Source organism: Roseomonas sp. SRI_022, assembly GCF_057586215.1.
On record NZ_JBYCZL010000003.1, the window covers coordinates 163,158 to 217,615 of the forward strand.

Consider the following 54,458-nt stretch of genomic DNA (forward strand, 5'->3'; position numbering starts at 1 on the left):
GACATCCGGGAGGCCGCGGCCAAGGGTGTCTCGGCCGCCTTCGGGGACCGCGTGCGGCTGTTCACGCTGATCACCAATACCCTCGCGAAGGACAAGGAGATCGAGGACAAGTGGCGCCACTATCCGCGCCCTGGATCCTACCGCAACCGGTCGAACATGGTGGAGGACGAGGTGGTGGACGCGCTCGTTTCCGCCGTCCGTGCCGCCTATCCCCGGCTGTCGCATCGCTACTACGCGATGAAGGCGAAGTGGCTGGGCCTGGAGAAGATGCAGCACTGGGACCGCAACGCCCCGCTGCCGGATGAGGACGACCGCAAGATCCCCTGGCCCGAGGCCGTGGAGCGCGTGCTGAAATCCTATGCCGCCTTCAGCCCGGAACTGTCGCAGATCGGCCGGCGCTTCTTCGACAAGCCCTGGATCGATGCGGCCCTGCGGCCGGGCAAGGCCTCCGGCGCCTTCGCGCATCCGACGGTGCCCTCGGCGCATCCCTATCTGCTGCTGAACTACCACGGCAAGTCGCGCGACGTGATGACGCTGGCGCATGAACTCGGCCATGGCGTGCACCAGATCCTGGCCGGCGCGCAGGGCTACCTGCAGTCCTCGACGCCGCTGACCTTGGCCGAGACGGCGAGCGTGTTCGGCGAGATGCTGACCTTCCGCGCCGTGCTGGATGGCGAGACCGACCCGAAGCGCCGCCGCGCGATGCTGGCCGGCAAGGTCGAGGACATGCTGAACACGGTGGTCCGCCAGATCGCCTTCTACCGCTTCGAGACGCTGCTGCACGACGAGCGCCGCAAGGGGGAGATCTCCTCCGATCGCATCGCCGAGCTGTGGATGCAGGTGCAGGTGGAAAGCCTGGGGCCGGTCTTCGACTTCACTCCGGATTACGGGGTCTATTGGGCCTATATCCCGCACTTCATCCACTCGCCCTTCTATGTCTATGCCTATGCCTTCGGGGATTGCCTGGTGAATGCGCTCTACGGCGTGTATCGCGACGGCGGCGTGAAGGATTTCGAGGGCAAGTACCTCGACATGCTGCGCGCCGGCGGGACCAAGCGGCACAAGGAACTGCTCGCTCCCTTCGGGCTGAACGCCGCCGATCCGGCCTTCTGGACCAAGGGACTGGACGTCATCTCCGGCTTCATCGACGAACTTGAGAAGACGGATGCCTGACCGCGAGGGCAGCACGCTGTTCGGGGAGGCGCGGCGCATGCTGCGCACCTCCGGCGCGGTGACGGGGATCGCCGCGCGCTATGCCGGGCAGCGTTTCCTCGGCATGAAGGGCGACAAGGCTGCCCATGCCGAGGACCTCAAGGCCATCCTCGGCGGGCTCAAGGGCCCGATGATGAAGGTGGCGCAGTTCCTGTCCACGGTGCCGGACGCGCTGCCGCCGGAATATGCGAAAGAACTCGCCACACTTCAGGCCAATGCGCCGCCGATGGGCTGGCCCTTCGTGCGCCGGCGCATGGCGAGCGAACTTGGCCCGGCCTGGGAAACGAAGTTCGCATCCTTCGAGCGCGAGGCCGCGGCCGCCGCATCGCTGGGCCAAGTGCATCGCGCCACGTTGCACGATGGCACGCGGGTCGCCTGCAAGTTGCAGTATCCGGACATGGCGAGCGTGGTGGAGGCCGACCTCCGCCAGTTGAAGATCGCCATGGCGCTATACCGGCGCATGGACCCGACGCTGGAGAACGAGGACGCCTACGCCGAGCTCGCCGAACGCCTGCGCGAGGAGCTGGATTACTTGCGGGAGGCCGCGCAGCAGCGCCTGTATGGGCTGATGCTGAAGGGCGTGCCCGGCGTGCGCGTGCCGACCCCGATCGAGGGCCATTGCACCCGCCGGCTGCTGACCATGACCTGGCTCGATGGCCGCGCCATCCAGGCCCGCATCGACGAGAAGCCGCCGGAGGAGGAGCGCAACGCCTATGCCCGCGCGCTGTTCCACGCCTGGTACGTGCCGCTCTACGGCTATGGCGTGATCCATGGCGACCCGCATCTGGGCAACTATCAGGTGCGGCCAGATGCGGCGGAGAATGGCGGCTTCGGGATCAACCTGCTCGATTTCGGGGTGGTGCGGGTCTTCCCGCCATCCTTCATCGGCGGTGTGATCATGCTCTACGAGGCAATCCGCGACGAGGATTTCGACAAGGCGGCTGAGGCCTACCGCATCTGGGGGTTCAAGAACCTCAGCCGCGAGACGATGGAAGTGCTCAACATGTGGGCGCGCTTCCTCTACGAGCCGCTGCTCGATGACCGGGTGCGGCCGATTCAGCCGAATGACGACCCGATGTTCGGCCGCAAGGTCGCCGAGCAGGTGCATGCGGGGCTGAAGCGGACGGGCGGCGTGCGGGTGCCGCGCGAATTCCCGCTGATGGACCGTGCGGCGATCGGGTTGGGGTCGGTCTTCGTGCGGCTCGGTGCGAAGCAGAACTGGCACGACCTGTTCCACGCATTGATCGAAGGCTTCGACGAGGCGAAGCTCGCCGAACGGCAAGCCGCCGCATTGGCGGAAGCCCGCGTTCCCACTGCCTCCAGCGTGGCCACGGCCACCGGCGGCTGAACGCTTCCTGTGCATCCGGCATCCTGCCGGTGCAACGATAATGCGTTCGGCGCTGGACACCCTGCGGCAGCACGGGTAGTGGCGCCGCAACAATGTGGCGCGAGGGGGTATCCCGCATGCGTGTGGCGGTCCTGACGGAACGGCGGAACGGGGAAACCCGCGTCGCGGCAACGCCCGAGACGGTGAAGAAATACACCGGCATGGGCCTGGAGGTCGCGGTGGAGACCGGGGCGGGACTCGCTTCGGGCCTGACCGACGCGGCCTATGCCGAGGCGGGAGCGACGATCGCACCGGATGCCGCCGCGGCGCTGGCGGGTGCGAACATCGTGCTCAAGGTCCGCGCACCGCTCGCGGCGGGGGAGGGTTCGGTCGACGAGCTCGCCCTGATCCCGCGCGGCGCGCTGCTGATCGGCACGCTCGGCGCCGATGCGGCCGGGGCGGGCGCCTATGCCGCCGCGGGGATCGATGCCTGCGCGATGGAACTCGCCCCGCGCATCACCCGCGCGCAGTCGATGGACGTGCTGTCCTCCCAGGCCAATCTCGCGGGCTACCGCGCGGTGATCGAGGGGGCGACGGCCTATGACAAGGGCTTCCCGATGATGATTACGGCGGCCGGCACGGTGCCCGCCGCCAATGCCTTCATCATGGGCGCGGGCGTCGCCGGGCTGCAGGCGATCGCGACCGCGCGGCGCCTCGGCGGGCGCGTTTCCGCCACCGACGTGCGGCCCGCGGCGAAGGAGGAGATCAAGTCCCTCGGCGCGTCCTTCGTCGGCTATGAGGATGAGGAGAGCAAGGCGGCGCAGACCGCGGGCGGCTACGCCAAGCAGCTTTCCGCCGAATTCTACGCCAAGCAGGCGGAAGTGGTCGCGGCGCACATCGCCAAGCAGGATGTCGTCGTCTGCACCGCGCTGGTGCAGGGCCGCAAGGCGCCGATCCTCGTCACCGCCGCGATGGTCGCTTCGATGAAGCCGGGCAGCGTGATCGTGGACATCGCCTCCGACGCCGGGGGCAATTGCGCGCTGACCAGGCCGGGCGAATTGTTCGTCACCGACAACGGCGTGAAGATCCTCGGCTACACCAACTGGGCCGGGCGGCTGCCGGCGGCGGCATCGGCGCTGTACGCGCGCAACCTGCTGACCTTCCTGTCCACCTTCTGGGACAAGGACGCCAAGGTGCCGAAGCTGCCGGAGGAGGACGACATCGTGAAGGGCGTCACACTCACGCGGGCGGGTGCCGTGGTGCATCCGTCGATGAAGCCGGCGGCATAAGGGGGCAGGGACCATGAACGCGACGGAACTCGCCAACCAGGCCCAGGCGACGGCGCAGCGTGCGCTGGAACTGGCCGCACAGGCCCGCGCCGCGGCTGAAGCCGTGGCCCCGGTCGCCGCGGCGGCCGAGCCCTTCCTCTATCTGCTGACGATCTTCCTGCTGGCCTGCTTCGTCGGCTACCACGTGGTCTGGAACGTCACCCCGGCGCTGCATTCGCCGCTGATGGGCGTGACCAACGCGATCTCCTCGGTGATCGTGGTGGGTGCCATCCTCGCCGCCGGCACGGCGGATACGACCATTGCGCGGATTTTCGGCTTCCTGGCCGTCACGCTGGCGGCGGTGAACATCTTCGGCGGCTTCATGGTCACCCGGCGGATGCTCGCCATGTTCAAGAAGAAGGGGAGCTGAGGTGATGGGAACCACGCTCTCCACGCTGGCCTATCTGGTTTCGTCCGTCCTGTTCATCCTTGCGCTGCGCGGGCTGAGCCATCCAGAGACGAGCCGCCAGGGCAATCTGTTCGGCATGATCGGGATGGGCATCGCCATCCTGGCGACGCTGTTCAGCAAGGGAATGGGCTTCGGCGGCGTAGCACTTGTGATCGCGGGGCTTGCGATCGGCGGGACCATCGGCACCATCGTCGCGCAGCGCATCCAGATGACCGCGCTGCCGCAGCTGGTCGCGGCCTTCCACTCGCTGGTCGGCATGGCGGCGGTGTTCGTGGCGGCTGGCGCCTTCTATGCGCCCGCGAGCTTCGGCATCGGCACGCACGGGCATATCCACACCCAGTCGCTGGTCGAGATGTCGCTCGGCATCGCCATCGGCGCGATCACCTTCTCCGGTTCGGTCATCGCCTTCGCGAAACTCGCGGGGAAGATGTCCGGCGCGCCGATCACCTTCGCGGGGCAGCATTGGCTGAACCTCGCCCTCGGCATCCTGCTGGTGATCCTGATCATCGTCTTCGTGGCGACCGGGTCGGGCGTGCTGTTCTGGCTGATCGCGCTGCTGTCCTTCGCGCTCGGCTTCCTGCTGATCATCCCGATCGGCGGAGCGGACATGCCGGTCGTGGTGTCCATGCTGAACAGCTACTCGGGCTGGGCGGCGGCGGGCATCGGCTTCACCATTGGCAACCTGCTGCTGATCATCACCGGCGCGCTGGTCGGCGCGTCGGGTGCGATCCTGTCCTACATCATGTGCAAGGGCATGAACCGCAGCATCATCAACGTGCTGCTGGGCGGTTTCGGGTCGGAATCCGGCTCGGCCGCCGCTGGTGGCGGCGATACCGACCGGCCGCCGGTCAAGGCCGGGTCGCCGGAGGACGCGGCCTATATGATGAAGAACGCGCAGAAGATCATCGTCGTGCCGGGCTATGGCATGGCGGTGGCCCAGGCGCAGCAGGTGTTGCGCGAGATGGCGGACCTGCTGAAGAAGGAAGGCGTGGAGATCAAATACGCCATCCATCCCGTCGCGGGCCGCATGCCCGGCCATATGAACGTGCTGCTGGCCGAGGCCAACGTGCCCTATGACGAGGTCTTCGAACTCGAGGAGATCAACCCCGAATTCGCCGATGCCGACGTCGCCTTCGTGATCGGGGCGAACGACGTGACCAACCCGGCGGCGAAGACGGACAAGTCCTCGGCGATCTACGGCATGCCGATCCTGGATGTGGAGCGCGCCAAGACGGTGTTCTTCATCAAGCGCGGCATGGCGAGCGGCTACGCCGGTGTCGAGAACGAGCTGTTCTTCCGCCCGAACACGATGATGCTGTTCGGCGATGCGAAGAAGGTAACGCAGGAGATCGTGCAGTCGCTGCAGCGGTAGCGACACGCGCGCGCGGATCGCCGAAGGGCCGGGGAGGGTCGCTTCCCCGGCCCTTCGCATGTCCGCGCCCTGTCAGGATGCTTGAACCGGCCCGGCCGCTGGCGATACTGGATGGCCGGGACGAAGCGTCGCCATGGCCGCGGCGAAGCCTCCGTGGGCCATCGCTGCTGCGGAGGTGCCCCTGGCTGAGGACATTCTCGTCTATGCCGTCGTCGGCTTCCTCGCCCAGTTCGTGGATGGGGCGATCGGCATGGCCTATGGGCTGACGGCGACCTCGGTGATGCTGGCCCAGGGCGTGCCGCCGGCCATGGCCTCGGCCGGCGTCCATGCGGCGGAGGTCGTGACCACCGGCCTGTCGGGTGCGGCGCATTGGCGGCTTGGCCATGTGATCCCGAGGCTGACGCGGCGGCTTGCCGTGGCGGGGATCGTGGGCGGCGTCGCCGGCGCGCTGGTTGCCAGCGAAGTGCCGATGCGCCTTCTGAAGCCGGCGGTCAGCGGCTACCTGGTGATCATGGGGCTGGTCGTGCTGCGCCGTGCCGTGGTGGGCCGGCCGCCGGACCCGGAACTGGCCAACCGCGACGCTGCGCCGATCGGCTTCGGTGGAGGCTTTCTCGATGCCGTGGGCGGTGGCGGCTGGGGGCCGCTCGTCACAACGACGCTGATCGGGCGGGGACTTGATCCGAAGATGGCGATCGGGTCGTCCAACGCTGCGGAGTTCTTCGTGACCGCCGCGGTCACCGCAACCTTCATGACCAGCATCGGCATCGACGTGTGGCCGATCGTGCTGGGTCTTGTGGTGGGCGGCGCGGTCGCCGCCCCCTTTGCCGCCCTGGCAACGCGCCACATGCCGACGCGCCCCCTAATGGCGGTGGTCGGCGTTGTGATCATCGCCCTCGCCGGCACCAGCCTCGCCCGCAGCCTCGGCATTTTGGCCTGATGGGCCGGCCCGCCGCGCAGTCCCACCCTGCTGACAGACAAAAGAAGGGTGGGGGTCCGGGGGAGGTTCTCCTCCCCCGCCCTTACTGTGCCTGCCGCGCCGCCATCGCCCGCGTGCTCTCATCCATCCGCGCCTCGTAGTTCAGCCCACGCCGCGTCGCCCAGGTGTTGATCAGGTGGAACAGCGGGATCACCGCCTCGTCCTCCATCGCCATCTTGATGACGTCGTGCAGCACGCGTTCGCGCTGTTCGTCGTCGAGGATGGTGGTGGCGCGGTCCACCAGCGCGTCCATCGCCGGGTTGGAATAGCGCCCGCCATTGGATGCACCGCGCCGCTGCTCACGGTTGTAGGTGCCGATGATGTTGATGGCGGCGTAGGAGGCTTCCCCGGTCGAGGACCCCCATCCGGCCAGCCGCATGGCGAATTCCTGGCGTGACGCGCGGGCGGAGAAGGAGGACCAGGGCAGGGCCTGGACCTCGGTGCGGATGCCGATGCGCGTCCACATCTGGGCCACCGCCTGCGCGGTGCGGGCATCGTTCGGGTAGCGGTCGTTCGGCGTCGTCAGCGTGACGCGGAAGCCCTGCGGGTAGCCGGCCTCGGCGAGCAGGCGGCGGGCGCCTTCGGGGTCGAAGGCCGGCGGCGGCACCGCCGGGTTGTAGGAATAGACCCCCGGTGGCAGCCATTGGCCGGAGGGTGCGGCGGTGCCTTCCATCACGCGTTCGGTCAGCCCCTGCCGGTTGATCGCGACCGACAGGGCGCGGCGGACGCGCACGTCGCGGAACGGGTTGGTGGCGATCGGCTGGCCGTTGTTGTCGGCCACGCCGGGCAGGGCGCCATCGCGCGAGAAATCCGCCTGCAGGTAGATCATGCGCAGGCCCTGGATCTGATGCATGGCGACGCGGGACTCCCGCCGCAGCCTTTCGAGGTCCGAGGACGGCACCTGGTCGATCAGGTCCACGTCACCGGCCAGCAGCGCGGCGGTGCGCCCGGAATCGTTGGCGATGACGCGCCAGACGGCGCGCGTCCACGGCTCGCGCGGGCCGTAATAGGTGTCGTTGCGCTCGAACTCGACACGCTCACCCGGCGTGTGGGCGCGCAGGCGATAGGGCCCGGTGCCGACCGCTGCGCGGCCGCTGTTGTAGTCCTCGGTGCTCGCGCCCTGGCCGACGTGGCGGGAGATGATGAAGATGTAGGACAGGTCCACCGGCAGCAGCGGGTGCGGTGCCTTGGTGTGGATGCGCAGCGTCAGCGGGTCCACCACCTCTACCCGCTCGACCATGCGCAGGAAGCCGCCGAAGCCACCGGGGCTGTTCGGCACATTCGGCGCGCGTTCGAAGGTGAAGACCACGTCGTCGGCGGTGAAGTCCCGCCCGTCATGCCACTTCACGCCGGGGCGCAGCTTGAATTCCCAGACGGTGTCGGAGATCGCGCGCCAGGATTCCGCGAGACCCGGCTGCGGGCGCACCTGCGCGTCGCGCTCCACCAGGCGGGAGAAGATATGCGCCGCGACCGAACTGTTGGGCGCCGCGTTGAAGAAATGCGGATCGAGTGAGGTGGAGGGCGCGCCCGCTCCCATGGTGAGGGTCTGCGCCCCCGCCGGCAGGGCCGTGACGGCGGCGAGAAACAGGGCGAGTCTGGTGCGGCGCATGGGCGCTCTCCTCTCCGGCTTCCGGGCAGCATGGCATGGTGGTCCTCCGCGACAAGCCTCCGGGGTGGGACCGTTGAATTCCGCGCTGGCTGCATCATCATCGGACCGTGCGCCCAGCCGGCGCGACCGGGAGACGCCAGCCATGATGACCCGCACTTTTCGCGCCCTGCTGCTGGCCCTTGCCGCATGCACGGCCATGCCTGCCCTGGGGCAGCCGGTGTCGCCGGAACGCACCCTGCGCATGGTGCCGAATGCGGATTTGCAGACGCTGGACCCGATCAACACGACGGCGGGCGTGGTCTCCAGCCACGCGCACATGATCTACGACCAGTTGTTCGGGCGCGACGCGAACCAGCGCCCGCAGCCGCAGATGGTCAGCACCTGGTCGGTGTCGGAGGATGCACTGACCTGGCGCTTCACGCTGCGCGACGGGTTGGCCTTCCATGACGGCGCGCCGGTGACGGCGGAGGATGTCGTGGCATCCTTGCGCCGCTGGGGCGCGCGCGATCCGCATGGCCGCCAGATCATGGCGATCACCGAGGCGCTGACGGCCGAGCCGGACGGCAAGTCCGTCACCTGGCGGCTGCGCCGGCCCTACGGGCTGATGCTGGATGCGCTGTCGAAGCCGGCGGGCAACATGCCGGCGATCATGCCCGCGCGCATCGCCGCGACCGACCCCTTCACGGCGATCACCGAGACGATCGGCTCCGGCCCCTTCATCTTCGTGCGGGATGAATGGGTGCCCGGCAGCCGCGTCGTCTATCGTCGCAACCCCGCCTACGTGCCGCGCAGCGAGCCGGCATCGGGGACGGCCGGCGGCAAGGTCGCGCATGTCGATCGCGTCGAATGGCTGAACATTGCCAATGCGCAGACCGCGGTGCTGGCGCTGATCCAGGGCGAGCTGGACTACATCGAAAGCCCCGGCGTGGACTTCCTGCCCATGCTGCAGCGGCGCGGCATGCGGATCGTGCGGACCAACACGCTCGGCGCGCCGGGCATGATCCGCATGAACCACATCCATCCGCCCTTCAACGATGCGCGGGCGCGGCAGGCGCTGATGCTCCTGGTGAACCAGGAGGAGATCCTGCAGGCGATGTTCCCCGACCCCGCGCTGTACCAAGTCTGCCATGCTTTCTTCGTTTGCGGTTCCCCGCAGGAGACGAATGCGGGCGTGCCGGCGGGCCTTGGGTCACCCGCCGCGCAGGAGCGGGCGCGGGTGCTGCTGCGCGAGAGCGGCTATGACGGCGCGCCCATCGTCATCATGGACCCGACCGACAATCCCTTCGTCCATGCGGCGACGCTGGTGCTGGCGCAGCAGATGCAGCAGGTCGGCTTCCGCACGGATGTGCAGGCGACGGACTTCGCCTCCATGGCGCAGCGGCGCAACAACCGCCGCCCGCCCGCCGAGGGTGGCTGGCATATCGGCCTGACCTTCTGGAACGGCCTTGGCGCCTCCGACCCGGTCGGCAACGTGCCGATGCAGGCGTCCTGCGAGCGCGCCTGGCCGGGTTGGCCCTGCGATGCCGACCACCAGGCGCTGATCGACGCCTTCCCCTATGCGGCCAACGATGCCGAGCGGCGGCGCCTGCTCGATGCGTTGCAGGAAAGCGCCTACCGCCTCGTGCCCTATGTGCCGCATGGGCAGTGGTATCTGCCCTCGGCGGTCAGCCCGCGCGTGTCGGATGTGCTGGCGATGCCCGGCATCATCATCGCCTGGAACATCCGCAAGGCGGCGCGGTAGCGGGGGTCAGACGGGCAGGAAGGACAGCGCCAGCCCCGCCGCCGCGCTGACCGCGAGCGTTCGCGGCAGGCCGAGCTTCAGGCCGAACAGCAGCACCGCGGCCAGCACGGCCAGCAGCAACGCAGTCGGCTGCACCGTGGCCAGCACCGGGATGTCGATCGTCGCGGGACCGATCGCCACGTCCCGCACCTGTGCGAAAATCACCCGCAGGCCGAACCACAAGGCGAGGTTCGCGATGACGCCGACCACCGCCGCCGTCACGCCGGCCAGCGCGCCCTTCAGCCGCGGCTGCTCGTGCATCCGTTCCACGAAGGGTGCGCCGAGGAAGATGAAGGCGAAGCAGGGCGCGAAGGTGACCCACAGCGTGAGCACACTGCCGCCGATCCCGCCAAGGATGCCGCTGTCGCGATACCCCGCGAGGAAGCCGACGAATTGCAGCACCAGGATCAGCGGACCGGGCGTCGTCTCCGCGAGGCCGAGCCCGGCCAGCATCTCCGGCGCGGTGAGCCAGCGGTAGTGCTCGACCGCTTCCTGCGCGACATAGGCCAGCACCGCATAGGCGCCGCCGAAGGTGACGACCGCCATCTTCGAGAAGAACCAGGCGATGTCACCCCAGACCGGCGTGCCGAACAACAGCGCGACCGGCCAAACCCACAGCGCGACGGTCAGCAGCCCGGCCCGTCTCGCCGCCGGCGCCATGCGGCCGATGCGGTCGGGATCGGCGGCGAGCGCCGCATCCAGCAGCGCCGGCGGACCGTCCTTTGCCTTGCCGTGGCCGGCAGCGGCGAAGGCGGATGGCGCGACGTAACCGATCGCCAGCGCGGCCAACACGACAATGGGGAAGGGGACCGCGAAGGCGGCCAGCGCCACGAAGGCCGCCCCCGCCAGCGCCCAGGCCGGCGCGCCATGCAGTGCGCGCTTCGCGACGCGCAGCAAGGCCTCGACCACCAGCACCAGCACGGCGCATTTCAGGCCGAAGAAGAGCGCGGCGACGAGCGGCACCTCGCCCAGCGTCGCGTAGATCATCGACAGCGCGAGCATCACCGCGGCGCCCGGCAGGACGAACAGCACGCCCGCCGCGATGCCGCCCTTCACCCCGTGCATCAGCCAGCCGAGATAGGTGGCGAGCTGCGTCGCCTCCGGCCCCGGCAGCAGCATGCAGAAGTTCAGCGCATGCAGGAACCGCACGTCGGAGACCCAGTGGCGGTCGTCCACCACCTCCCGGTGCATGACGGCGATCTGCGCGGCCGGCCCGCCGAAGGACAGCAGGCCGACGCGCAGCCAGACGCGCAGCGCCTCGGCGAAGGTCGGGAAATGCGGCTGCGGTTTCATGCAGGCTTCCCCGGGGTCGGCCAGTTGTGGGTTTCGTCGGCCGCGTCGCGCGCCCAACGGTAGAAGGCATCATACAACGCCATGCCCGCCTCGAGCTGCGCGAGGTCGTCGCGATGCATGCGCGACAGGCCGAGCGAGGCAGCGAGCAGCCCCGCCGCCTCGGGCACGAGGTCCGGGCGAGCCGTGTCGGCGCCGCGCACGATCAGGGCGAGCCGGTCGAGTGCCGGCGTATGCAGGGCGAATTCATCGAGCATCACGTCGAAGGTGCAGTGGTCGCCGCGATGGGACCAGAAGACGCCCTCGATATCGAAGGGCGTCGTGCCGAAGCGGTCGGCGACGGCCGCGACCTCGGCGGGTGCCACGAACAGGAAGACGGCGGCCGGATCGACGAAGCGGCGGATCAGCCAGGGGCAGGCGATGCGGTCCACCTTCGGCCGCGCCCGCGTGACCCAGAGCGTGCGGCCCTTGGCGTCGCGCGGCGGCACCTGGGTGGGCGAGACCAGCGGCAGGCCGGCATCGCGCCAGGCCTCGAAGCCGCCTTCGAGGGATTCGGCATTGGCGCCCACATGGCGCAGCCAGGCGGCCGCACCCTGGCTGAGCTTGAGGCCCCTTTGGCAGATCACGGCAACGTCGCGCCCGGCGAAGCCCTCGGCCCAGGCGGCGACGTCCGTGTGGCTGCGGAAGATGGTGCCGGGGATGAAGCGCGGGTCGGCGGCGGCGTCTGCCTCGACGCGCACATCAACGATCAGCGGTGCATCGGGCAGGCCGATGCGCCGGGCAAGCTGCTGGACGGTGACGATGGTCGGAGCCGGCATGGGGGCGTCCTCTCCAAGCGGGAGTTTGGGACGCGATGCTTCGGCCGGAGCCTCACGGGGTGATCGCGGACATCCCCTTGGCGCACAGGATGGGAAGCCGCCCGCGCCAAGTCAAGGTGAAGGGCGTGGTCATTCGGCGGCGAGCAGGCTCTGTCCGGGCCGCAGGCGCGTGAAGGCGACGGGCTGCCAGTCGAGCGCGATGCGCGCCCCATCCAGCGTGACGCGCGTCGCGGCGAGGCCCTCGGCATCGGGCGCGGTATGGGGGAAGTCCTCCCGCCAATGCGCGCCACGGGATTCCTCGCGCGCCTGCGCGGCGGCGACGATGGCGCGGCTGACGAGGAACTGCGACCTGAGATTCAGCCAATCATGCCAGGTCAGGTTGAAGGCGCGGTCGCGCCCATCCACCCCGGCGGCATCGGTGTCGGCTTCCAGCGCGTCGAGGCCGGCGGCCGCTTCCGCGAGGCCCGCCGCGTCGCGCAGGATGCCGGCCTTGTCCCACATCAGGTCGAGCAGCGCGTCGCGGATCGGCGAGAGGTTGCGCGCCGGCTTCGCGAAGGGCGCCTGGACGAAGGAGGCCGCTTCATCGAGGGCGGCCGGGTCGGGGTCGGCGAATTCGCCGTGGCGAGGCACCCAGGCGCCCATGCTGTCGCCGGCGATGCCGCCAAAGACCGTGGAATTCGCAACGCCATTGCCGCCGAGGCGGTTCGCGCCATGGACGCCACCGGTGTCCTCGCCCGCCGCGAACAGGCCCGGCAACTCGGTCGAACCGTCGGCGCGGAACACCAGCCCGCCCATCATGTAATGCGCGGTGGGCACCACCGGCACGCGCCCGCCGGCAAGGTCGAAGCCGTTGTCGGCACAGCGTTCGACCATGCCCTTGAACTCGCGAGCGACGCGCTCGGGGCCGAGATGCGCCATCTCGATCCACAGCCCGCCTTCGGCGTTCACGTTGCCGGCGAGGATCTCCCGCTGCATCGACCGGCTGACGATGTCGCGCGTCGCTCGCTCGTTGCGCGGGTCGTATTTGTGCATGAAGCGCTGCCCGTCGCCGCCGAGCAGATAGCCGCCCGCACCGCGCAGGCCTTCCTCGATGATCGTGCCGGTCATGCGCGTGCCCGGGCCGGCGAGGACGCCGGTCGGGTGGAACTGCACCATCTCCATGTCGCGCAACGGCAGCCCTGCGCGCAGCGCCATCGCCATGCCGTCGCAGGCCTTGTCGCCGGACGGCGTGTGGTACTTGTACATGGTCGGCCCGCCGCCAGTCCCCAGCAGCACCGCCTTCGCCTGCACGAAGACCAGCGCGCCGCTGCGCATGTCGATCAGCAGCACGCCCGCGATCCGCGTTCCGTCGCGGCTCCGGATCAGCGCGACGGCGCGGTGTTCCTCCATCCGGTTGATGCCGCGCGCCCAGACCTGTTCGGCCAGGCGGTTGACGATCTCGATGCCCGTCAGGTCGCCTTTGTGCACGGTGCGGTCGAAGGTCTGCCCGGCGAAGGCCTTCTGGTGGATGGTGCCGTCCGGGTTGCGGTCGAAGAAGCAGCCCCAGCGGTTCTCCAATTCGCGGATGCGCCGCTGCGCACCGACCACCAGCGTCCAGGCGAGGTCCTGGTCGTTCAGCCATTTCCCGCCATCGAGCGTGTCCATGAAGTGGCGCTCGGCGGAATCCCCTTCCGCGATGGCGACGTTGTAGCCACCCTGGACCATGCGGGTGCAGCCGCACTTCCCCAGCAGCCCCTTCACAGCGATCGTCACATCGAGGTCCGGCGCGGTATCCTTCGCATGCAGCGCGGCGAGCAACCCGGCGCCACCCGCGCCAAGGATCAGCACATCCGTGCGGCGATGCTCGATCACCGTGGCCCCCGTGGGCTGGCCGGCACGCCGCAAGCGCAATCCGTCGGCGCCGCATAGGCGATGCCGCCCACCGCGGTGCCGAGCACCAACGTGGACACCACCTGCCCGAGCGGCGGCGGCAGCACCTGGATCATCAAATAGAGCGGCAGCAGCACCATCATGCCGCTCCCAATTTCTCAAGTACGGCCTGGCGGCGCTTCGCGGCCTCGGCATTCACCGTGGCGTAGAGGCTGCCGCCATGCGCATCCATCGCCACGAGCAGCGGCCCGAAGCCCTTGATGCGGAACTTGTAGAGGGATTCTGGATTGAGGTCGTCGAGATCGACATCCTCCACCGCCTCGATCCAGGTCGTCTCCAGCGCGGCCGCGCCGCCGACCACCGCGAGGTAGACGCCACCAAGGTCGCGGAACGCTTCCAGCGACCCATCCCGCAGCCCGCCCTTGCCGATGATGATGCGCACGCCCTCGCGTTCCATCAGCGGGCGGGTGAAGCGTTCCATGCGGTCGGAGGTGGTGGTGCCGACGCACACCGCCTCATAGCCCGAATGGTTGGTGCCGGACCGGTCCACCTTGCGCAAATTCGGCGCGGTGTGGATCACCGCATGGCCGCGCAGGTCGAACTTTGTCCGGCGGCCATGGTCGAACATGTGGATCTGTGTCGCATCGCGGATGCCGTAGAGGGTTTCCTCGAGCGTCACCGTGTCGCCGGCGCGGAGTTCGCGGACCTGCGCCTCGGTGATGGGCATGTGCAGGGTGTGGTGGGCCATGGCGTCAGAACCCGATCGCAATGCCGGCGGGGGTGAATGTCGCACTCGCGCGTCGCGCGGAATGGCACTGGATGTTCACCGCGACGGGATTCATCGTGATGTGCGTCGCCGCCGTCTCCACATGCACGGCGAAGGCGGTGGAATCCCCGCCCAGGCCCTGCGGGCCGATGCCGAGCGTGTTCACGGCTTCCGACAACGCGGCCTCCAGCGCAGCACCTTCGGGATCGGCGCAGCGCGATCCCAGCGGGCGCGTCGCCGCCACTTTCGCCAGGTGCATGCACAGGTCCGAGGTGCCGCCGACGCCCACGCCGACGATGGTCGGCGGGCAGACCTTCCCGCCGGCCTGGATCACCCGGTCCACCACGAAGCGCTTCACCGCCGCGACGCCATCGGCCGGGATCAGCATCTGCAGAAACGATCCGTTCTCGGACCCGGAACCCTTCGGGATCATCTCGATGCGCAATTCGCGCTCCACATCGGTGAAGTCGATGTTGATGACAGGGACGCGCTCGCCGCAGGAGGTGTGCTCGTTCTTCCGGGTGATGGGATGCACGACGGACGACCGCAGCGGATGGTCGCGCGTGGCGCGCGCGGTGCCGGCGGCGATCGCCTGCTTCAGCGCCCAGCCATCGACCTGCACGTTGCGCCCGACCAGCACGTTGAAGATGGGGATGCCGGTATCCTGGCACAGCAGGTTGTCCATCCGCTCCGCCACGCCGATGTTCTCGATCATGGTCGCCAGGATGGTCTTCGCCGTCGCATCGGTCTCGGACCCATCCAGCCGCGCGAAGCCCGCCTTGATGTCGTCGGGCAGGATCTTGCAGGCGCGAATGTAGAGAAGCTTCGCGGCTTCCTCGATCGCCTCCGGCTCCACGCGAAGCGGTTCGACTCCCGCCTTCGTCATCAGCGTCATTGCGCCTTCCTTCCCTAAACGAGCAGCGAAACCCCCGAGACCAGCAGCAGCACCAGCAGGATAATCCGGAAACCCTGCGCCGGCAGCCTCACATAGGCGCGCAGGCCGATCATCGTGCCGATCACCAGCGCCGGAACGGCGGCGGCGGTCAGCACCAGGGCCTCGGTGGTGAAGAAGCCGGCGAAGGCCAGGCCCACCGCGGTGATCGCCTGCATGAAGACGATGAAGGGCTGCATGAAGGCCCGCGCGCGGTCCTTCGGCCAGCCCTGGATGTCCGCCCACATCGCCGGCAGCGCGCCGACGAAGCCGCCGATGCCGCCGAGGATGCCGCTCGCGAAGCCCACCGCGGCATCCGCCGCGCGGCCGCCGGCCACCTCGGGCGGGGCCATGCGCAGCGCGATGCGCGCCAGCATGTAGCCGGAATAGACCACCAGCAGCAGCCCGACGCCCGCGACGATGGCCGGTGCCGGGCCCTTTGCCAGCACCAGCAAGCCGACCGGCAGGCCAAGCAGCGCCACGCCGAGGAAGGCACGCAGCCGCGGCCATTCGATGTGCTTCCACAGCGGCGGCAGCGCCATGGATTGCGCCATCAGGCTGCCGAGGACCAGCACCGGCGCGGTGACGGAAGGGGGCACGACATGCAGCAGGATGCCGGCGGCCACCAGCACGAAGGCGAAGCCCGCCATGCCCGCGCAGAAGGCGGCGACAAAACATGCGCCGGCCACGACACTCGCTTCAAACCACATTGAGCAGGAACACCAACCCGAACAGCAATGCGATGCCGGCGGATGCCGCCACCATGTCCTTCTGCCGCGACCGCCAGCCAAGGAACTCCAGCGCCAGCACCCGCAAGCCCCCGGCGAGATGCGCGGCCAGCAGCACGACCAGCAGCGTCTCGGCTGCCTTGGCGAGCGGATTCTCGGTCCAACGCAGCAACCCGTCGAGCCGTGCCTCCCCGGAAATTGCCGTGCCGAGCGCCCAGAAATGCAGCGGCAGGAACAGTGCAAGCAGCAGCCCCGAGAGGCGATGCACCACGAAGGCGAGGTACGTCGGGTGGGATCGCGGGCGCAGATCCATCACGCATAGAGCCCGATCGCCGCGCGGATGCCGAAGCCCGCCGTCACCAGCCCCGCTGCCACCCAGGCGAGATCCGCCCCGCGCCCGCGCAGGCCGATCGTCTCGGCAGCGATGTTGCGCAGCCCGATCGCGCCATGCAGACCGGCGGCGAGCGCGAAGACGACGTAGAAGATCAGCCAGGCCTCGTTGCCGCGGGTGCGCGACAGGATCTCGGCGGCCGACAGCCCGCCACGCACGGCGGTGACAATCATCACCAGATGCACCAGCACGGCGATGGCGAGCAGCATCGCGGTCAGGCGCTGCACTATCCACAGATGCGTCTCGCTGCGCGCGCTCATCGCCGCCCCAGCAGCGTGTCCCAGAACAGCGTCCGCTTCAGCCCCGCGATGGCGGCGGACGGATCGAGGTTCTTCGGGCAGCGTTCCGTGCAGGATTGCGTCGAATGGCAGGAATGGCAGCCGGCATCGCCCGCCACGGCATCCAACCGTTCGGCGCGCCCGCCATCGCGCACGTCATTCACCAGCGTCCAGGCGCGGTTCAGCGCGGCGGGGCCGAGGTAGTCGTCGTTCCACGCCACCACGTCGCAACTCGCGTAGCAGACGGCGCAGCCGATGCATTCGATGCCCGCATCGGCTTCTCGCCGCTGCTTCGACGCCGGCGGCACGACCGCGAAATCCTCCGGCACCGCACCGTCGGGCGCGTCCTTCGGCTGAAAGGTGCCGCGCGCGCGGGCCCATTTGTCGAAGAAGGGCGAGAGATCGGCGGCGAGGTCGCGGATCACCGGCAGGTTGGCGAGCGGGCGCAATTCCAGCGCGCCATCGGCATCGACCACCTTGCGCACATGCGTCCGGCAGGTCCACCGCGCGCGGCCATTCACCGTCATCGCGCAGGACCCGCACATGCCCACGCGGCAGGCGAAGCGATAGGCGAGCGACGGATCGAGTTCCCGCTGGATGTAGGTGACGACGTCGAGCACCGTCTGGTTCGCGCGCGCCGGCACCTCGAAGCGGGCGAATTCGCCCTGTTCGCCGCCGCGCCACACGCTGACCTTCAGGCTGGCCGCTTCGGCCATGCGCGTTCCCCACTCATTGCCGCGAGACTACCGGCGCTGGACAGGCTGTCCAGCCCGTGGCGTGCTGCCGGCCAGAACTCCGGAGGACGAGCATGACCGATACGATCCGCGGCGCGGAGCTGCTGGTGCGGGCACTGAAGCAGGCGGGCGTCAGCCGCATCTTCAGCCTGTCCGGCAACCACATCATGCCGGTCTATGACGCGCTGTTCGGATCCGGCATCGAGATCATCCACACGCGGCACGAAGCCGCCGCCGTCCACATGGCCGATGCCTGGGCCAGGCTGACCGGCGAATGCGGCGTCGCGCTGGTGACGGGCGGGCAGGGGCACACCAACGCCGTCGCCGGACTGCCGACCGCGCAGGCCGGCGAGGTACCGGTGCTGCTGCTGTCGGGCCATGCGCCGCTCGCCGAACTCGGCCTTGGTGCCTTCCAGGAACTCGAACAGGCGCGGATGGCCGAACCGCTCTGCAAGGCGGCCTTCACGGCGCAGACGGCCGCGGGTCTCGCGGCTGACGTCGCACGGGCGATGCGCATCGCGCGATCGGGCCGACCAGGGCCGGTGCATCTGTCGCTGCCGACGGATGTGCTGGATGCGCGGGTCGATCCGCCCGCCTTGCCCGAGGCTGCGGAATTCGCACCGATGCCGATGCCGGTGGCGCCCGGGGCTGCGCGTGACATCGTCGCAGCCATCGCTGCCGCGGAACGGCCCGTGCTGGTGGTGCCGCCCGCGCTGTGCACGCCGGCCGGGCGGGTCGCCGTCGCGGCACTCGCCGCGCGCATCGGCCTGCCGGTGGTGCCAATGGAAAGCCCGCGCGGGCTCGGCGATCCCTCGCTCGGCGCCTTCGCCCAGGCGCTGGCCGAGGCGGATCTGGTCGTGCTGCTGGGCAAGGCGCTCGATTTCACGCTGCGCTTCGGTCGTGCGCCGGGCATCGCCGCAGGCGCGCGCTTCGTCGTTGTGGAACCGGACGCGGATGTGCTGGCTCGTGCGGTGCGTGGGTTGGGCGCACGCATCACCGTGACCGCCATGGCCAGCGCGGCGGAGGCCGTCGCGGCGCTCACCGCCGTCGCCACGCCGCATGGCAATGCCGCCTGGGCGGGGCGCCTCGCCACCCATATCGGCTTCCGCCCGCCCGCCTGGGCGGCGCTGGCCGGCACGCCGGCCGGGCCGATCCATCCGGCGACGTTGTGCCGGGCGCTGCGGCCCTTCCTCGATGCCGGGCCGGACACGGTGCTGGTCAGCGATGGCGGGGAGATCGGGCAATGGGCGCAGGCGATCCTCTCGGCACCCGCGCGGGTCATCAATGGCGTCGCTGGGGCGATCGGCCCGTCCATCCCCTTTGCGCTGGCGGCGCGCTGCGCCCGCCCCGGCGCGCGCATCCTGGCGGTCCTGGGGGACGGCACCTTTGGCTTCCACATGGCGGAATTCGACACGGCTGTGCGCCACGGCCTGCCGTTCGTCGCCGTGGTCGGCAACGACGCGCGCTGGAATGCGGAGCATCAGATCCAGCTCCGCGAATACGGCGCGGCGCGGGCGCATGGCTGCGAACTGGCGCCTGGCACGCGGTACGACCTGGTGGCCGGGGCACTTGGTGCGCATGGGGAATATGTGACCCGGGCGGAGGAGCTGGCGCCAGCGCTGGAGCGCGCCTTCGCCAGCGGCAAGCCCGCCTGCGTCAATGTCCTGATCGCGGGGCAGGCGGCGCCATCGGTCAGGATGGAGTGACGGCGCGGCGCGGCCTGTCGGTGGCCAGGGCAAGCAGCCCTGGGGTGCCTGATCGTCACGGAAAAATCAGATCGCCCGCGCTGTGGCGATATACTGAATAGTGAAGTAAAAATTATTCCAACGGCGCGGGTCGTATCGGGAAACAACAAGTCAATTTACTTCAGAATGACTGCGCCAAAATCCGGCCACATTACGTTCTTTCGAGTATGATTGTCGTTTGATGGCGGTGCGGGTTTGATTTTTCTGTCGGATTGTGGTCGACAGCGGCCATGATGACCGCGAATGCATTGCCGGCCACACCAAGTCGGCGACATCGTGCGGCCCCCCCGCGCGCCTTGGCGCGGGGCGCCCGTCACCTCAGGGCCCGGCTGCGCCGGCTCCGGGGCACTGCCCGACGCCACCGCCGGCGCCTGCTGTCCCCGCTCTGGGCCACTGCGCTCGCCGGGGTGCTGGCGCTGTCAGCCTGCGCACCGCCCGAGGCACCGCCACAGGTCGCCCAGGCTGCGAACCAGGTGCGTGAGGATCTGTCACCACGCGCCGCCTGCCTCGATGCCGCCCGCGAGGCCGAGCGCGAACATGGCCTGCCCGAGGGCCTGCTGGTCGGGATCGCCCTGAACGAGAGCGGCCTGCATGCCCATGCGCTGAACATCGGCGGCCGCGCCTACTACCCCGACACGAAGGCGGAGGCGGTGCGCCTGATCCGCGCGGCCGGCGGGCGCGCCATGGCTGGTTGCGTGCAGGTCAATGTCGCCGTCCATGCGCGCGGTGGCCAGGACTGGCCGCTCGACCCCTACAAGGCGACCGACTGGGCGGCCAACTACCTGCGCCAGCACTATGAGACCTATGGCGACTGGTCGATGGCGCTGGTGCGCTGGCATGGCGGCACGCCGGGCATGACGACGCGGCTGGTCTGCCGCGTGCGGTCGAAGATCGATGTCGTGGCCCCGGACAGCAGCCTGTTCTCCGAACGCTGCCGTGGCACCCAGGCGCAGATGGCGGCATTCCGACGGAATGGCCAGGCGCTGCTCGAGATGGCCGAAGCCCCGTGACGTTCGGCGTCAATTGACCGCGGTCCAGGGGGCCGTTGCCCCCTGGCGGGGAGAGATTCGGAGAGGGGCGGCGCCCCTCTCCGGTCACCCCTTCGCCCGCGCCAGCACCCGATCCACGAATGCCCCCGCGCTGCCGAGATAGGCCGCCGGATCGGTCATCTTCGCGATCGTCGCTTCATCGAGCCGCGCCGAGACGCGCCCATCGCGCATCAGCGCCTCGGTCAGCCCGATCCCCTCGGCGATGGCGAGGTCGCAGGCGTCGTTGACGATGTGGTGCGAGTCGCCGCGCCCGAACACCGGGGCGAGACCCATCATCACCGCCTCGGACACGATTAGCCCGCCGGTCGCGTCGACGTTGCGGCGCATGCGGGCGGGATCGACCACCAGTCCCTCGGCAATGAAGCGCGCCTGGGACAGCGCGCCATGCGCCAGCAGGAAGGCCTGCGGCAGGGCAAGCAGTTCCGTCTGCCACGGGCCGGTGCCACGTTCGAAATCCTGCGCCATGCCCGCGAGCACCTGCGGCACCAGTGCGTGCACGCCGCGCGACTGGGACAGCACGTATTCGCAGGCGATCGGGTTGCGCTTCTGCGGCATGGTCGATGACCCGCCGCGGCCGCGGACGTGCGGCTCGGACACCTCGGCGAGTTCCGTCTGCATCATCAGCATCACGTCGGTGGCGATCTTCGACAGCGTGCCACAGAGGATACCGAGCCAGCAGACAGCCTCCGCCAGCCCGTCGCGCGCGACGTGCCAGGGGATGTCGGTCTCGGCGAGGTCGAGTTCGACGGCGAGTTCCCGTGTCACCGCGATGCCCTGGTCGCCGAGCGAGGCGAGGGTGCCCGCGGCACCGCCGAAGGACAGCCGCAGCGCGCGGTCCCGCACGCGGGGCAGCGCATCGAGCGAGGCCAGCAGCGGCGCCAGCCAGACCGCGACCTTGTAGCCGAAGGTCACCGGCAGCGCGTGCTGGAGGTGCGTCCGCCCAGCCATCACCGTGTCCCGATGCGCGGCCGCCATCGCTGCGAGCGCCGTGATCGTCGCGCGCAAATCAGCTTCGATCAGCGCCAGCCCGTCGCCGACCTGCAGCACGACCGCGGTGTCCATGATGTCCTGGGTCGTGGCGCCCCAATGCGTCCAGCGCCCGGCGTCCGGCCCCGCCAGCGCCGAGAGCTGCTTCACCAGCCCTACCACCGGGTATCCGGTGTTGCGCGTCGCCGCCGCCATTGCCGCGAGGTCGAGCCGCGATGCATCGGCGGCCGCCGTGATGGCGGGTGCGGCCTCGGCGGGAATGATGCCGAGCCGCGCCTGGGCGCGGGCGAGGGCGGCCTCGACATCCAGCATGCGCTGGAGGAAGGCGTGCTCGCCCATGGCCGAACGCATCGCATCGGTGCCGTAGAGCGCGCCGAGCACGGCGCCATCGGCGGGGTTCACGGGCATGGCGGGCGCTCCTTCATGGCTTTGGGCGCATCAAGCCATGTGCGGGGCGCCGCGCAAGCCCCGGTTCAGCCGAGATGCGCCATCAGCACATCGCCCTCCCCACGCTGCGTCGCGCCCGCCCAATCCTGTACCGTTTCCAGCAACTCGCCGACCGGCAGGAAGCCTTGGTCGAAGTAGCGCATGCCGGCGAGCATGACGGAATCGAAGCGCAGCGCCTCGGAGACCAGGAACATCAGCGCGACGATCGACTGCAGCTGGCGCGGGCTGGTGCGGCTGCGCCCAAAGTCGGCGGCGAGCGACAGCAACTGCACCGGCGGCATCGCGATCGCCGAGGGATCGGCGCCGAGCAGCACCGAATAGTTCAGCTCCTCGTCGATCTCGATCACGGGCGCGCCGGGCGGGTCGGCCGGACGGTCATAGTCGCGGAAGACGATCCACGGACCGCCCGGCAGGGCGCGCAGGCCGAACATGTAGAGGCTGCGCCGGTCGATCGCGACCGCGATGCGCGGTGCGTCGATCGGTGCCCAGACCTCGATGACTTCGACACCTTGCCGCGCCAGGCCGATGCGGTAGCGCAATTCGCGCAGGCAGAAGGGATAGAGATAGGGCGACAACTGCACCCAGGACCGAAAATCGCCGGGCTGGTGGAGCAGTGCGATGTTGCCGGACATGCCGACCTCCGATGCCCCCGGATTGACGGGAGCACCGTAGCATGTCGGCGGGCGGGCACGGCCTGAAACGCCGCATAGCGCGTGACCAGGGTCACGCGCGGCGATCAGTAGATGACGACCGAGCGGATCGATTTGCCTTCGTGCATCAGGTCGAAGGCGGTGTTGATCTGATCGAGCGGCATGGTGTGGGTGATCAGGCTGTCGATCTCGATCTTGCCGTCCATGTACCAGTCGACGATCTTCGGCACGTCGGTGCGGCCACGCGCGCCGCCGAAGGCGGTGCCGCACCAGTTGCGCCCGGTCACCAGTTGGAAGGGGCGGGTGCTGATCTCCTGCCCGGATGCGGCGACGCCGATGATGATGGAGGTGCCCCAGCCGCGATGGGTGCATTCCAGCGCCTGACGCATGACGTGGACGTTGCCGATGCATTCGAAGGAGAAATCGGCGCCGCCATCGGTGATGTCCTGGATCGCCTGCACCACCTTGTCGGTGCCAACGACGTTCGGGTTGACGAAATGCGTCATGCCGAATTTCCGCGCCATCTCCTCACGCGCGGGATTCAGATCGACGCCGATGATCTTGTCGGCCCCCACCATGCGCGCGGCCTGCAGCACGTTCAGCCCGATGCCGCCGAGGCCGAACACCGCGACATTGGCGCCGGGCCACACCTTCGCCGTGTTGATGACGGCACCGATGCCTGTCGTCACGCCGCAGCCGATGTAGCAGATCTTGTCGAAGGGGGCGTCCTGCCGGACCTTCGCGAGCGCGATCTCGGGCAGGATGGTGAAGTTCGCGAAGGTGGAGCAGCCCATATAGTGGAACACGGTCCCCTGGTCGCAGGAGAAGCGGGACGTGCCGTCCGGCATCACGCCCTTGCCCTGCGTCGCGCGGATCGACGTGCACAGGTTCGACCGCTGCGACAGGCAGGTTTTGCACTGCCGGCATTCCGGCGTGTAGAGCGGAATGACGTGATCGCCGGGCTTCAGCGTGGTCACCCCGGCGCCGACCTCGCGCACGATGCCGGCACCTTCATGGCCCAGCACCGCCGGGAACAACCCTTCCGGATCAGCACCCGACAGCGTGTAGGCATCGGTGTGGCAGATTCCGGTGGCCATCACCTCGACCAGCACCTCGCCCGGCTTCGGGTCGCCGATGTCGATGGTCTCGATGGTCAGCGGGGCTCCGGCTTTCCAGGCGACGGCGGCGCGGGTCTTCATGGGCGTGGCTCCGTGATGGCGGGCGCACCTTTGCGTGGCCCGGGCCGGCGCCGCAACCCCGGTGCTGCGGGATCAGCCCGGCAGGGCCTTGGTCACCAGTTCCAGCAGTTCATTCGCGCTGGTGGCGCGACCCGCCGCACCGAGGGTCGTCGCTTCCTCCCGCTGCGCGGCGGTGGCTGGGCCGGCATAGATGATGAAGGGTGTCGCGTCGTCGCGGGCGCGCAGCGCCTTCAGCAGGTCGTAGCCCGCCTGCGCGCCTTCCGGGCGCCGCATGTCGGAGACGATGACATCGAAGCGATCGGCCGCCGCGCGCGTCAGCCCTTCCTCCGTCGTCAGCGCGGTCTGCACCGACATGCCCGCGGCTTCCATTGCCCGGCGCTCATGCACATTGTTGGCGGGACGATCGTCGACCCACAGCACCTTGGGGACGCGGGTCGCGGTCCGGGTGGCGGCGGTGGCCATCCGGGCGGCGGTGAACAGCCGGGCCGGATCTGGCGGCGCGGCGGCCGGCTGGCCGGGGGTTGCCTCGGCACGGCCGGCCGCGGCGGCCAGCGCGGCCACCACCTCCATGAAGTTCTTCTCCTCCTTGAAATCCGCCGGGCTGTAGAGCTTGCCGGTGTGGTTCATCACCAGGTCGCGGAACACCCACAGCACGCCGGGCGGGAAGGCCACGAGGAAGAGCACGAGCAGCACGCGCTCGAAGGCGCCGAGCCCATTCGCGGCAACCCCGAGCACGAGTGCGGCCATGCCGTACACCAGCACGATGAACAGCGCGATGATGCCGAGCGGATTGCGCGACAGCGACTTCGCCGTCTCGCTGAAGGTGCTGAGATTGTCGCTCATCGCGTGATCCCATTTGGTCCGGACCGACAATAGGCGATTGTTAGCATGTAGGAACGATAATTTCGCCAGGTGCGGGAAGCGGATTGCCTGCGGGACGTGCGGGGCCAATGATCGGGTCGGGAACGAACCCGAAGGAAACGCTCCATGGCTCACACGATGCGCGTCCCGCTCCTCTGCGCCGGTTTCGCGGCGGCCTTCGCCGCCGGGTTGCTCGCCAACCGGCTCGTGCCGCAGGCCGAGGCGCAGTCAGGGCCGCCACCGCTGACGCCGCAGATCATCAACCTGTTCAGCATGACGGATGAGGAGATCGGCAACCTCGTGCCCAACACCGACCTGCGCAGCCGGCTGCTCGCCGCGACGCCGGACGGCACCGTCTCGGTGCAGAGCGGCAATGTGGCGCGGCACTACCATGCCGATGCGAATGAGATTCAGCTCATCCTGCAGGGTGAGGGCTCGTTCTGGCTCGGCGACCGCGAAGTGCAGGTGAAGCCTGGCGACCTCATCCTCATCCCGCGCGGGACGGCGCATGCGGGATCGCGCGCGACGACCGGGCGGTTCCGCGCCCTGGCGATCAAGCTGCCGCCGCAGCGGGCGGGGGACACGGTCCCGGCGCCGGCACCGTAGCGCGCACAGGGTGCGGCGTGCGGCTCAACTCAGCAGCCGCACCAGCACCAGCGACAGCCAGGGGAAGGCGACGCACAGCCCGAGCCGGATGAAATCCGTCGCCAGATAGGGCAGGACCCCGCCATAGGTCGCCCCGATCGGCACATCCCGCGCGAGCCCGGAGACGACGAAGACATTCAGCCCGATCGGCGGCGCCGTCAGCCCGATGCCGACCACGATCAGCACCAGGATGCCGAACCAGATCGCCGTCTCCTCGGTGGTCAGGCCGAAATCGAGCGCGGTGATCACCGGGAAGAACACCGGCAGCGTCAGCAGCATCATCGCCAGCTCGTCCATCACCGCGCCGAGCACGATGTAGACGAACAGGAAGGCGCAGAGCACGCCGAGCGGCGGGAAGCCCTGCTCCGCCACCCACACCGCCAGCAGGTCCGGCGCCTGCGACAGGGCGAGGAAGGCGTTGAACACCTCGGCCCCGAGCAGGATGGCGAAGATCATCGCCGTGGTCTCGGCGGTGGCCTTCAGCGCCGCGATGACGGCGGGCGGGCTGAGGGTGCGTCGCGCCAGGCCCACGATCAGCGTCGCGGCGCAGCCGATGGCTGCACTCTCCGTCGGTGTGAAGATGCCGCCATAGATGCCGCCCACCACCACCACGGCGATCGACAGCACGGGGATGACGTTCAGCAGCGCCTCGCGCCGTTCCTCGGCCGGCACGCGCGGGCCGGCGGGGCACAATTCGGGCCGGCGCCGCACCACCACCGCGATGGTCAGGATGTAGAAGGCCGTCGCCATCAGCCCCGGTATCAGCGCGGCCATGAACAGCTTGGCGATGTTCTGCTCGGTGCTGATGGCATAGATGACGAGGACGACCGAGGGCGGGATCAGGATGCCGAGCACCCCGCCGACCGCGATGGTCCCGGTCGCGAAGCCAGGCTGCGCGCCATAGCGGCGCAGTTCCGGCAGTGCGGCGCGGCCGAAGGTCGCGGTGGTTGCCACCGACGATCCGCACACGGCCCCGAACCCGGCGCAGGCGCCGATCACCGCCATGGCGAGGCCACCGCGCTTGTGCCCGATCAGCGCATTCGCCGCGACGAACAGGTCCCGCGCCAGCCCGCCACGTTCGGCCAGCGCCCCCATCAGGATGAACAGGGGGATGACTGACAGCGTGTAGTTGGCGAACAGGAAGAAGGGCGTGGACTTCAGATACGCCAGCAGCCGCGTCGTATCGACGATGTGCGCGTATCCCGCGCAGCCCACCACCAGCATGGCCAGTCCGATCGGGCAGCGCAGCGCCAGCAGCCCCAGCAGCGCCGCGAAGCCCACGCCGGCGATGATGAATTCCTCGGCCATTCAACCACGCCCGCGCATCAGGCGCCCGGTCCAGGACAGCGCGGTGAGGCCGGTCATCGCGAAGCACGCTGCGCCGATGCCGATCGACCACCAGATGGGAATGCCGAGCAGCCCCATGGTGGTGGTTTGATTGCCGAAGGCCTCCATTGCGCCGACCGCCATGCGTTCGGCCAGCACCAGCGCGGTGATGCCCCAGACCAGGTTCCAGAACCCGTCGATCGCCTGGTTGAGCCGCTGCGGCAGCCTGGTGGTGAAGCTGTCCACGAAGATGTTCGCCCGCATCAGCGTGCCATAGGCGAGGAAGCCCAGCACCGCGAGGCCGCCGCCGACCTGCACCATCTCGACATCGCCGGTGATCGGCTGGCCGAACAGCCAGCGCAGCAGCACCGACGCGCCGACCATGAAGGCAACGGCAAGCAGCACGATCCCACCCACCACCGCGAAGGCGGAAGCGAGCCGGGCGACGGGCCCTGCCGGCGGCGCGGGCTGGGTCATGCCGGGCGGTTGGCCGGTAAAACCGGATGCTGAAGGAATCCGGGTTTACCGCGCGCAGGGTTGGTGTGGCGGCTGCGCGCGGGACAACGCCAGACCCGAACTACACAGGAGTTCGGGTTTGTCAGGACACGCCCTGCCCGTAGCGGGCGACGAGGGCGCGCGTCTCCTCGACCAGCGCGCCGCCGTCGATGTTGCGTTCGCGCATCTGCGCGATCCAGGCCTGGGTGACCGGCGCCGTGGTGGTGACCCAGCGGGCCTTCTCCGCCTCGCTGATCTCGCTGATCGAATTGCCGCGGCGGCGCGCGACCTCCTCGACCTTCGGGCCTTCCTCGTCCCAAACCTTCGCGGCCATCTCGGCCGCCGCCGCGCCGGAATTGGCGTCGATCACGCGCTTCAGGTCGTCCGGCAGGCCGGCATAGCGCGCCGGGTTCATCGCCAGGATGAAGGATGCCGAATAGAGGGTCGGGCTGCCCGGGATGCCGATGTGGTAGCGCGCCATCTCCTGCAGGCGGATCGAGGGAACCACCTCCCACGGCACCACGGCACCATCGATCACACCCTGGGACATCGCCTCGGGCACCTGCGGCACCGGCATGCCGATGGGGGTTGCACCCAGCGCCTTCAGCGCCTCGCCCGCCTGCCGCGTCGGGAAGCGCAGCTTCAGGCCGCGCAGGTCCTCCATCGTCTTCACGTCGCGCTTGGCGTGGATCAGCCCCTGGTCATGCGCCCAGGCGGTCAGGATGTGCACCTCGGAGAACTCGCTGCGCATGTGCCGGTCGAACAGCTCCCAGGTCACCTTCGCATTCACGCTCGCGCGGCGATGGGCGATGAAGGGCAGCTCGATCACCTCGATGCGTGGGAAGCGGCCTGGGGTGTATCCGGGCAACGTCCAGACGATGTCCGCGACGCCATCCTTCACCTGGTCGTAGAGCTGCGGCGGCGCCCCGCCGAGTTGCATCGAGGGGAACACCTGGATGCGCAGTCGGCCGCCCGATTCCTCCCGCACCTTGTTGGTCCAGGGCACCACGAAGTGGCGATGCACGTTGGACACGGCAGGCAGGAAGTGGTGCAGCCGCAGCGTCACCTCCTGCGCCGCGGCGCGGCGGGGGGTCAACAGCGCGGGTGTGGCGAAGGCCGCACCCGTCAGCAGCAGGCGGCGGTGAAGCATCGGATCGTTTCCCCAGTGCAAGCCTTGCCGGGATTGAGCCCCCGGTTCGCCGCCACGTTCAAGCGAAACGGGCCGGCTTTCAAGCCGCGTCGAGTGCGAGGCGCAGCGCGCGTGCCTTCTGCCCCACCGCCGCGGCGCTGTCGCCCGGCTTGTAGAGCGAGGAACCGACGCCGAAGCCGGCCGCGCCGGCCGCCTTCCAGGCCGGAATCGTGTCCGCCCCGACGCCGCCCACCGGCAGCACCGCGGTCCCCTTCGGCAGCACGGCGAGCAGCGCGCGCAGCACGGCGGGGCTTGCCGCCTCGGCCGGGAACAGCTTCAGCGCATCGGCGCCGGCGGCGAGCAGGGCGAAGGCCTCGCCGGGGGTGAAGAAACCGGGACAGGCGATCAATCCGCGTGCGCGCGCCGCCAGCACCAGCGCCGGGTCGCAATGCGGGGTGACCATCAGCTTCGCGCCGGCACGGGTGATGGCGGCGACCTCGTCCTCATTCGTCACGGTGCCCGCGCCGACCAGGGTTCGGTCCCCGAAGGCCGCGTGAAGCCGGCGGATGCTTTCAAGCGGGCTGGGTGAATTCAGCGGCACCTCGAGGATGGTCAGCCCCTCGGCGAGCAGCGCGGCGCCCACCGCCTCCACCTCCTCCGGCCGGATGCCGCGCAGGATGGCGACGACGGGGCAGGCATCGAGCCAGGGCGCGAGGCTCATGGCAAGCGCGCCCCGACGCGCCACAGGCCGTGCGCGGCGGCGTCCGGGTCGGCCTTGCGGTGCGGCACGCCGAAGGCGTCGAGTGCCGTGGCATAGCGCGCCGCCAGTGCCTCGGTGCCGATCAGCAGCACCGGCGGCGCCACGCCGTCCTCCAGCGCGGCGGCGACCTCATGCCCGATCAGCAGGCCGGAGAGGTAGGAGGCCGCCTCTTCCTCCTGCATCTCGTCGAACAGGGCGGAGGCGCGGAGGCCGAACAGGTGGCGCAGCAGCCCGCCACCCTGCTTCGCCCGCGCCACGCCGCGCGCGAAGCCGCCGGGATGGTGCGGCGCGGCGGCATCCAGCATGCGCGCAAGGATGGTGTGCGCCGACAGTGCGGCGAAGGCCTCCCCGGTGAAGTGGGTGGAGAAATCCAGTACGCAGCCATCGCGGAGCCGCGCCCATTTGGAATGGCTGCCGGGAAGGCAGATCGTCGCTTCCTCCGCGCCGAGCGCCGCACCCAGCATCTGCGTCTCCTCGCCGCGCATCACCTCGGGCACGCCGTGACGGTCGCGGCAGGACAGACCCGGCAGCACGCGCACATCAGCGTCGGGGAAGGGCACCGTGACGGCCGCGGCGGCCAGGCCGTCGAGGCCCGCGGGGCAGTGCAGGTAGGGTGCTTCGAGCCAGCCCTGGCGGCTGCCGACCATGCCGCACATCAGCACGCGGGTCTCGCCGTCACGGATCCAATCGCCCACGAAGGCGCGCAGCGTGTCCGGGAATTCGCCGGGTCCCACGGTCAGGATACCGCGTGGCGTGTGGCGCCGGCCAACGAGTTCCCCATCCGGCGCGAAGCGATAGGCGCGCAGGCCCGACGTGCCCCAATCGATACCGATCATCGAACCTCTCCGCGCCCCCGATAGCCGCCACTTGCCCCCGAACCAGGGCATGCCAAAGCGGCCGCGCCGATGCAACCAATGCTTGCAGATTCATGGCCGGCGGGCCGAACATGTTTCGTCCGGGGTTCAAACGGATCGGGAGGAATGCATGAAGTCCAGGCTGCTCGGCGGCTGCGCGATGCTGTTCGCCCTTGCCATCGCCTTGCCCGCCGCGGCGCAGATCGCGGTGTCGGGCAACGACAACAAGCGCCGGCTGGTGAACGGCGTGAACACGGTGGTGCAGAACGCGCCGGCCGACACCGCGACGATCATGGACCTGTCCGGCCGCGCGCCGCGCGTCCTGGCCGAGGTCGCGCTGTCCCATTCCGTCGTCGGGCCGCCGACCTCGGTCGCAATCAGCCCCGATGAGCGCTACGCCATCCTGACTTCCGCCGAGCGCATCGACCCGGCCGATCCGACCAAGACGGTGCCGGACAACCGCGTCCAGGTCCTCGACCTGCGCGCGACGCCGCCGCGCGTGACGCAGACGGTCGAAGCCGGCCTCGGCCCCTCAGGCGTGTCGATCAACCGCTCAGGCAACCTGGTGCTGGTCGCCAACCGCAATGCCGGCACGGTCAGCGTCTTCCGCTTCGCCAATGGCGCGCTCGCGCCCGTCTCGACGGTGACGATCGGCAACGCCACCTCCTCGCCCGCGCATGTGCAGTTCACGAGGGACGGGCGGCGTGCGCTGGTGACGCGCGACGATGCGGCAGCGTCCTTCGTCTCGGTTCTGAACGTGGATGGCGAGACGGTCACCAAGACGAACCGCGACATCACCGTCGGCATCCGGCCCTATGGCATGGGCCTGACCGCCGATGGGCGCTGGGCGGTGGCGGCCAATGTGGGGCGCGGCAGCGGTGACGCGGACACCGTCTCGCTCATCAACCTGCAGCGCGAACCCTTCCTGACCGCGGACACGATCAGCGTCGGGGCGACGCCCGAAGGCATCCAGGTCAGCCCCGACAATCGCCACGTCGCAGTGACGATCCACAACGGGTCGGCACGGCCCGATGGCGACCCGCTGCGCGGGCAGGCGCAACTCGTCATCCTGCGCATCGAGCGCGGACGCCTGCAGGAAGTAGCCCGCGCGCCGGTCGGCGCCTGGGCGCAAGGCATCGCCTTCTCCCGCGACGGGCGGATGATCGTCGTGCAGAACATGGCGGACCGGAACCTTGCCGTGTTCCGGTTCGAGAACGGGCGGCTGCGCGACACCGGGCAGCGCATCGGAGTGAATGGCGGGCCGGCGGCGATCCGCACGGCCGAAGGGACGGGACGATAGGAAGGTTGGAGGGGCGCCGCCCCTCCAAGCCACCCCGCCAAAGTGCAGTGCGCTTTGAAATGCCGGAAACTGGCGCGCGCCTATCGAAGGCGCGCCAGCACGCCGAGCGCGGGGACCGTCGCGGGGTCCACGCCGGCGGCACGCAGCGCGCCCCATAGCGCGACGGCGACGGAATCCAGCACGGGCACGTCAGGCACGGCCGCCGCCGCATCGAGGCCCCGGAAATTCGTGCAGTGGATCGCGATGGCGTCGCAGCCTTCCGCCGCGACCTCACCCACCAGCCGCGTGACCAGGTCGGGCGCGTGATCGGCGAAGGAGTAGTTGCCGGGATCCTCGAGGTGGCGCTCGCCGGCAGTGGCGAAACCCTCTGCACGCAGGTTGGCGAGGATCGCCGCCTGCACCGAGGCGAGATAGGGCGTCACCAGCCCCACCCGCTTCGCCCCCAGCGCACGCAGCGCGTCGTGCAGGGCGAGCGTCGCCGTGGTGCAGGGAATGCCCGTCGCCGCCGTGATCGCGGCGCAGACCGCGCGATCGGCATCGAGCCCGAGCCAGGCGCCGGATGTGCCGTTCCAGCACAGCACATGCACCTTGGCATCCGCCAGCATCTCCGCTGCCGCGACCATGGGAGCGACATCGAACTGGCCGGTCGAACCACCTTCCAAACTGATGGACAGAACGCGCAGCCGCTGGAAATGCGCGGTGATATGTGGCGCATTCGCGAGCAGGGAAGCAGTCGCGGGCTCCAGCACCGTATTCGAGGACGGCGTCAGCATCCCCAGGCGGATGGCGCCGGGCATCATCCGCCCGTCGCGAGGCGCGGGTCGTTCTGCCCGCGCGTCGCCCAACCGGTGGTGCGTTCCTCGATCGTCACTGCCACCCAATACATCAGCACCCCCATCACCCCCGTCACGATCAGCCCGGCGAAGACCAGCGGGACGTCGAAGCGAGAGGATGCCACCAGCATCAGGTGCCCGATGCCCTCATTCGCCGCGACCGTCTCGCTGATGATGGACCCCACGAAGGCGACGGTGATCGCAACCTTCAGCGAGGCGAAGAAATAGGGCATCGCCCGCGGCAGCCCGACCTTGGTGATGATGTCGATCGGCCGGGCGCCGAGCGCGCGCAGCACGTCGCGCAGTTCCGGTTCCACCGTCGCGATGCCAGTCGCCACATTAACCACGATGGGGAAGAAGGAGATCAGGAAGGCGGTCAGCACGGCGGGCCAGAAGCCGGCGCCGAACCAGATCACCAGGATCGGCACCACCGCCACCTTGGGCACGGAGTTGAAGGCGATCAGCAACGGATACAGCCCGCGATACACCAGCACCGAGGACCCGATCGCCACGCCGAGCGCCAGGCCGAAGCCGACCGCCATGATGAAGCCGACGAAGGTAGTCACCAGCGTCGCCCAGGAATTGGACAGCAGCGGCTGCCACCACTTCACCATGCTCTCGGCGATCGCGCTCGGCGCCGGCAGGATGAAGGGTGGGATGTCGAAGACGTGGACCAGCATCTCCCAGATCGCGAACATGCCGATGGTCACCAGCCAGGGCAGCGCGTTCTCCAGCCGGCGGCGGCGGCGCGCGGCTTCGGCAAGCGCCTCGGCTGAACGGGCGGACCTAGCGGACATCGGCATCTTCCCCCTTTCGGGCATCGCTGATGCGGTCGCGGAGTTCGTGGACGATGGCCTGGAACTCAGCCTCATAGGTCTGTTCCAGGCGGCGCGGGCGCGGGTAGGGGACATGCCGCTCGGCGATGATGCGCCCGGGGCGGGAGGACATGATCAGCACCCGGTCTGCGAGATAGACCGCCTCCTTCAGGTCGTGCGTCACCAGGATCACGGTCGGCTTCCTGGCGAGCCAGACCGCCTGCATGACGTCCCACAGATCCTCCCGCGTGAAGACGTCGAGCGCGCCGAAGGGTTCGTCGAGCATCAGCAGGCGGGGATCGTGGACCAGGGCGCGGCAGAGGGATGCGCGCTGCTGCATGCCGCCTGACAACTGCCAGGGGAACTTCGCTTCGAAGCCTTCCAGGCCAACCAGCTTCAGCAGGTCGCGGGCCTTGCGTTCATAGGTGCCGCGCTGGGCGCGGAGTTGCCGCCGGTGCGGCTGCACCACCTCCAGCGGCAGCATCACGTTGTCGAGGATGTTGCGCCAGGGCAGCAGGGTCGGATTCTGGAAGGCCATGCCGGCGATCGACAAAGGCCCGTCCACTTCCCTGCCATCGACGATGACGGTGCCCTCGGTCGGCGGCCACAGTCCGGTGACCAGGCGCATCAGGGTGGACTTGCCGCAGCCCGAGGGCCCGACCACCGCGACGAATTCGCCATCCCCGACATCGAGGCTGGCCTGCCGGAGGGCCAGTGTCCCCTCGACGCCGCCATAGCGCATGGCGACGCCGTCGATCTGCACGAAGGGTTGGGTCATGCGGATGTTCCTGGCACGCGCCGTGCCGTGAGGGCGCCAATTCCCCGCGGTCCAGGGGGCCGCTGCCCCCTGGTGGGGAGGTCCGGAGGGGCAATGCCCCTCCGGGATCAGACCCGCCGATCCGCCGCCGGCGGCAGGAAGTCCGCCGTATAGATCTGCGTCCCCTGCAGCCGCGGCGCGAGGTTGTAGGCCTCCTCCACCTGCCGGATGCCGGTCTGCAGCCGTGCCGGATCGACCGAGGAGATGCCGTTGGCGCGGACATTCGCGCTCATGATCACCTTCTCGACGTTCAGTTCGTGGCGCTCGCGTTCCAGCGGCACATCGGTCAGCGGTTCGACGCGCTTGAGGATGTCGAGCATCTCCTGCCCGTTGCGCACCGTCTCGATGAAAGCCTTGGTCAGGGACGCGACCATGCCGCGCACCGCGTCCGGATTGCGTTCCAGGTAGCCGCGCGTGGTCAGCAGGGCGCCGCCATACAGGTCGAGGCCGTGGTCGTAATACATCATGGTCCGCTGCTGGTTCAGGCCGAGCCCGATGCCCTTCAGCGCCAGTGCGGAGGTGGTGACGAAGCCCGTCACGCCATCGGCCTCGCGGCGGACCAGCATGGGTTCGCGCAGCGCGGGGGTGACGGACAGGAAGGTGACCTTCGAGGCATCGATGCCCGCGGCCTTCGCGAAGGCGGGGAACAACTGCCGCCCGGCGTCGAATTCGGGTGCTGCGAGCCGCTTGCCTTCCAGGTCCTTCGGCGCGCGGATCGGCCCATCGGCGCGCACGATGGCGCAGAGCGGGCTGCGGTCGTGCAGGATGGCGACGGCGACGATGCCGCGGTCCGGGTTCTCCGCCATGAAGCGGATCGCCGGGTTCAGGTCGGCATAGCCGAAATCGTAGGCACCACCGGCGAGTGCCACCGGCACGCCGCCCGATCCCTGGCCACGATCGACCGTCACATCGAGGCCGGCGGCGCGGAAATACCCTTTCTCCCGCGCCACCAGGGCGAAGGCGTTGGGCGCCTGGAAGGCCCAGTCGAGCGTCATCCGCACGCGGGTCGCCTGGGCGTGGCCGAGGCGCGGGGCGGCGAGAAGGCCGCCGGCCGCGAGCAGCGCGGATCGACGATTGAGGACAAGGACCATGTCTGCGTCTCCCTGTGCGGCGATCTCGCCGGCGATGCCGCTCTGTGCGGCATCCGCGGGCGGGCGCGCAAGCGGCGCCGCATCCGGCCGGTGCGGTTTTCGGATGCGGCCGCGCCATCCTTGCCCGCGATCGGGGCAGCGCTGCCGCGTTTCAGGGCGGAACCATGAAGGCCGAGGCGGCGCAGGCCCGCGCCAGCAGCGAGCGCATCGCCGGGTTGGCGTGACCCTCATGCGCCGTCAGGGCCTCCATCGGGCAGAAGTATTCGTGCGGATGCGGCACCTGGTGGCGAGCGAAGCCATCATAGTGGTCGCGCTGCAGGCCGTAGAGCACGCGCAGGTCGCGCACCGGCAGGCTGAAGCCCGCGACCGGTTCTGTGGCGAGGAAGGGGATGATGCGCCAGCGCGGCGTCGGATCGTTCGCCTGCAGCGGCGCCAGCAGCCAGGCGAGCGGGCAATGCGCCAGCAGCGAGATCGTGGACGGCGCGAAGCGCGACCGCTTGTCGAGGAGGTTCTGGAAGGTGGAGCAGGCCTCGATGCAGAGGATGTCCGCATAGGGGTCGTCCGGGGAGCCGCCGAAATGCAGCCAGAGGCCGTCGGGGATGGTCCGCATGCGGTCTGAGCCCGGGATTTTGAGGTAGGGCTGGGCCACGGGTTCGCCGTCGCAGGGGCGGGCCCGCAGCCAGGCGCCTTCCGCGCCCAGGCTGCCGGCGCCCGGTGGGTGCTGTGGCCAGGTCTTCAGCCGGTCGCGGACGACATTGTCGAGCCGCCTGGGACGACGCAGCGATGCACGGATTTCACTCATGGAAGGAAATTTCGCCCCGTTAATCAACTTATAGGCGAATCAATAGCAACCATCAGGAGAACAACAAGACAAAACATCAACTATTTGGATAGATTTCCGCGTTTTGACGGAGAGAAACCGCGGGGCCGGCACGGGCCATCGAGCCTGATCTTCATACGCCATGTTAAGTTGAACCAGTAACAGATTCCATTGAGTCGCGATTTTGCGACAGCCTGTGACAGTCGCCGGTCAGTGGCGGCCGGGACCTATTCCTTCCCCGCCGGGCGGGTCCCTGCCGTGATGCGGTCGGTCAGCGCCAGCGCCACCGCCCCGATTAGGAACAGCCCGTGCAGCCCCATCGCCCAGCCGAGCGTGCGGTCCGAATAGCCATCGCCGCGCATGAACATCTGCAGCAGCTGGATCGAGGAGATCGCCACGATCGACCCCGCCAGCTTCACCTTGAGGTTCCCCGGGTCGAGCTTACGGATCCACGACATCCCACCCGCCCGGCTTTCCGGGTCGAAGGGGGAGACCAGGCTGTCCCAGGACGCCAGGATCACCATCACCACCAGCGAGGCGACCAGCGTCCAGTCCAGCAGATGCAGCAGGTCGAGCAGCGCCTGGTCCTCGGGCGAGGAGAAGACGCCGCTGCCGAACTTCACCACCTTGGCGACGAAGCGCGCCGCGAACAGGCCGAGCGCCACCGTCAGGCCGAGCAGGAACACCGCCGCGAGCCACCGGTTGACCAGAATGAATTTGGCGAGAATCGGCCGCATGGGATGAACCTCCTCCGCCGCTTATGGACGAGACGGCGGCGGGAAAGGAAATCGAACCATGGCGATCCGCAGGTTGGCAGAGGAGCAGCGCCTTTCCGGCGCGGTTGTGGCGGGCGGCATGATCTGGCTGGCCGGCCAGGTCGCCGACGACGCGACTGCGGATGCCGAGGGCCAGACCGCCGACATCCTGCGCCAGATCGACGCCCTGCTGGCCGAGGCCGGCACCGACAAGCGCGCCCTGGTCAGCATCCAGATCGTGCTGGCGGACATCAAGGACGCGCCGGCGATGAACCGCGCCTGGGATGCCTGGCTCGACCGCGGCCACAAGCCCGCGCGCATGACCATCCAGGCGCCGCTGGTCGATCCCGCCTGGAAGGTGGAGATCACCGGCGTCGCGCTTGCGTCTCGGTGACCACGGCGCCGGATCCCTATCGCCCGCCGATGGGCTGGCTGCGGTCGGTCGTGATGACGCTCGGCTTCGGGCTTCTCGTGGCTGGTGGCGTGGCGGACCAGGATTCGCCCTTTCCCTACCTGGTGATCGGCGTCGCCGCGTTGGGGCTCGGGACGCTCTACCTGTTGTTCCCGCACGGCATGCACGCGGCCTTCGGCATCAGCGCGGGGCTCGCGGTCTACGCCTGCCTGTTCACCGTCATGGGCCGCGCCGCTTTCCCCGAGGCGCCGTCCTGGTCCCGCGCGCCGGCCTTCCTGATGCCGGTCGGCGCCTTCCTGGTCGCCGTGTGGTGGCGGCGCGGCAAGCTGCGCCTGGTGGCCGAGGCGGAGCGGCCCTTCGACCTCGACCACCTGCCGCGCATGGCGCGCTGGCTGATGCCGATCTGGGCGATCGGCGTCTTCTCCCTGGCCCTGCCGGTGAACCGCCTGCCGGTCTTCGACCAGGGCACGGCACTGATCGGTGCGATGGCCATCATCTCGATCATCATCGCGAGCTCGGTCGGCGGGGTCGTGCTGCTGCTGACCGACATGGCGCTGATCACCCAGGAACTCGCCGGGCGGGCCGGGCGGATGCTGGTGCCGATGATCGCCTTCCTCGCGATGTACGTCATGCTGGTGGTGGTTTTCGCCTGCTTCTACCGGATCGCGCAGGGGCTTTCGCTGCATCCGCTGTTCCACGGGCCGCAGGGGCCGCTGCCGCTGCCCTTCCCCGATGCGCTCTATTTCAGCCTGGTGACCCAAGCGACGGTCGGCTACGGCGACGTCACGCCGCATGACGACGGCATCCGGCTGCTGGCCTCGGTGCAGGTGGTGGCGGGCCAGTTGCTTCTGCTGTTCGGCTTCGCCGAGATCATGCGCACGCGGCGCGTGCTGGGCGGGGAGGGACCCCACCGCCGGCCCGGTCCGGGCGGTGAATAGGGTGTGCGCAACTCCGCCGCCGTGCCGGCCTCATTCCGCCGCATTCCAAGGCAGAATGCGGACCGCTTCCTGGAAGGCTGACCGATGATCGATGCGACATTCTGGCGCGGCCGCCGCGTGCTGGTGACGGGCGGGGCGGGCTTTCTCGGTTCGAACCTGTGCCATGCGCTGGCGCATCTTGGCGCGCGGGTGACCGCGCTCGATGCCATGATGCCCGATGGCGGCGCCTCGGCACGCAACCTCGAAGGCGCCGGCGTGCTGCTGGTGCGCGGCGATATCCGCGACACCGAGCTGCATTCGCTCTGCGACGGCGTGGACGTGCTGTTCAACATGGCCGCCCAGACCTCGCACATGGGCGGGCAGAAGGACCCGGTGGCCGACATCGCCATCAACGCCGTCGCCCAGGTGCGGCTGATCGGCGTGATGCGGGAGGCAGCACCCAAGGCCACCGTCGTTCATGCCTCCACGCGCCAGTTCTATGGCCGCCCGCGCGCCCTGCCGGTCGATGAGCTGCATCCGGTCAACCCGCCCGACGCCAATGGCGTGTCGAAATGGGCGGGCGAGCAGTACTGGCTGCTCGAACAGCGCGTGCATCACCGTCCCGTCGTCTCGCTGCGCCTGACCAATTGCTATGGTCCTCGGCTGCGCATCCGCGACGCGCGGCAGACCTTCCTAGGCATCTGGATCCGCCGCGTGCTGGAAGGCGAGCCCTTCGAGGTCTGGGGCGGCGAGCAACTTCGCGACCTGACCTATGCCGAGGACGTCACCGATGCCTTCCTCATCGCCGCCGAGAAGGCGGCCGAACCCGCGCTGGCCGGGCAGGTGTTCAACCTCGGCGGCAGCCCGCCGACCTCGCTGCTCGACCTCGCCAATCGGCTGATCGCCGCCAATGGCGGGAAGGGGTCCTTCGAGACCCGCGAATTCCCCGCCGACCGCGCGCCCATCGACATCGGCTCCTATGCCGCCGACGATCGCGCCTTCCGCAACGCTTCCGGCTGGGAGCCCAGGGTGGACCTCGATGAGGGGTTGCGCCGCTCCCTCGCGTGGTATCGTCCGCGCCTCGCCGACTACCTGTAAGGCAGACAGCCCATGAACGCGCCCACCATTGCCACCATCCCCCAGGCCGACCCCGGCGCCGGATACCGCGCCCAGAAGGCCGAGATCGATGCGGCCGTCGCTCGCGCGCTGGAATCCGGCTGGTACATCCTCGGCAAGGAAGGCGCTGCCTTCGAGACCGAATTCGCCGCCTGGCTCGGGCTGAACCGCGCGGTCGGCTGCGCCAACGGCACGGATGCAATCGCGCTGATCCTGCGGGGCTTGGGCATCGGCCCGGGCATGACGGTCGCCACCGTCTCCCACACCGCGGTCGCCACCGTGGCGGCCGTTGAGATGGTGGGTGCCACGCCGCTGCTGCTCGACATCGACCCCGACACCTACACCATGGACGCGGACGAACTCGTCTCGGTGCTGGACGAGCCGCCGCCGGGCCTGCCGCCGATCAAGGCGGTGATCCCCGTCCATATCTATGGCCAGGCCTGCGACCTCCGGCCGATGCTGGCGGCGACGCAGGAAGCCGGCATCCCGTTGATCGAGGATTGCGCGCAATGCCATGGCGCGACGTTGGACAATGCGCGGCTCGGCACGCTCGGCACCGCGGCTGCCTTCAGCCTGTATCCGACGAAGAACCTCGGCGCGCTTGGCGATGGCGGCGTGCTGGCGACCAACGATGTCGAACTCGCCGACCGCATCGCGGCGATTCGGCAGTATGGCTGGAAGGACCGCTACGTCAGCGCGATGGTCGGCGTGAATTCCCGCCTCGATGAGGTGCAGGCGGCGATCCTGCGGGTGAAGCTGACCGCGCTCGATGCCGGCAATGCGCGCCGGCAGGCGATCGCGGCGGCCTATGACGCCGCACTCGCCGGCGGGCCGATCGAGGCACCGATCCGCCGCCCCGGCGCGGAGCATGTCTTCCACCAGTATGTGCTGCGCTGCGCGAACCGCGCGGAGGCGCAGGCGTACTTCAAGGCGCAGGGGATCGGCACGGGCATCCACTACCCCGTGCCGGTGCATCTGCAGCCCGCCTACAAGGACCGCGCGGCGCTCGGCCCCGCCGGTTGCGCGGAGACGGCGCGCGCCGCGGAGGAAGTGCTGAGCATCCCGATGTATCCGGAACTGACGGATGCGCAGGTGGAGCGGATCTGCGAGGCGCTGCGCGGGCTCTGAACATTGCCGGAGGGGCTGCGCCCCTCCGGTTCCGCCGGGTCAGCGGGTTTCGAGCGCCTGGATGATCGGCACCATGCTGTGCGGGTGCGGCGACTGCGTCGGGCAGGCGATCGTCTGCAACGGCATGCCGACATGGCTGCCGAACAGGCTGACCGGATCCCAGTTGCCGCGGAAATTCGCGATGGGCGCGAAGGCGTCCGACCCGGTCGCCGCGACCGCCTGGTTCAGCGCGGTGATCAGCGCACCGCCCACGCCAAGCGTGCCGAGGCTCGCGAGGAAGCTGACCCCGGCCGAACCCGCCCCACCGACCGCCGCGCGGATCGGGTTCGAGGAGAGCTGATTGACCAGCGCCAGCGCCCCGGGCGCGTTCCAGGTCACGCCGGGCAGGCCGAGGATCGCACCGACCATCTGTACGAAGGCACCGCCGAGCGAATGCCCGGTCAGCCAGGTCACCTCCGCCTTGCGAGCGATGCCCGCGGTGAAATCCACCGCGTCGTTCAGTTTCATCGCAAGCGCATTCAGCCCCATGCCGATGCCGCCGAGATCCGCCGCGATGGCATCCTTCGCATTCGCCGTGCCGCGGAAGCAGACGCAGGCGATGTTGTGGCCCGAGCCCTTCCAATAGACGCGTGCGCGGAAGTTGTCGTTCTCGTACAGGTCCTGGATCTGGCTGGTGTGCCAGTCACGCAGCATGCCGGAATTCGCCGCGTCGCTGTAAACGTCGTCGGCAATTCTTGCCATGTTCAGGATGTCGTACATCGGTGCCTTCGGTTTGCGAATGTTCGATGCGACGGCATACGGCTCGGACCCATGCCGCTGATAGCGATCCAGGTCACAGGCGCGGCCTGCCTCTGAGGCGTTTCACAGCGCGTGCATCGCAATGTCACAACCGAGACCGCTGCGTCGTCCTGATGGCGAAGCGCGCCGATCGGACCGCGCGGAAGCATCAGGGACCATCACCATGAAGATCGTGATCATTGGCGGCACGGGGCTGATCGGCTCCAAGACCGTCCGGCTGCTCAGGGCGGCAGGGCACGAGGTCGTCGCCGCCTCGCCCAATACCGGGGTCGACACCATCACGGGGCAGGGCCTGGCCGAGGCGCTGGCTGGTGCGCGGGTCGTCCTCGACCTGGCGAATTCGCCCTCCTTCGCGGATCAGGCGGTGCTCGACTTCTTCACCATCTCCGGGCGCAACCTGCTCGCGGCGGGCACGGCGGCCGGGATCGCGCATCATGTCGCCCTGTCGGTCGTGGGCACCGAACGGCTTCAGCAGAGCGGCTATTTCCGCGGGAAGCTGGCGCAGGAAGCGCTGATCGAAGCCTCGGGCCTGCCCTACACCATCGTTCGTTCGACCCAGTTCTTCGAGTTCCTCGGCGGCATCGCCAAGTCGGGCGTCGAGGGCGGTGCGGTACGACTGTCATCGGCCGCCGTGCAGCCGATCGCCTCCGACGATGTCGCGGCTTTTATGGCCGAGACCGCGCTCGCCGCGCCGGCCAATGGCATGATCGAGATCGCCGGGCCGGAGCGAATGCCGCTCAGTGGCCTCGTCGCGCGCTACCTGCGCGCGACGGGCGATGGGCGAGACGTGGTGAGCGACCCGCGCGCGCTGTACTTCGGCGCGCTGCTGGACGATCGCTCGCTGGTGCCCGGCGAGAGCCCGCGGCTTGGCGCGACCGGCTTCAAGGCCTGGTTCCAGCGATCCCGGCAGCCGTGACGGACGTGGCGGCCACGTCGGTGTCCTACGCCGCCGCGCGCCGCCCCCAGCCCGCATTCACCAGCGGCGACCCCGCGCCGATCTTCTGCCGCGCCGCCGCGTATTCCGTCGCCAGCCGGTCGATCAGCGCCGCCGCCGGGACAATCTCCTTCACGCCGCTGACCGACTGGCCGGCGCCCCAGATGTCCTTCCACTTCCGCTTGCGCTCGGTTCCGAAATTCATCTGCGACCCCTCGACGCCGCCGAGGTCGTCCGGGTTCAGCCCGGCGGCGCGCAGCGAGGGCTTCAGGTAGTTGCCGTGCACGCCGGTGATGAGGTTCGTGTAGACGATGTCCTCCGCCGCGCTGGCGACGATCATCGTCTTGTAGTCCTCGACCGCGCGGGCCTCGGTGGTGGCGATGAAGGCGCTGCCCATATAGGCGAAGTCCGCACCCATCGCCTCGGCCGCCAGGATCGAGCGCCCATGCGCCATCGCACCCGACAGCGCCACCGGCCCGTCGAACCAGGCGCGTGTCTCCTGCAGCATGGCGAACGGGGATTGTGCGCCGGCATGCCCGCCGGCGCCGGCGGCGACCAGCACCAGCCCGTCCGCGCCCTTCTCGATCGCCTTGTGGGCGAAGGTCTGGTTGATCACGTCGTGGATGATGTGCCCGCCATAGGAATGGACCGCGTCATTCACCTCCGGTCGCGCGCCGAGGCTGCTGATGATCAGCGGCACCTTGTGCTTCACGCACAGCGCGAGGTCCTGCTCCAGCCGGTCGTTCGACCGGTGGACGATAAGGTTGATGGCGAACGGGGCGGCGGGCCGGTCCGGATGCGCGGCATCATGCGCGGCAAGGCGCTCCTGGATCTCGCCCAGCCATTCGTCGAGCTGTTCCACCGGCCGGGCGTTGAGCGAGGGCATCGACCCGATCACGCCGGAGGTGCATTGCGCCGCCACCAGGTCCGGCACCGAGATGATGAAGAGCGGCGAGCCGATCAGCGGCAGGCGCAGGCGGCCCTTCAGGCTTTCAAGCAGGGTCATGGGGTTCCCTCGGTTGGATTTGGCGCCGAGAATCACCGGTTGCGGCGGTCTTGTCGAGCGCCCCGTCAGCCCAGCACGGCCAGCGTGCGGGCCAGCATGATACGGAACTGCTCGATGGCCGTGGCGGCGACGCGGGGCATGGAGGTCGCATCGCCGGTCCAGTTCACACCATGGAAGAACGTCGCCCGGACCGGCCCGCCGACCATCTGCCCGGCCACCGCCATGGCCTGCGCCTGCTCCCAGGTGATGCTGCCGCCCTTGCCATAGGCGATGACATCGGGCGGTGCGACCTCCGGCATGGCAGTCGCCATGGATTGGATGCGCTTGAAGGTCGCAAGCGTCTCGGGCTTCGCGAAAAGCCGGCCGGCCAGCACGAAGTCATACCAGGCCACCATGTCCCGCCCCGTGCTGACCATCGTCGAGACATCGTTGATGGGTGTGCGCGGAGAGGGCATCGGCGCGCCGCGCTCCAGCGCCTGGATGCCGGCCCAGCCGAGATCCACCCCGGGCGGCGCGCCGGCCAGCGCCGAGACCATGATGCGCGTCGAATCAGGAATGCGTGTTCCGGCCAATCCGCGGGCCGCGATCAGCGCGCGGACCGCCGCCGGCGTGACGCGGCGGATCGCCATGTCGGTGGCGGTGTTGTCGCTGTGGGTGATCATCGCCTCCAGCGCGACCACCGCCGGCGCGGTGCCGGTCAGGGCGCCGAACACCGGGCTGACCGGCGAACGGACCTCGTCATCGACGGGCAGTTGCTCGGTCAGCGACAGCCGTCCTTCCTCCACGGCCTTCAGATAGGCGGCGAGGATGAAGGTCTTGACCACGCTGCCGACGAAGACCGGCTCGCCGTCCCGATGCGCGATGCGGATGCGGCCCTTCGGTCCCTCGGCTTCCAGCAGCAGCGCGGTCTGGCCCGGCAGCGCGACAAGCGTGCGCGCGGCGTCGTCCAGCGCGGCATCGCTGACCAGGGCCTGGGCGAAGGCGGGTGCGGCGGTTGCGGCCAGGGCTGCGGGCAGGGCGCGGCGACGCATGATGCGGCACTCCGATACGGCGCCGGGACGATGACCGCTGCGCCGCCGCCGCGCAATGCCGCGTTCAGGCGTCCCGCAACTCGGCCACTGCGATCCCGGCCTCGCCCTGCACCGCATAGAACAGCAGCACGCGGCCTTCATCCTCCAGGATGCAGGGGTCGCGAAGCTGGTTCGCCGGCGCGTTGATCGCTCCGCGCCAGGATCGTTCGAGCGGCAGGCCGGCACCTTCCCACGCCGTCTCAGGGCGCAGCACCACGACTTCGCCCTCGGCGCGCCAGGACATCCAGTCGCCCGACAGGTCGATGGTGGAGAGCAGGATGCTTTCCGGCGTATCGCCGACGCGGGTCCAGAACACCTCCAGCGTATCGCCGCGCAGCCGCAACGCGGTGTGGCGCTGGGTGCCGGGGAACAGGGTCGGCCCGCGTTCGAACCCCGTCAGCCCATGCCGCGACCGGAAGACGATGCCCGGCATGGCGAGCGCATAGGTCCAGCCGCCATGGCGGAACACGCGGAAGTAGGACGGTCCAAGCAATTCCGGCAGCGCCTGGAAACGAAGCCCGTCCTCCGACAGCGCCACGCGGCTACGCTGCGTGCGGAAATCCGCGAGGCCGTGGAAATACATCACGATGCGCCGGTTGGCCTCGTCCACATGCACGTCGGGGGAGGCGATGTGCGGGTGAGTCGCATCCTCCATCGGGTCCGGGATGCCGGGCGTGCCTTCCGGCGCGCGGCCGGGCAGGCGGTCGCCGGACGCCACATCCTTGGGCACCACAGGCGGTGTCGTCGGAAACAGGCTGTCGGGCAGGGCGAGGCTGCCCGGCCCATGCACCCGCCATGGCCCTTCCGGTGCATCGGCATAAGCCAGGCGGATGTAGTCGCCCTTATGGTCGGCGAAGTAGCAGTAGTAGCGGCCAAGCCGGTCCTTCACCCAATCGGGCACGCGGATCACCGACGGTCCCTGGATGTTGGCACCCATGCGCGCATCCATCCCCGGGCGGATGATCGGGTTGCCGGTCAGTCGCGTCACGCTGTAGCGGGTCATTCCATCACTCCGATCGCAGGCCAAGTTCAGCCACCAGCGCGCCGAAGCGCGCGTGGTCGCGGCGCATCGTCTCGGACAGTGCCTGAGGTCCCAGGTCGAACAGCCCCGCGCCGGCGGGCATGCGCGCGGCGAAGCCGGGCACGGCCAGTGCCGCCTTGGTGTCGGCGGCGATGCGCGCGGTGATCTCGCCGGGCAGTCCGGCGGGGCCCATCACCGCCTGCCAAGCATGGGCGAATTCCACCTGCGGGGCGACCTCGGCGATCGAGGGCACCTCGGGCAATTCCGGCATGCGGCTGCGCTGCGTGGCCACCACGGCGCGCAACGTGCCCGCGCGGATCGCCGGCAGCACCACCGAGAAGCTGTCCATCGTCGCCTGCACGCGCCCGGCCAGCAGGTCAGCCAACCCTGCCGGGCTGGTGCGATAGGGGACATGCTGCGCTGGGAAGTCGAGCGTCCGGCGCAGGATCTCGAAGTTCAGATGCGGCACGGTGCCGTTGCCGGCCGAATAGTAGAAGAAGGGGTCAGCCGCAGGCCGCGCCCGCGCGGCCGTGACGAAATCCGGCAGCGTCGTGATGCCGAGTTCACTGCGCAGCGTCAGCGCGCCCGCGGCGACCGTGACCCCGGCGACCGGCGTCAGGTCGCGCAGCGGATCATAGGGCGCGCGCGACATGTGCGGCGTGATGGTCAGTGCGGCCATCGCCACCAGCCCGATGGTGTAGCCGTCCGGCGCCGCGCGGGCGACCTGCTGCACGCCGATCGCACCACCGGCGCCCGGCTGGTTATCGGCGACGACGCGCTGGCCCCAGCGCTGCTGCAGATCCTCCGCCAGCACGCGGGCGACGTGGTCGGCAAGGTTGCCGGCGCCGTAGGGCACCACCATGCGCACCGGCTTGTTCGGCCAGGTGCCCTGTGCGGAGAGATAGCGCGGCGCCGCGAGACCCGCGCCGCCGGCCAGCAGCGCGCGACGCCGCACGATCGATCTGGGCTTCATCCGGACTCCTCCCGCCGCGCGTGGCGCAGCACCCAAAAGGCTCGCATGCGCATCCCGGCCCGGCAACGGCACGGCCGGCGCGTTTCCGACTCGCCAGCGGTGACTTCGCGGGTGCAGCATGCAGGCATGGATGACGCCGCGCCGCCCGACCTTCTCGCCGAATTGCTGGCCCGCCTGCGCGCGGCGCGCGAAGCCGCGGCGGCCGATCCCTTCGGCGATCCCGTGCTGCTCGTCGCGCTCGATCTCAGCCGCGCGATGGATGAAGGGCGCGTCACGACCGAGGCGCTGTCGGCGCTGATCGCGCGTATGGCGCAGGGCGCGGCGCAGGATCGCGCGGCGCGTCTCGCCGCCTATGCCGGCATGGGCGACGACGCGGCGGCACTTGCCACCGTCGCCGCGCGGTTGGTGCGCCCCGACCCCGAGGACAGCCCCGTTCCCTTCGCCGCCTTCCGCGAGGCGGTTGAACGCACGCGCTTCGCCGCGGTTTTCACCGCGCATCCGACCTTCTCCATGCCGCTCGCCACCGGCACTGCGCTGGCCGAGGCCGCCGGCGGTGCAACGCCGCCCGAGGGCCTGTCGCATCGCCCGGCGCCGGTGACGCTCGAGGAGGAATTCGCCCAGGCCGCCGCGGCGATCGCGCGCGGGCGGGATGCGCTGGATGCGCTGTCGGCGGCGTTGTTCGAGGCGGGATGCGCGGTCTGGGGCGAACGCGCCCTGGCGCTGCTGCCGCGGCCGGTAATCCTCACCTCCTGGGTCGGCTACGACACGGATGGGCGCACGGATATCGGCTGGAACGACACGCTGCGCCTGCGGCTGCGCATGAAGCGGCTGCAACTCGCACGGCTGGCGGATCGGCTGGAACCGCTCGGCGCCTGCGCCGCGCCGATCGTCGCGCTGGCGCGGGAGGCGGTGGCGGAAGTCGCGGCACAGGAGGATGCCGTGCCGGCCAGGGTCACGGCCGAGAGCGCCCGCGCCTTCGCACTGCGCCTGGTTCAGGGGCGGGAGACGGCGCTGACCTCGCCCGAGCCGTTGCTCGCGTTGTTCCCGGCGGCGATGGAGGCGGCGCCCGATGTTGCCACGCGCCAGGCCCTGGCAGTGCAGCGGGCGGGGCTCGCCGCGCATGGGCTGGCGCTGGCGCATACGCATGTGCGGCTCAACGCGGTGCAGATCCACAACGCGCTGCGCCAGCGCCTCGGCATCGCGGTGCCGGTGGAGGACCGTGCGGGGCGGCGCGGCCTGCTCGCGCATGTGAATGCCGCGCTCGCCGCGGTGAAGCCGGTGCCGGTGGATACCGGCGCGATCCTCGCCGAGCAGGCTTCCGCTGTGCGGCTGATGATGACGGTCGCGCAGGTGCTGAAGCATATCGATGGCAGCCAGCCGGTGCGCTTCCTGATTGCGGAAACCGAGACCGGCTACACGCTGCTCGCCGCGCTGTGGCTGGCGAGGCGTTTCGGCATCGCCGACCGGATCGAGATCTCCCCGCTGTTCGAGACAGCCGATGCGCTGGAGCGTGGCGAGCGCGTGCTGGAGGAGGCGCTGCGCAGCCCGCATTTCCGCGACTACCTGCGGGGCCACGGGCGGCTCTGCCTGCAATTCGGCTATTCGGATTCCGGACGGTATGTCGGGCAACTGGCGGCGTCGTATCTTGCCGAGCGGCTGAAGATCCGGCTCGCCGAGCAGATGCGGCGGCACGGGCTGCATGGCATCGAGCTGGTGCTGTTCGACACGCATGGCGAGAGCATCGGCCGCGGCGGGCATCCGTCGAGCCTTGCCGACCGCTTCGCCTATCTCTCACCGGCGGCCGCGCGCGGGGCGCTCGCCGCCGCCGGGCTGACGCTGCGCGAGGAGGCGGCCTTCCAGGGCGGCGACGGCTATCTGCTGTTCGGCACGGATCGGCTCGCGCTCGCGACGGTCGCGCGCATCGCGGAACACGCGCTGGCGCCGGGGGTGGAACCCGCCGACCCGATCTATGCCGAGGCCGATTACGGTGCCGACTTTTTTGCCACCATCCGCCGCGAGATGGCCGCGCTGGTGGAAGACCCGGGCTACGCCGCGCTGCTGGGCGCCTTCGGGCCGGGCCTGCTGGACCGGACGGGCTCTCGCCCGGCCGCGCGGCAGACCGATCTGGGCGGGCCGGCGAGGATCAGCCACCCGTCGCAACTGCGTGCCATTCCGAACAACGCGATCCTGCACCAGGTGGGCTGGCTCGCGAACACCCTGCACGGGCTGGGCGCGGCGGCAGTGGCGCATCCGGAAGCCTTCGCGCACCTCTCGGCGAGTTCGCCGCGCTTCGCGCGCGCGCTCGCCATGGCGGTGCGGGCACAGGCGTGCAGCGACCTCGGCGTGCTGCGGGCGGTGGTGGATATGCTGGATCCATCGCCCTGGCTGGATCGCGCCGGCTTCACCCGGCGGCCGGGACGGCGGGAGGCGCTGACGGCGGTTGCCGAGGCGCTGGAGCGGCTCGCCCTCTCGCCCGCAACGCGGCGCATGTTCCGGCGGCTGCAAGCGGACCACCAGGCGCTGCGCGCGGCGTGGCCCGACTTGCCGGTGATGCCGGACCGGCTGGTGCTGGCGCATGCGCTGCGGCTCTGCCTGGTGCAGCGGCTCTGGCTGCTGGCCGTCACGCTGCCCGACTTCAGCCCGCGCCACGGCGCGACGCGGGATTCACTGATCGCGCGACTGCTGCAACTGGACGTGCCGCCGGTGCTGGACCTGCTGGCCGAGATCTTCCCCGCCGCGCCCGACCCGTCGAGCGGGCTCGATTTCGGGGAGCCGGCCGGGCCGCGCGAAGGGGCCTCCTATGCCGCGGAGCATGCGGCGATCTTCGGGCCGATGGCGACGATCTTCGGACTGGTGCGGGAATGCTCGGCGGTGATCAGCCATGAGGTCGGCGCCTTCGGCTGACACCGCCGGGGTGAAGGCCTTCCTGGCGCGGCGGCGCGATGCGCCGCAGGTTCGGCAGCGATGATCGCGCGATGCCTTGCCCTGTTGCTGCCGTTGCTTCTCGCCGCATCGCCCGTGGCGGCGCAGGACGCCTGCCCGCGGCGGCGCAACGCCGATTGCGCCACGGCCGCGCGTGCGGTGGATGCGGCGATCGCGGCCGATCCCTGGCTCGCGATCATCGACCGGGCGCGCGGGATGCGGCTTGCGGAACTCGGCACGGTGCTGGGGCCGGAGGGCACGGCCGAACTGGCGCGCCAGGACGCCGCCTGGCGGCGCAGCATGTCGCGCGAGTTGTTCTTCCATCCCGACGGCACGCTGGACGAACCGGATCCGCGCGCCGCGCTGCGCGGGGCACTGGAATTCCGCCTGACCCGGCTGATGCGCATCCAGGCTGATCCGTCCGGCCTCGAGGGCCGCTGGATGGGCGTGCAGGGGGAAGCGGTGCTGCGCCGCATCGGGCAGGGCCAGTACCTGGTCTCGGTCACCACCGCCGACATCAACAACCTGGCCTGGACCTGCGAGTACGACGGAGAGGGCCGCACCGACGCGGCTGAATGGCTGCGCACGGATGACGGTATGCTGGAACTGCGCTGGCTCGGCCCCATGCTGCGCATCGCCATGACGCCGCGCGGCGATGGCGTGGCGGTACCTTTCTGCGGCGCGGCCGGCAGCGTGGGCGGGCTGTATTTCCGCGTCGGGGATGCGGAGTGAGGCAGGCGCCGCCGCGAGGCGGGCGTCAGAACCCGACGCAGGCGCTGCGATAGGTCGTCAGCACCGATTGCTGGCGGAAGCGCGCCTTCCAGGCTTCCTCGACCGGGTGGAGCCGGGCGCGCGCAGCCGTGGCATCGGTGCCGGGCAGCACGACGACCAGCACCTTGCTGTTTTCCTGGATGATGCGCCCCTCGGCCCCGCGCCATTGGCCAAGGCCGTCATGCGCCGTCAGCCCATCGGGGAAGGCCGGGGTGACGGTGTCGGCGAGGAAGGCCCGCCATTCGGCCTCGCTGACCTCGGCGCGGCCGCGGACGTTGCGGCCGAAAAATGCCTCGGCGACGGTCGCAGGCTGCGTGCCGGCCGGGCAGGGCGGGTCCACCGGCGCGCAGGCGGCGAGCAGTCCCGCCGCCAGCAGCGCTGCCGCCCGCATGCCAGCCGCGCCAAGGATGAATCTTTGCGCGGCTGGCATTCGGCCTTTGATTTGGCGCGCGGCCGCCTCACCAGCCCCGCACGCGATACCCTCCGCACAAAGGCTGGGCCTTTGTGCGGAGGGTATCACGCCGTGGTTGCCAGCAACGCGACGCCGGCGGCGATCAGCGCGATGGCGCCGATCTTGTGCACGCCCATCGATTCGCCGAACGCCGCCCAGCCGATGATGGCGATCACGACATAGGACGCCGCCGTGCAGGGCAGCGCGACGCTCATCGGGATCTTCCGCAGCGCGATGATGTAGAGCAGCGCCGCTCCGCCATAGAACACCAGCCCGACCATGGTCGGGATGCGAAACAACTGCTCGAAGAAGCTGCCCTCGGCCGCGACCGAGCCCGAGGCGCCGGACTTCAACAGCACCTGCCCGACCAGGGAGGTGCTGATCGCCGCCCCCAGCGCCAGCCAATACATCATCATCGTGCATCATCCCGCGCCGGGATGATCTCGCGGATCACACCCTGCGGCTTGCCGTTCGCAGACATGAAGGCACGCCCGACATATTCGCCCATGACGCCGAGAATGAGGAACTGCACGCCCGCGATCAACAGCGTGACCGTCATCAGCGACGCCCAGCCGGACGGTGTCTCGCCGAACATCGCCTCGACGATGACCCAGGCAGCGGCTACCAGGCCGAGGCAGCCCATGCCCACCCCGGCGAAGATCGCCATGCGCAGCGGCAGGACCGAGAAGTTCGTCGCGAGGTTCAACCACAGCCGCACCAGCCGCCGCATGGTGTAGTTCGACCGCCCCTCCGATCGGGCGAAATGCTTCACCTCGATGCTGTCGAGCCGCGTGGTCACCTGCATCAGCAGCCCGTCCACATAGGGATAGGGGCCGCGATACTTGATGACCTCGCCCACCGCCAGCGCCGACATGCAGCGGAAGGAGGACAGGTACAGCCCCCTGGGCTTGTCCATCAGCTGGTCGGCGACCCAGTTGGCGAAGCGGGAGCCGAGGTTGCGCCAGCCCTCATGCTCCTTCACCGCATAGCGGGTGTAGACCACGTCGAAGCCGCCGAGGCGGGCGTGGTCGTACAGCTTGATCACCTCCTCCGGCGGGTTCTGCAGGTCGTCATCCATGGTGATGACATAGGCGCCACGGGCATGGCGCAGCCCGGTCATGACCGCGTTGTGCTCGCCGAAATTGCGGGCATGCTCGATGAAGGTCAGCGGTACGGTCGCGGTGCGGGCAAGCTCGCGGCAGACATCCCCGGAATTGTCGGGGCTGCCGTCATTGACCAGCACGATCTCAAGCCCGCCTGCCGGGCGCAGCTTCGACAATTCGGCGACCAGCGTGCCCACGGTGGCGGCACCCCGATAGACGGGCACGACGATGGAAAGGCCGACCGGGTGCGTCGCCCCGGCCGATTCGGTGGTCATGTAGCCAGTCTCCGACATCAGGGCCGCGTCGCGACCAGAAGGATCGATCCGCCGGCAGGATAGCGCAGGCCGAGCCGCGCGATGCCATGCTCAAGCACCGTCGTGCCATGCAGCGCGGCATCCAGCCAGGGCGGGAAGGGGCGGACATCGCTGCTGTCATGCGCGGCGTCGGCGCGCATGACCTTTCGTTCCAGGATCATCAGTGGCAGCAGCAGGGCGTTCCAGTAGTGCGCCTGGATCGCCGTGAAGCCGGCAGCCTCCAGCAGCGCGCGGCCCTGGCGCGCGGTGAAGCGGCGGTCATTGTGGACCCGCTCGTCATGTGCGGATCGCAGCCACTGATAGGCGGGCAGGTTCAGCACGAGCGTCCCGCCGGGGGCCAGCACGCGGCGGAATTCCGCCAGCGCCGCGACCGGATCGACGGCGCGATGGCACAGCACGTCGCAGGAGGTGAGCGCGGTGAAGCTGCCATCGGCGAAGGGCAGGCGGTTGGCATCCCCGGCCGTGACCACCGCGCCGGACTTGGCCGCCGCCCGCGCCGCCGCCGTCGGGTTGAAGTCCAGCCCCGCCATCGGCCGGCCGAGGGCCACCATGCGCGACAGCAGCCCGCCCGTACCGCAGCCGGCATCGAGCACCGCCCCCGTTGGGCCAGGCCGACGGCGCAGCGCATCCATCACGCGGGCATGGAGGGCGCGGTACCACCACATGCGCTCCTCCGCCGCATCCATCAGGTCATATTCGGCGGGTTCCACAGGGGGGATCCTTCGCATCGCAGCAAGGCCGGAACATGGCAGGGATACCCTGGATGGGGCCGCAATCCCGTTGCATACAGCCTCGCCGCCCGGGAGGATGCGCGGCGTCGATGACCCCATTCCAGCATCAGCCCGAGTCCGGCCAGGCCGCCCCGTACGCCGCAAGCCGCCCCGCCGCGTTGCGCGCCGTCCTGCTGCGCTGGGCCGGCTTCGCGCCGGCCATCTTCTTCCTGGTCACCATCCTGCTGCCGCCGCTGAACCACGATGTCGCGGCGGTGCTCGACTTCTCGCGCCGCTGGCTGGGCGGGGAGCGGCTCTATGTCGACCTGGTCGATGTGAACCCGCCGCTGATCTTCATGTTGAACCTGGTGCCGGCGGCGATCGCGCGGTGGACCTCGCTGCCGCCGGCCCAGGCGCTGCTCGCCTGCCTGCTGGGCCTGGCCGGGCTGTTCTGGTGGATGGCCGATGCGCTGCGTGCCGGCCGGGTCGAAGGTGTCGTCGAAGCGGCGGTGCTGACCACCTGCCTGCCGCTGCTGCTGGTCATGGCCGGGTCGGATTTCGGCCAGCGCGACGTGCTGATGGCGATGGCGGCGATCCCCTACTGCCTGCTGGCGGCCCGACGCATCGAAGGGCCGCCCGTGGCAGCCGGGCTCGCGCTCGGCGTCGCGCTGGTCGCGGCACTCGGCTTCGCACTCAAGCCATACTTCCTGGCGGTCCCACTGCTGGTCGAGGCGCTCGTGCTGCTGCGCGTCGGCCGGGCGCGAGCGCAGCGCGACCTGGTGCCCTGGGCGATGGGCGCGGTGTGGATCGTCTACCTGCTGGTCGTCCTGCTGGCCTTTCCCGCCTATCGCGAGCAGGTGCTGCCCTTCGCCCTGACCTTCTACGGGTCCATCCATGGGCCGGGCCCCTGGGCGGTGCTCGGGACGGATGTCATGGGTGCGGCGGTCTTTCTGCTGATGGCGATGCCGTTGGCGATGCGCCGCCAGGCCGGCGCCTTTCCGCAGGCGTTGGCGACGGCAGCCTGCGGGGCGTTCCTGGCCGCCTGGATGCAGCACAAGGGCTGGACCTACCATGTGCTGCCGGTGACGATCCTGGGCTGCGGGGCGATCGTCGTGGCGGGCGCGGGCTGGGCCGACCGCGCGCTGCCGGATGTGCGGGCGCGGGCCGCTGCGCCGACCCTGGCCGCCATCGCCGCCTTCGGCGTGCTCCTCTACGCCGTGCGGGGCGGGGAGACGCCCTGGCGCCAGACTGCCTTCCACGGCGAGACGCCGGGCCGCCTGGCCGCCTGGCTGCGGCAGGAGGCCCACGGCGCCGGTGTCCTGGCGCTCAGCCCCGATCTGTTTCCGCTGCAGCCTGCATTGACCTATGCCGATGCGCACCAGCACCTGCATACGATGAGTATCTGGCCCCTGCAGGCGGCCTATCGCACCTGTCCCGACGGTCCCGCGCCCTATCACGGGCTTGCCGAAATGGGTCCTGGCGAGTTCGCCTTCTATCAGCAGACGGCCGAGGATTTCGCGGCGGCGCCGCCGCGTGCATTGGTGATCACGCGCCATACCAATATCGCATCATGCGGCGATCGTTTCGATTTATTGGAGTATTTTCTAAGGCATCCGCTGTTCGCTGAGGCATTTATGCGCTATTGGCCAGTGGGGGAGATCGACGGGCATCGCCTATATCTTCGGCGGGACTGACGGGGACACCACGGGGCGCGATGCCGAACGACGCAGCGAAGCAAAGCGGCGGATTGTCCATCCCCACCGGGGCGGAAGCGGTCCGCGGCATCCTGTTCATCCTTGCCGCCTATGTCGTGATCACCACCGCTGATGCCTCGGTGAAATGGGCGCTGCCCCATGTCGGCGTCGCCGTCTCGATGATCGCCCGCGGCGTGGTGGGTGCGCTCGCGGTGTTCGTGATGGTGCGTGGGCGCGGTCTGAAACCGGTGAACATCCGGCTGCTGACGGCGCGCGGGGCGCTGCACTGCGCCGTTTCCGCCACCTGGTACTGGGCCTGGCAGCGCCACATGGCGCTGGTCGATTCCTATGCCATCGGCGCCGCGGCGCCGCTACTGATGACCATCTTCGCCATCCCCATGCTGTCGGAGAAGGTGGGCTGGCGGCGCTGGACCTCGACCCTGGTGGGCTTCCTCGGCGTGCTGGTGATGCTGCAGCCCGGTGGCGACCTGTGGCGCTTCGAAACGCCCTTCCTGCTGGCGGCCGTAGTCGCCATGGCGGTGACGCGCATCTGGACGCGGGTGCTTTCGGCAACCGACGGAGCCGGGGCGATCGCCTTCTGGCTGATGGTCGCGCATATCCCGGCCGGCCTGCTGTTGCTGCCGGCCTTCCCGCCACCGTCGGAGATGCCGGGGGACGGCGTGCTGGTCGCACTGTTCTTCTTCGGCGTGGCCAATGCCATC

General features: G+C 69.6%; 55 protein-coding genes (2 of these 55 cut by a window edge). 20 read left to right on the forward strand and 35 right to left on the reverse strand.

Annotated elements, in window-relative coordinates:
- From AC2YHJ_RS04020 to AC2YHJ_RS04045, 6 genes are all read left to right on the forward strand, one after another.
- On the forward strand, positions 1-1,173 hold the 3' portion of the coding sequence (locus AC2YHJ_RS04020) for a M3 family oligoendopeptidase (protein ID WP_487394119.1). Its footprint begins 648 nt before the window's first position; only the last 1,173 of its 1,821 coding nucleotides appear in the window; its start codon lies beyond the left edge, outside the window; it ends in the stop codon at positions 1,171-1,173.
- Complete coding sequence (locus AC2YHJ_RS04025) at positions 1,166-2,560, forward strand: ABC1 kinase family protein (RefSeq protein WP_487394121.1); 1,395 nt, start codon at positions 1,166-1,168, stop codon at positions 2,558-2,560. The genes AC2YHJ_RS04020 and AC2YHJ_RS04025 overlap by 8 nt, the downstream gene beginning before the upstream one ends.
- A 116-nt stretch (positions 2,561-2,676) precedes the next feature.
- On the forward strand, positions 2,677-3,828 hold the full coding sequence (locus tag AC2YHJ_RS04030; RefSeq protein ID WP_487394122.1) for a Re/Si-specific NAD(P)(+) transhydrogenase subunit alpha: 1,152 nt from the start codon (positions 2,677-2,679) through the stop codon (positions 3,826-3,828).
- A gap of 13 nt (positions 3,829-3,841) precedes the next feature.
- Positions 3,842-4,237 (forward strand): NAD(P) transhydrogenase subunit alpha part 2, encoded by a 396-nt coding sequence (locus AC2YHJ_RS04035; RefSeq protein ID WP_487394123.1) that lies wholly within the window; start codon positions 3,842-3,844, stop codon positions 4,235-4,237.
- A gap of 4 nt (positions 4,238-4,241) precedes the next feature.
- On the forward strand, positions 4,242-5,648 hold the full coding sequence (locus tag AC2YHJ_RS04040) for an NAD(P)(+) transhydrogenase (Re/Si-specific) subunit beta (RefSeq protein ID WP_487394124.1): 1,407 nt from the start codon (positions 4,242-4,244) through the stop codon (positions 5,646-5,648).
- 133 nt (positions 5,649-5,781) lie between these two features.
- A complete protein-coding gene (locus AC2YHJ_RS04045) occupies positions 5,782-6,585 on the forward strand; it encodes a sulfite exporter TauE/SafE family protein (protein WP_487394125.1) in 804 nt (267 codons plus the stop codon).
- Between the two features lie 82 nt (positions 6,586-6,667).
- Here the strand turns inward: AC2YHJ_RS04045 and AC2YHJ_RS04050 are convergent, their stop codons facing one another.
- Entirely contained in the window at positions 6,668-8,233 is a 1,566-nt protein-coding gene (locus tag AC2YHJ_RS04050; protein WP_487394126.1) for an ABC transporter substrate-binding protein, read from the reverse strand.
- Positions 8,234-8,375: 142 nt separating this feature from the next.
- Between AC2YHJ_RS04050 and AC2YHJ_RS04055 the strand changes: the two genes are divergently transcribed.
- Positions 8,376-9,974: an ABC transporter substrate-binding protein gene (locus AC2YHJ_RS04055; RefSeq protein WP_487394128.1), complete on the forward strand. Its 1,599-nt coding sequence runs from the start codon at positions 8,376-8,378 to the stop codon at positions 9,972-9,974.
- A gap of 6 nt (positions 9,975-9,980) precedes the next feature.
- On the opposite strand, the gene chrA is transcribed toward AC2YHJ_RS04055, so the two are convergent.
- The 10 genes from chrA to AC2YHJ_RS04105 form a co-directional block, all read right to left on the reverse strand.
- Positions 9,981-11,306, reverse strand: coding sequence for a chromate efflux transporter (gene chrA, locus AC2YHJ_RS04060; protein ID WP_487394130.1), 1,326 nt, complete (start codon positions 11,304-11,306; stop codon positions 9,981-9,983).
- Positions 11,303-12,121 (reverse strand): chromate resistance protein ChrB domain-containing protein, encoded by an 819-nt coding sequence (locus AC2YHJ_RS04065; RefSeq protein ID WP_487394132.1) that lies wholly within the window; start codon positions 12,119-12,121, stop codon positions 11,303-11,305. The genes chrA and AC2YHJ_RS04065 overlap by 4 nt, the downstream gene beginning before the upstream one ends.
- 129 nt (positions 12,122-12,250) lie before the next feature.
- On the reverse strand, positions 12,251-14,005 hold the full coding sequence (locus AC2YHJ_RS04070) for an L-aspartate oxidase (RefSeq protein WP_487394133.1): 1,755 nt from the start codon (positions 14,003-14,005) through the stop codon (positions 12,251-12,253).
- Positions 13,969-14,133 carry a hypothetical protein gene (locus AC2YHJ_RS04075; RefSeq protein WP_487394135.1) on the reverse strand — a complete coding sequence of 55 codons (165 nt, stop codon included), beginning with the start codon at positions 14,131-14,133 and terminating at the stop codon, positions 13,969-13,971. The genes AC2YHJ_RS04070 and AC2YHJ_RS04075 overlap by 37 nt, the downstream gene beginning before the upstream one ends.
- Positions 14,130-14,738: a fumarate hydratase C-terminal domain-containing protein gene (locus tag AC2YHJ_RS04080; RefSeq protein ID WP_487394136.1), complete on the reverse strand. Its 609-nt coding sequence runs from the start codon at positions 14,736-14,738 to the stop codon at positions 14,130-14,132. Before AC2YHJ_RS04080 ends, AC2YHJ_RS04075 begins: the two co-directional genes overlap by 4 nt.
- Before the next feature lie 4 nt (positions 14,739-14,742).
- The gene (locus AC2YHJ_RS04085; RefSeq protein WP_487394137.1) at positions 14,743-15,651 is read right to left on the reverse strand and encodes a fumarate hydratase; all 909 of its coding nucleotides are present in this window, start codon (positions 15,649-15,651) and stop codon (positions 14,743-14,745) included.
- A gap of 14 nt (positions 15,652-15,665) precedes the next feature.
- Complete coding sequence (locus tag AC2YHJ_RS04090; RefSeq protein ID WP_487394138.1) at positions 15,666-16,376, reverse strand: sulfite exporter TauE/SafE family protein; 711 nt, start codon at positions 16,374-16,376, stop codon at positions 15,666-15,668.
- 10 nt (positions 16,377-16,386) lie between these two features.
- Positions 16,387-16,728: a succinate dehydrogenase, cytochrome b556 subunit gene (sdhC, locus tag AC2YHJ_RS04095; protein WP_487394140.1), complete on the reverse strand. Its 342-nt coding sequence runs from the start codon at positions 16,726-16,728 to the stop codon at positions 16,387-16,389.
- Positions 16,728-17,066, reverse strand: coding sequence for a succinate dehydrogenase (locus AC2YHJ_RS04100; protein ID WP_487394141.1), 339 nt, complete (start codon positions 17,064-17,066; stop codon positions 16,728-16,730). The genes sdhC and AC2YHJ_RS04100 overlap by 1 nt, the downstream gene beginning before the upstream one ends.
- Complete coding sequence (locus tag AC2YHJ_RS04105; RefSeq protein WP_487394142.1) at positions 17,063-17,800, reverse strand: succinate dehydrogenase/fumarate reductase iron-sulfur subunit; 738 nt, start codon at positions 17,798-17,800, stop codon at positions 17,063-17,065. Before AC2YHJ_RS04105 ends, AC2YHJ_RS04100 begins: the two co-directional genes overlap by 4 nt.
- A gap of 92 nt (positions 17,801-17,892) precedes the next feature.
- On the opposite strand from AC2YHJ_RS04105, the gene AC2YHJ_RS04110 reads away from it, so the two are divergent.
- Complete coding sequence (locus AC2YHJ_RS04110; protein WP_487394144.1) at positions 17,893-19,524, forward strand: thiamine pyrophosphate-binding protein; 1,632 nt, start codon at positions 17,893-17,895, stop codon at positions 19,522-19,524.
- Between the two features lie 512 nt (positions 19,525-20,036).
- Positions 20,037-20,573, forward strand: a complete 537-nt coding sequence (locus tag AC2YHJ_RS04115; RefSeq protein WP_487394145.1) for a transglycosylase SLT domain-containing protein — start codon at positions 20,037-20,039, stop codon at positions 20,571-20,573.
- Between the two features lie 84 nt (positions 20,574-20,657).
- On the opposite strand, the gene AC2YHJ_RS04120 is transcribed toward AC2YHJ_RS04115, so the two are convergent.
- The 4 genes from AC2YHJ_RS04120 to AC2YHJ_RS04135 form a co-directional block, all read right to left on the reverse strand.
- The gene (locus AC2YHJ_RS04120; protein WP_487394147.1) at positions 20,658-22,007 is read right to left on the reverse strand and encodes a class-II fumarase/aspartase family protein; all 1,350 of its coding nucleotides are present in this window, start codon (positions 22,005-22,007) and stop codon (positions 20,658-20,660) included.
- Between the two features lie 65 nt (positions 22,008-22,072).
- Positions 22,073-22,678, reverse strand: a complete 606-nt coding sequence (locus AC2YHJ_RS04125; RefSeq protein WP_487394149.1) for a hypothetical protein — start codon at positions 22,676-22,678, stop codon at positions 22,073-22,075.
- A 104-nt stretch (positions 22,679-22,782) separates the two neighbouring features.
- Entirely contained in the window at positions 22,783-23,895 is a 1,113-nt protein-coding gene (locus tag AC2YHJ_RS04130) for an S-(hydroxymethyl)glutathione dehydrogenase/class III alcohol dehydrogenase (RefSeq protein WP_487394150.1), read from the reverse strand.
- Between the two features lie 72 nt (positions 23,896-23,967).
- Positions 23,968-24,738: a response regulator gene (locus tag AC2YHJ_RS04135; protein WP_487394151.1), complete on the reverse strand. Its 771-nt coding sequence runs from the start codon at positions 24,736-24,738 to the stop codon at positions 23,968-23,970.
- 144 nt (positions 24,739-24,882) lie between these two features.
- On the opposite strand from AC2YHJ_RS04135, the gene AC2YHJ_RS04140 reads away from it, so the two are divergent.
- Positions 24,883-25,362, forward strand: coding sequence for a cupin domain-containing protein (locus tag AC2YHJ_RS04140; protein WP_487394152.1), 480 nt, complete (start codon positions 24,883-24,885; stop codon positions 25,360-25,362).
- A 24-nt stretch (positions 25,363-25,386) separates the two neighbouring features.
- Here AC2YHJ_RS04140 and AC2YHJ_RS04145 read toward each other — a convergent pair whose 3' ends face one another.
- From AC2YHJ_RS04145 to AC2YHJ_RS04165, 5 genes are all read right to left on the reverse strand, one after another.
- Positions 25,387-26,709 (reverse strand): TRAP transporter large permease, encoded by a 1,323-nt coding sequence (locus AC2YHJ_RS04145; RefSeq protein ID WP_487394153.1) that lies wholly within the window; start codon positions 26,707-26,709, stop codon positions 25,387-25,389.
- Complete coding sequence (locus AC2YHJ_RS04150; protein WP_487394154.1) at positions 26,710-27,204, reverse strand: TRAP transporter small permease; 495 nt, start codon at positions 27,202-27,204, stop codon at positions 26,710-26,712.
- A gap of 121 nt (positions 27,205-27,325) precedes the next feature.
- Positions 27,326-28,372 (reverse strand): TRAP transporter substrate-binding protein, encoded by a 1,047-nt coding sequence (locus AC2YHJ_RS04155; protein WP_487394155.1) that lies wholly within the window; start codon positions 28,370-28,372, stop codon positions 27,326-27,328.
- 79 nt (positions 28,373-28,451) lie between these two features.
- Entirely contained in the window at positions 28,452-29,072 is a 621-nt protein-coding gene (locus tag AC2YHJ_RS04160; RefSeq protein ID WP_487394157.1) for a 2-dehydro-3-deoxy-6-phosphogalactonate aldolase, read from the reverse strand.
- Complete coding sequence (locus AC2YHJ_RS04165; RefSeq protein WP_487394158.1) at positions 29,069-29,947, reverse strand: 2-dehydro-3-deoxygalactonokinase; 879 nt, start codon at positions 29,945-29,947, stop codon at positions 29,069-29,071. Before AC2YHJ_RS04165 ends, AC2YHJ_RS04160 begins: the two co-directional genes overlap by 4 nt.
- A gap of 148 nt (positions 29,948-30,095) precedes the next feature.
- Between AC2YHJ_RS04165 and AC2YHJ_RS04170 the strand changes: the two genes are divergently transcribed.
- Complete coding sequence (locus AC2YHJ_RS04170) at positions 30,096-31,265, forward strand: lactonase family protein (RefSeq protein WP_487394159.1); 1,170 nt, start codon at positions 30,096-30,098, stop codon at positions 31,263-31,265.
- 80 nt (positions 31,266-31,345) lie between these two features.
- On the opposite strand, the gene AC2YHJ_RS04175 is transcribed toward AC2YHJ_RS04170, so the two are convergent.
- From AC2YHJ_RS04175 to AC2YHJ_RS04200, 6 genes are all read right to left on the reverse strand, one after another.
- On the reverse strand, positions 31,346-32,065 hold the full coding sequence (locus AC2YHJ_RS04175) for a maleate cis-trans isomerase family protein (protein ID WP_487394160.1): 720 nt from the start codon (positions 32,063-32,065) through the stop codon (positions 31,346-31,348).
- Positions 32,062-32,895 carry an ABC transporter permease gene (locus AC2YHJ_RS04180; RefSeq protein WP_487394162.1) on the reverse strand — a complete coding sequence of 278 codons (834 nt, stop codon included), beginning with the start codon at positions 32,893-32,895 and terminating at the stop codon, positions 32,062-32,064. The genes AC2YHJ_RS04175 and AC2YHJ_RS04180 overlap by 4 nt, the downstream gene beginning before the upstream one ends.
- Positions 32,885-33,691, reverse strand: coding sequence for an ABC transporter ATP-binding protein (locus tag AC2YHJ_RS04185; RefSeq protein WP_487394163.1), 807 nt, complete (start codon positions 33,689-33,691; stop codon positions 32,885-32,887). Before AC2YHJ_RS04185 ends, AC2YHJ_RS04180 begins: the two co-directional genes overlap by 11 nt.
- Before the next feature lie 107 nt (positions 33,692-33,798).
- A complete protein-coding gene (locus AC2YHJ_RS04190) occupies positions 33,799-34,821 on the reverse strand; it encodes an ABC transporter substrate-binding protein (protein WP_487394164.1) in 1,023 nt (340 codons plus the stop codon).
- Positions 34,822-34,972: 151 nt separating this feature from the next.
- The gene (locus AC2YHJ_RS04195; RefSeq protein WP_487394165.1) at positions 34,973-35,623 is read right to left on the reverse strand and encodes a hypothetical protein; all 651 of its coding nucleotides are present in this window, start codon (positions 35,621-35,623) and stop codon (positions 34,973-34,975) included.
- A 245-nt stretch (positions 35,624-35,868) separates the two neighbouring features.
- The gene (locus AC2YHJ_RS04200) at positions 35,869-36,378 is read right to left on the reverse strand and encodes a YqhA family protein (protein ID WP_487394166.1); all 510 of its coding nucleotides are present in this window, start codon (positions 36,376-36,378) and stop codon (positions 35,869-35,871) included.
- Between the two features lie 58 nt (positions 36,379-36,436).
- Between AC2YHJ_RS04200 and AC2YHJ_RS04205 the strand changes: the two genes are divergently transcribed.
- The 4 genes from AC2YHJ_RS04205 (at position 36,437) to AC2YHJ_RS04220 (ending at position 39,969) form a co-directional block, all read left to right on the forward strand.
- Positions 36,437-36,790, forward strand: coding sequence for a RidA family protein (locus AC2YHJ_RS04205; protein ID WP_487394167.1), 354 nt, complete (start codon positions 36,437-36,439; stop codon positions 36,788-36,790).
- Positions 36,787-37,746: a potassium channel family protein gene (locus AC2YHJ_RS04210; protein ID WP_487394169.1), complete on the forward strand. Its 960-nt coding sequence runs from the start codon at positions 36,787-36,789 to the stop codon at positions 37,744-37,746. The genes AC2YHJ_RS04205 and AC2YHJ_RS04210 overlap by 4 nt, the downstream gene beginning before the upstream one ends.
- Before the next feature lie 84 nt (positions 37,747-37,830).
- Entirely contained in the window at positions 37,831-38,823 is a 993-nt protein-coding gene (locus AC2YHJ_RS04215) for an NAD-dependent epimerase/dehydratase family protein (RefSeq protein ID WP_487394171.1), read from the forward strand.
- Positions 38,824-38,835: 12 nt separating this feature from the next.
- Positions 38,836-39,969 (forward strand): DegT/DnrJ/EryC1/StrS family aminotransferase, encoded by a 1,134-nt coding sequence (locus tag AC2YHJ_RS04220; protein WP_487394172.1) that lies wholly within the window; start codon positions 38,836-38,838, stop codon positions 39,967-39,969.
- 39 nt (positions 39,970-40,008) lie between these two features.
- Here the strand turns inward: AC2YHJ_RS04220 and AC2YHJ_RS04225 are convergent, their stop codons facing one another.
- Positions 40,009-40,728: a Tle-like phospholipase domain-containing protein gene (locus AC2YHJ_RS04225; protein ID WP_487394174.1), complete on the reverse strand. Its 720-nt coding sequence runs from the start codon at positions 40,726-40,728 to the stop codon at positions 40,009-40,011.
- A 202-nt stretch (positions 40,729-40,930) separates the two neighbouring features.
- On the opposite strand from AC2YHJ_RS04225, the gene AC2YHJ_RS04230 reads away from it, so the two are divergent.
- Positions 40,931-41,683, forward strand: coding sequence for an SDR family oxidoreductase (locus AC2YHJ_RS04230; protein WP_487394176.1), 753 nt, complete (start codon positions 40,931-40,933; stop codon positions 41,681-41,683).
- Between the two features lie 25 nt (positions 41,684-41,708).
- On the opposite strand, the gene AC2YHJ_RS04235 is transcribed toward AC2YHJ_RS04230, so the two are convergent.
- From AC2YHJ_RS04235 to AC2YHJ_RS04250, 4 genes are all read right to left on the reverse strand, one after another.
- On the reverse strand, positions 41,709-42,707 hold the full coding sequence (locus AC2YHJ_RS04235) for an NAD(P)H-dependent flavin oxidoreductase (protein WP_487394177.1): 999 nt from the start codon (positions 42,705-42,707) through the stop codon (positions 41,709-41,711).
- A gap of 65 nt (positions 42,708-42,772) precedes the next feature.
- Positions 42,773-43,738: a serine hydrolase gene (locus tag AC2YHJ_RS04240; RefSeq protein ID WP_487394179.1), complete on the reverse strand. Its 966-nt coding sequence runs from the start codon at positions 43,736-43,738 to the stop codon at positions 42,773-42,775.
- A gap of 64 nt (positions 43,739-43,802) precedes the next feature.
- The gene (locus AC2YHJ_RS04245; protein ID WP_487394181.1) at positions 43,803-44,780 is read right to left on the reverse strand and encodes a hypothetical protein; all 978 of its coding nucleotides are present in this window, start codon (positions 44,778-44,780) and stop codon (positions 43,803-43,805) included.
- 4 nt (positions 44,781-44,784) lie between these two features.
- Positions 44,785-45,771, reverse strand: a complete 987-nt coding sequence (locus tag AC2YHJ_RS04250; protein ID WP_487394182.1) for a Bug family tripartite tricarboxylate transporter substrate binding protein — start codon at positions 45,769-45,771, stop codon at positions 44,785-44,787.
- Positions 45,772-45,897: 126 nt separating this feature from the next.
- On the opposite strand from AC2YHJ_RS04250, the gene AC2YHJ_RS04255 reads away from it, so the two are divergent.
- Complete coding sequence (locus AC2YHJ_RS04255) at positions 45,898-48,675, forward strand: phosphoenolpyruvate carboxylase (RefSeq protein WP_487394183.1); 2,778 nt, start codon at positions 45,898-45,900, stop codon at positions 48,673-48,675.
- Between the two features lie 60 nt (positions 48,676-48,735).
- Entirely contained in the window at positions 48,736-49,425 is a 690-nt protein-coding gene (locus tag AC2YHJ_RS04260; RefSeq protein WP_487394185.1) for a hypothetical protein, read from the forward strand.
- A gap of 25 nt (positions 49,426-49,450) precedes the next feature.
- Here the strand turns inward: AC2YHJ_RS04260 and AC2YHJ_RS04265 are convergent, their stop codons facing one another.
- From AC2YHJ_RS04265 to AC2YHJ_RS04280, 4 genes are all read right to left on the reverse strand, one after another.
- Positions 49,451-49,855, reverse strand: a complete 405-nt coding sequence (locus AC2YHJ_RS04265) for a DUF3574 domain-containing protein (RefSeq protein ID WP_487394186.1) — start codon at positions 49,853-49,855, stop codon at positions 49,451-49,453.
- A 125-nt stretch (positions 49,856-49,980) separates the two neighbouring features.
- Positions 49,981-50,331, reverse strand: a complete 351-nt coding sequence (locus AC2YHJ_RS04270) for a DMT family transporter (protein WP_487394187.1) — start codon at positions 50,329-50,331, stop codon at positions 49,981-49,983.
- Positions 50,328-51,293 carry a glycosyltransferase family 2 protein gene (locus tag AC2YHJ_RS04275; RefSeq protein ID WP_487394188.1) on the reverse strand — a complete coding sequence of 322 codons (966 nt, stop codon included), beginning with the start codon at positions 51,291-51,293 and terminating at the stop codon, positions 50,328-50,330. The genes AC2YHJ_RS04270 and AC2YHJ_RS04275 overlap by 4 nt, the downstream gene beginning before the upstream one ends.
- A 17-nt stretch (positions 51,294-51,310) precedes the next feature.
- Entirely contained in the window at positions 51,311-52,042 is a 732-nt protein-coding gene (locus AC2YHJ_RS04280) for a class I SAM-dependent methyltransferase (RefSeq protein WP_487394190.1), read from the reverse strand.
- Positions 52,043-52,152: 110 nt separating this feature from the next.
- Here AC2YHJ_RS04280 and AC2YHJ_RS04285 point away from each other — a divergent pair, with 110 nt between their 5' ends.
- Both AC2YHJ_RS04285 and AC2YHJ_RS04290 read left to right on the forward strand, forming a co-directional pair.
- Positions 52,153-53,736: a hypothetical protein gene (locus AC2YHJ_RS04285; RefSeq protein WP_487394191.1), complete on the forward strand. Its 1,584-nt coding sequence runs from the start codon at positions 52,153-52,155 to the stop codon at positions 53,734-53,736.
- 53 nt (positions 53,737-53,789) lie between these two features.
- A protein-coding gene (locus AC2YHJ_RS04290; protein WP_487394192.1) for a DMT family transporter crosses the window boundary here: on the forward strand, positions 53,790-54,458 show its 5' portion. Its footprint extends 228 nt past the window's final position; only the first 669 of its 897 coding nucleotides appear in the window; it begins with the start codon at positions 53,790-53,792; its stop codon lies beyond the right edge, outside the window.

Coding starts and splice junctions, on each gene's coding strand:
- AC2YHJ_RS04025 (WP_487394121.1), top strand. CDS start 1,166: ATGCCTGACCGCGAGGGCAGCACGCTGTTCGGGGAGGCGCGGCGCATG.
- AC2YHJ_RS04030 (WP_487394122.1), top strand. CDS start 2,677: ATGCGTGTGGCGGTCCTGACGGAACGGCGGAACGGGGAAACCCGCGTC.
- AC2YHJ_RS04035 (WP_487394123.1), top strand. CDS start 3,842: ATGAACGCGACGGAACTCGCCAACCAGGCCCAGGCGACGGCGCAGCGT.
- AC2YHJ_RS04040 (WP_487394124.1), top strand. CDS start 4,242: ATGGGAACCACGCTCTCCACGCTGGCCTATCTGGTTTCGTCCGTCCTG.
- AC2YHJ_RS04045 (WP_487394125.1), top strand. CDS start 5,782: ATGGCCGCGGCGAAGCCTCCGTGGGCCATCGCTGCTGCGGAGGTGCCC.
- AC2YHJ_RS04050 (WP_487394126.1), bottom strand. CDS start 8,233: ATGCGCCGCACCAGACTCGCCCTGTTTCTCGCCGCCGTCACGGCCCTG.
- AC2YHJ_RS04055 (WP_487394128.1), top strand. CDS start 8,376: ATGATGACCCGCACTTTTCGCGCCCTGCTGCTGGCCCTTGCCGCATGC.
- chrA (WP_487394130.1), bottom strand. CDS start 11,306: ATGAAACCGCAGCCGCATTTCCCGACCTTCGCCGAGGCGCTGCGCGTC.
- AC2YHJ_RS04065 (WP_487394132.1), bottom strand. CDS start 12,121: ATGCCGGCTCCGACCATCGTCACCGTCCAGCAGCTTGCCCGGCGCATC.
- AC2YHJ_RS04075 (WP_487394135.1), bottom strand. CDS start 14,133: ATGATGGTGCTGCTGCCGCTCTATTTGATGATCCAGGTGCTGCCGCCG.
- AC2YHJ_RS04080 (WP_487394136.1), bottom strand. CDS start 14,738: ATGGCCCACCACACCCTGCACATGCCCATCACCGAGGCGCAGGTCCGC.
- AC2YHJ_RS04085 (WP_487394137.1), bottom strand. CDS start 15,651: ATGACGCTGATGACGAAGGCGGGAGTCGAACCGCTTCGCGTGGAGCCG.
- sdhC (WP_487394140.1), bottom strand. CDS start 16,728: ATGGATCTGCGCCCGCGATCCCACCCGACGTACCTCGCCTTCGTGGTG.
- AC2YHJ_RS04100 (WP_487394141.1), bottom strand. CDS start 17,066: ATGAGCGCGCGCAGCGAGACGCATCTGTGGATAGTGCAGCGCCTGACC.
- AC2YHJ_RS04105 (WP_487394142.1), bottom strand. CDS start 17,800: ATGGCCGAAGCGGCCAGCCTGAAGGTCAGCGTGTGGCGCGGCGGCGAA.
- AC2YHJ_RS04110 (WP_487394144.1), top strand. CDS start 17,893: ATGACCGATACGATCCGCGGCGCGGAGCTGCTGGTGCGGGCACTGAAG.
- AC2YHJ_RS04120 (WP_487394147.1), bottom strand. CDS start 22,007: ATGCCCGTGAACCCCGCCGATGGCGCCGTGCTCGGCGCGCTCTACGGC.
- AC2YHJ_RS04125 (WP_487394149.1), bottom strand. CDS start 22,678: ATGTCCGGCAACATCGCACTGCTCCACCAGCCCGGCGATTTTCGGTCC.
- AC2YHJ_RS04130 (WP_487394150.1), bottom strand. CDS start 23,895: ATGAAGACCCGCGCCGCCGTCGCCTGGAAAGCCGGAGCCCCGCTGACC.
- AC2YHJ_RS04135 (WP_487394151.1), bottom strand. CDS start 24,738: ATGAGCGACAATCTCAGCACCTTCAGCGAGACGGCGAAGTCGCTGTCG.
- AC2YHJ_RS04140 (WP_487394152.1), top strand. CDS start 24,883: ATGGCTCACACGATGCGCGTCCCGCTCCTCTGCGCCGGTTTCGCGGCG.
- AC2YHJ_RS04145 (WP_487394153.1), bottom strand. CDS start 26,709: ATGGCCGAGGAATTCATCATCGCCGGCGTGGGCTTCGCGGCGCTGCTG.
- AC2YHJ_RS04150 (WP_487394154.1), bottom strand. CDS start 27,204: ATGACCCAGCCCGCGCCGCCGGCAGGGCCCGTCGCCCGGCTCGCTTCC.
- AC2YHJ_RS04155 (WP_487394155.1), bottom strand. CDS start 28,372: ATGCTTCACCGCCGCCTGCTGCTGACGGGTGCGGCCTTCGCCACACCC.
- AC2YHJ_RS04160 (WP_487394157.1), bottom strand. CDS start 29,072: ATGAGCCTCGCGCCCTGGCTCGATGCCTGCCCCGTCGTCGCCATCCTG.
- AC2YHJ_RS04165 (WP_487394158.1), bottom strand. CDS start 29,947: ATGATCGGTATCGATTGGGGCACGTCGGGCCTGCGCGCCTATCGCTTC.
- AC2YHJ_RS04170 (WP_487394159.1), top strand. CDS start 30,096: ATGAAGTCCAGGCTGCTCGGCGGCTGCGCGATGCTGTTCGCCCTTGCC.
- AC2YHJ_RS04175 (WP_487394160.1), bottom strand. CDS start 32,065: ATGATGCCCGGCGCCATCCGCCTGGGGATGCTGACGCCGTCCTCGAAT.
- AC2YHJ_RS04180 (WP_487394162.1), bottom strand. CDS start 32,895: ATGTCCGCTAGGTCCGCCCGTTCAGCCGAGGCGCTTGCCGAAGCCGCG.
- AC2YHJ_RS04185 (WP_487394163.1), bottom strand. CDS start 33,691: ATGACCCAACCCTTCGTGCAGATCGACGGCGTCGCCATGCGCTATGGC.
- AC2YHJ_RS04190 (WP_487394164.1), bottom strand. CDS start 34,821: ATGGTCCTTGTCCTCAATCGTCGATCCGCGCTGCTCGCGGCCGGCGGC.
- AC2YHJ_RS04195 (WP_487394165.1), bottom strand. CDS start 35,623: ATGAGTGAAATCCGTGCATCGCTGCGTCGTCCCAGGCGGCTCGACAAT.
- AC2YHJ_RS04200 (WP_487394166.1), bottom strand. CDS start 36,378: ATGCGGCCGATTCTCGCCAAATTCATTCTGGTCAACCGGTGGCTCGCG.
- AC2YHJ_RS04205 (WP_487394167.1), top strand. CDS start 36,437: ATGGCGATCCGCAGGTTGGCAGAGGAGCAGCGCCTTTCCGGCGCGGTT.
- AC2YHJ_RS04215 (WP_487394171.1), top strand. CDS start 37,831: ATGATCGATGCGACATTCTGGCGCGGCCGCCGCGTGCTGGTGACGGGC.
- AC2YHJ_RS04220 (WP_487394172.1), top strand. CDS start 38,836: ATGAACGCGCCCACCATTGCCACCATCCCCCAGGCCGACCCCGGCGCC.
- AC2YHJ_RS04225 (WP_487394174.1), bottom strand. CDS start 40,728: ATGTACGACATCCTGAACATGGCAAGAATTGCCGACGACGTTTACAGC.
- AC2YHJ_RS04230 (WP_487394176.1), top strand. CDS start 40,931: ATGAAGATCGTGATCATTGGCGGCACGGGGCTGATCGGCTCCAAGACC.
- AC2YHJ_RS04235 (WP_487394177.1), bottom strand. CDS start 42,707: ATGACCCTGCTTGAAAGCCTGAAGGGCCGCCTGCGCCTGCCGCTGATC.
- AC2YHJ_RS04240 (WP_487394179.1), bottom strand. CDS start 43,738: ATGCGTCGCCGCGCCCTGCCCGCAGCCCTGGCCGCAACCGCCGCACCC.
- AC2YHJ_RS04245 (WP_487394181.1), bottom strand. CDS start 44,780: ATGACCCGCTACAGCGTGACGCGACTGACCGGCAACCCGATCATCCGC.
- AC2YHJ_RS04250 (WP_487394182.1), bottom strand. CDS start 45,771: ATGAAGCCCAGATCGATCGTGCGGCGTCGCGCGCTGCTGGCCGGCGGC.
- AC2YHJ_RS04255 (WP_487394183.1), top strand. CDS start 45,898: ATGGATGACGCCGCGCCGCCCGACCTTCTCGCCGAATTGCTGGCCCGC.
- AC2YHJ_RS04260 (WP_487394185.1), top strand. CDS start 48,736: ATGATCGCGCGATGCCTTGCCCTGTTGCTGCCGTTGCTTCTCGCCGCA.
- AC2YHJ_RS04265 (WP_487394186.1), bottom strand. CDS start 49,855: ATGCGGGCGGCAGCGCTGCTGGCGGCGGGACTGCTCGCCGCCTGCGCG.
- AC2YHJ_RS04270 (WP_487394187.1), bottom strand. CDS start 50,331: ATGATGATGTATTGGCTGGCGCTGGGGGCGGCGATCAGCACCTCCCTG.
- AC2YHJ_RS04275 (WP_487394188.1), bottom strand. CDS start 51,293: ATGACCACCGAATCGGCCGGGGCGACGCACCCGGTCGGCCTTTCCATC.
- AC2YHJ_RS04285 (WP_487394191.1), top strand. CDS start 52,153: ATGACCCCATTCCAGCATCAGCCCGAGTCCGGCCAGGCCGCCCCGTAC.